Source organism: Croceibacterium sp. TMG7-5b_MA50 (assembly GCF_039830145.1).
GTDB lineage: Bacteria > Pseudomonadota > Alphaproteobacteria > Sphingomonadales > Sphingomonadaceae > Croceibacterium.
Window position 1 is genome coordinate 80,001 of record NZ_CP156082.1, and the last position, 54,507, is coordinate 134,507.

63 protein-coding genes, 1 tRNA gene and 1 pseudogene (2 of these 65 running past the window's edge) are annotated in these 54,507 nt (G+C 68.1%); 23 read left to right on the forward strand and 42 right to left on the reverse strand.

The window, feature by feature from the left end:
* Positions 1-32 carry the final stretch of a hypothetical protein gene (locus V5740_RS00395; RefSeq protein WP_347303122.1) on the forward strand. Its footprint begins 202 nt before the window's first position, so only the last 32 of its 234 coding nucleotides appear in the window; the start codon falls outside the window, past its left edge; it ends in the stop codon at positions 30-32.
* Between the two features lie 3 nt (positions 33-35).
* On the opposite strand, the gene rnhA is transcribed toward V5740_RS00395, so the two are convergent.
* Genes rnhA through ispH form a run of 3 tightly spaced genes read right to left on the reverse strand, consistent with a single transcriptional unit; the run spans position 36 to position 2,438 of the window.
* On the reverse strand, positions 36-482 hold the full coding sequence (gene rnhA, locus V5740_RS00400; protein WP_347303123.1) for a ribonuclease HI: 447 nt from the start codon (positions 480-482) through the stop codon (positions 36-38).
* A complete protein-coding gene (gene thrB, locus V5740_RS00405; protein WP_347303124.1) occupies positions 479-1,444 on the reverse strand; it encodes a homoserine kinase in 966 nt (321 codons plus the stop codon). The genes rnhA and thrB overlap by 4 nt, the downstream gene beginning before the upstream one ends.
* Before the next feature lie 16 nt (positions 1,445-1,460).
* The gene (ispH, locus tag V5740_RS00410) at positions 1,461-2,438 is read right to left on the reverse strand and encodes a 4-hydroxy-3-methylbut-2-enyl diphosphate reductase (RefSeq protein ID WP_347303125.1); all 978 of its coding nucleotides are present in this window, start codon (positions 2,436-2,438) and stop codon (positions 1,461-1,463) included.
* A gap of 76 nt (positions 2,439-2,514) precedes the next feature.
* Between ispH and V5740_RS00415 the strand changes: the two genes are divergently transcribed.
* Genes V5740_RS00415 through tatC form a run of 10 tightly spaced genes read left to right on the forward strand, consistent with a single transcriptional unit; the run spans position 2,515 to position 10,109 of the window.
* Positions 2,515-3,165, forward strand: a complete 651-nt coding sequence (locus V5740_RS00415; protein WP_347303126.1) for a hypothetical protein — start codon at positions 2,515-2,517, stop codon at positions 3,163-3,165.
* Between the two features lie 51 nt (positions 3,166-3,216).
* Positions 3,217-4,959: an arginine--tRNA ligase gene (gene argS / locus V5740_RS00420; protein ID WP_347303127.1), complete on the forward strand. Its 1,743-nt coding sequence runs from the start codon at positions 3,217-3,219 to the stop codon at positions 4,957-4,959.
* 5 nt (positions 4,960-4,964) lie between these two features.
* Positions 4,965-5,588: an SPOR domain-containing protein gene (locus V5740_RS00425; RefSeq protein ID WP_347303128.1), complete on the forward strand. Its 624-nt coding sequence runs from the start codon at positions 4,965-4,967 to the stop codon at positions 5,586-5,588.
* 14 nt (positions 5,589-5,602) lie between these two features.
* Complete coding sequence (locus V5740_RS00430; protein WP_347303129.1) at positions 5,603-6,145, forward strand: cytochrome b; 543 nt, start codon at positions 5,603-5,605, stop codon at positions 6,143-6,145.
* 7 nt (positions 6,146-6,152) lie between these two features.
* The gene (gene nagZ / locus V5740_RS00435) at positions 6,153-7,163 is read left to right on the forward strand and encodes a beta-N-acetylhexosaminidase (protein ID WP_347303130.1); all 1,011 of its coding nucleotides are present in this window, start codon (positions 6,153-6,155) and stop codon (positions 7,161-7,163) included.
* On the forward strand, positions 7,160-7,933 hold the full coding sequence (locus V5740_RS00440; RefSeq protein WP_347303131.1) for a ScpA family protein: 774 nt from the start codon (positions 7,160-7,162) through the stop codon (positions 7,931-7,933). The genes nagZ and V5740_RS00440 overlap by 4 nt, the downstream gene beginning before the upstream one ends.
* Positions 7,930-8,505, forward strand: coding sequence for an SMC-Scp complex subunit ScpB (gene scpB / locus V5740_RS00445; protein ID WP_347303132.1), 576 nt, complete (start codon positions 7,930-7,932; stop codon positions 8,503-8,505). Before V5740_RS00440 ends, scpB begins: the two co-directional genes overlap by 4 nt.
* A gap of 27 nt (positions 8,506-8,532) precedes the next feature.
* Positions 8,533-8,793: a twin-arginine translocase TatA/TatE family subunit gene (gene tatA, locus V5740_RS00450; RefSeq protein WP_347304405.1), complete on the forward strand. Its 261-nt coding sequence runs from the start codon at positions 8,533-8,535 to the stop codon at positions 8,791-8,793.
* A 24-nt stretch (positions 8,794-8,817) separates the two neighbouring features.
* Positions 8,818-9,288 (forward strand): Sec-independent protein translocase protein TatB, encoded by a 471-nt coding sequence (gene tatB, locus V5740_RS00455; RefSeq protein ID WP_347303133.1) that lies wholly within the window; start codon positions 8,818-8,820, stop codon positions 9,286-9,288.
* Between the two features lie 5 nt (positions 9,289-9,293).
* On the forward strand, positions 9,294-10,109 hold the full coding sequence (gene tatC / locus V5740_RS00460) for a twin-arginine translocase subunit TatC (RefSeq protein ID WP_347304406.1): 816 nt from the start codon (positions 9,294-9,296) through the stop codon (positions 10,107-10,109).
* 6 nt (positions 10,110-10,115) lie between these two features.
* On the opposite strand, the gene V5740_RS00465 is transcribed toward tatC, so the two are convergent.
* Both V5740_RS00465 and V5740_RS00470 read right to left on the reverse strand, forming a co-directional pair.
* Entirely contained in the window at positions 10,116-11,816 is a 1,701-nt protein-coding gene (locus V5740_RS00465; RefSeq protein WP_347303134.1) for an amidohydrolase family protein, read from the reverse strand.
* Positions 11,813-12,706, reverse strand: a complete 894-nt coding sequence (locus tag V5740_RS00470) for an NAD(P)-dependent oxidoreductase (RefSeq protein WP_347303135.1) — start codon at positions 12,704-12,706, stop codon at positions 11,813-11,815. The genes V5740_RS00465 and V5740_RS00470 overlap by 4 nt, the downstream gene beginning before the upstream one ends.
* Before the next feature lie 90 nt (positions 12,707-12,796).
* Here V5740_RS00470 and V5740_RS00475 point away from each other — a divergent pair, with 90 nt between their 5' ends.
* A complete protein-coding gene (locus V5740_RS00475; protein ID WP_347303136.1) occupies positions 12,797-14,032 on the forward strand; it encodes a threonine ammonia-lyase in 1,236 nt (411 codons plus the stop codon).
* 113 nt (positions 14,033-14,145) lie between these two features.
* Positions 14,146-15,000, forward strand: a complete 855-nt coding sequence (locus V5740_RS00480) for an arginyltransferase (protein ID WP_347303137.1) — start codon at positions 14,146-14,148, stop codon at positions 14,998-15,000.
* Positions 15,001-15,045: 45 nt separating this feature from the next.
* Here V5740_RS00480 and V5740_RS00485 read toward each other — a convergent pair whose 3' ends face one another.
* From V5740_RS00485 to V5740_RS00510, 6 genes are all read right to left on the reverse strand, one after another.
* The gene (locus V5740_RS00485; protein ID WP_347303138.1) at positions 15,046-15,654 is read right to left on the reverse strand and encodes a lysozyme; all 609 of its coding nucleotides are present in this window, start codon (positions 15,652-15,654) and stop codon (positions 15,046-15,048) included.
* Between the two features lie 154 nt (positions 15,655-15,808).
* Positions 15,809-17,218: a type I glutamate--ammonia ligase gene (glnA, locus tag V5740_RS00490; protein ID WP_347303139.1), complete on the reverse strand. Its 1,410-nt coding sequence runs from the start codon at positions 17,216-17,218 to the stop codon at positions 15,809-15,811.
* Between the two features lie 68 nt (positions 17,219-17,286).
* Positions 17,287-17,625, reverse strand: coding sequence for a P-II family nitrogen regulator (locus V5740_RS00495; protein ID WP_347303140.1), 339 nt, complete (start codon positions 17,623-17,625; stop codon positions 17,287-17,289).
* Positions 17,626-17,918: 293 nt separating this feature from the next.
* Complete coding sequence (gene argC, locus V5740_RS00500) at positions 17,919-18,845, reverse strand: N-acetyl-gamma-glutamyl-phosphate reductase (RefSeq protein ID WP_347303141.1); 927 nt, start codon at positions 18,843-18,845, stop codon at positions 17,919-17,921.
* Entirely contained in the window at positions 18,845-19,204 is a 360-nt protein-coding gene (locus V5740_RS00505; protein ID WP_347303142.1) for a hypothetical protein, read from the reverse strand. Before V5740_RS00505 ends, argC begins: the two co-directional genes overlap by 1 nt.
* A 43-nt stretch (positions 19,205-19,247) precedes the next feature.
* On the reverse strand, positions 19,248-20,651 hold the full coding sequence (locus tag V5740_RS00510) for a leucyl aminopeptidase family protein (protein ID WP_347303143.1): 1,404 nt from the start codon (positions 20,649-20,651) through the stop codon (positions 19,248-19,250).
* A 55-nt stretch (positions 20,652-20,706) separates the two neighbouring features.
* Here V5740_RS00510 and V5740_RS00515 point away from each other — a divergent pair, with 55 nt between their 5' ends.
* Together V5740_RS00515 and map are read left to right on the forward strand one after the other, a co-directional pair.
* Positions 20,707-21,561: a DUF4163 domain-containing protein gene (locus V5740_RS00515; RefSeq protein WP_347303144.1), complete on the forward strand. Its 855-nt coding sequence runs from the start codon at positions 20,707-20,709 to the stop codon at positions 21,559-21,561.
* A gap of 19 nt (positions 21,562-21,580) precedes the next feature.
* Positions 21,581-22,408: a type I methionyl aminopeptidase gene (map, locus tag V5740_RS00520; RefSeq protein ID WP_347303145.1), complete on the forward strand. Its 828-nt coding sequence runs from the start codon at positions 21,581-21,583 to the stop codon at positions 22,406-22,408.
* Here map and ccmB read toward each other — a convergent pair.
* Both ccmB and ccmA read right to left on the reverse strand, forming a co-directional pair.
* Positions 22,405-23,073, reverse strand: coding sequence for a heme exporter protein CcmB (gene ccmB, locus V5740_RS00525; protein ID WP_347304407.1), 669 nt, complete (start codon positions 23,071-23,073; stop codon positions 22,405-22,407). The two genes, map and ccmB, sit on opposite strands and share 4 nt — an antisense overlap.
* A gap of 2 nt (positions 23,074-23,075) precedes the next feature.
* Positions 23,076-23,693, reverse strand: coding sequence for a heme ABC exporter ATP-binding protein CcmA (ccmA, locus tag V5740_RS00530; RefSeq protein ID WP_347303146.1), 618 nt, complete (start codon positions 23,691-23,693; stop codon positions 23,076-23,078).
* Between the two features lie 49 nt (positions 23,694-23,742).
* On the opposite strand from ccmA, the gene V5740_RS00535 reads away from it, so the two are divergent.
* Entirely contained in the window at positions 23,743-24,174 is a 432-nt protein-coding gene (locus V5740_RS00535; protein WP_347303147.1) for a hypothetical protein, read from the forward strand.
* Positions 24,175-24,178: 4 nt separating this feature from the next.
* Here the strand turns inward: V5740_RS00535 and gatB are convergent, their stop codons facing one another.
* The 16 genes from gatB to V5740_RS00615 form a co-directional block, all read right to left on the reverse strand.
* Positions 24,179-25,681, reverse strand: coding sequence for an Asp-tRNA(Asn)/Glu-tRNA(Gln) amidotransferase subunit GatB (gatB, locus tag V5740_RS00540; protein WP_347303148.1), 1,503 nt, complete (start codon positions 25,679-25,681; stop codon positions 24,179-24,181).
* 42 nt (positions 25,682-25,723) lie between these two features.
* Complete coding sequence (locus tag V5740_RS00545; RefSeq protein WP_347303149.1) at positions 25,724-26,884, reverse strand: acyltransferase; 1,161 nt, start codon at positions 26,882-26,884, stop codon at positions 25,724-25,726.
* Positions 26,878-28,377: an Asp-tRNA(Asn)/Glu-tRNA(Gln) amidotransferase subunit GatA gene (gene gatA / locus V5740_RS00550; RefSeq protein WP_347303150.1), complete on the reverse strand. Its 1,500-nt coding sequence runs from the start codon at positions 28,375-28,377 to the stop codon at positions 26,878-26,880. The genes V5740_RS00545 and gatA overlap by 7 nt, the downstream gene beginning before the upstream one ends.
* A gap of 7 nt (positions 28,378-28,384) precedes the next feature.
* Positions 28,385-28,687: an Asp-tRNA(Asn)/Glu-tRNA(Gln) amidotransferase subunit GatC gene (gene gatC / locus V5740_RS00555; protein WP_347303151.1), complete on the reverse strand. Its 303-nt coding sequence runs from the start codon at positions 28,685-28,687 to the stop codon at positions 28,385-28,387.
* A gap of 12 nt (positions 28,688-28,699) precedes the next feature.
* Positions 28,700-29,278 (reverse strand): FKBP-type peptidyl-prolyl cis-trans isomerase, encoded by a 579-nt coding sequence (locus tag V5740_RS00560; RefSeq protein WP_347303152.1) that lies wholly within the window; start codon positions 29,276-29,278, stop codon positions 28,700-28,702.
* A gap of 126 nt (positions 29,279-29,404) precedes the next feature.
* Positions 29,405-29,611, reverse strand: a complete 207-nt coding sequence (gene rpsU, locus V5740_RS00565; RefSeq protein WP_347303153.1) for a 30S ribosomal protein S21 — start codon at positions 29,609-29,611, stop codon at positions 29,405-29,407.
* A gap of 334 nt (positions 29,612-29,945) precedes the next feature.
* Entirely contained in the window at positions 29,946-30,740 is a 795-nt protein-coding gene (locus tag V5740_RS00570; RefSeq protein WP_347303154.1) for a phosphoadenylyl-sulfate reductase, read from the reverse strand.
* Positions 30,733-31,140: a DUF934 domain-containing protein gene (locus V5740_RS00575; protein WP_347304408.1), complete on the reverse strand. Its 408-nt coding sequence runs from the start codon at positions 31,138-31,140 to the stop codon at positions 30,733-30,735. Before V5740_RS00575 ends, V5740_RS00570 begins: the two co-directional genes overlap by 8 nt.
* Positions 31,141-31,210: 70 nt before the next feature.
* Positions 31,211-31,615, reverse strand: a complete 405-nt coding sequence (locus V5740_RS00580) for a RidA family protein (protein ID WP_347303155.1) — start codon at positions 31,613-31,615, stop codon at positions 31,211-31,213.
* A complete protein-coding gene (locus V5740_RS00585) occupies positions 31,605-33,242 on the reverse strand; it encodes a nitrite/sulfite reductase (protein ID WP_347303156.1) in 1,638 nt (545 codons plus the stop codon). Before V5740_RS00585 ends, V5740_RS00580 begins: the two co-directional genes overlap by 11 nt.
* Positions 33,242-33,541 carry a DUF2849 domain-containing protein gene (locus V5740_RS00590; protein ID WP_347303157.1) on the reverse strand — a complete coding sequence of 100 codons (300 nt, stop codon included), beginning with the start codon at positions 33,539-33,541 and terminating at the stop codon, positions 33,242-33,244. Before V5740_RS00590 ends, V5740_RS00585 begins: the two co-directional genes overlap by 1 nt.
* Positions 33,538-34,293, reverse strand: a complete 756-nt coding sequence (cobA, locus tag V5740_RS00595; protein WP_347303158.1) for a uroporphyrinogen-III C-methyltransferase — start codon at positions 34,291-34,293, stop codon at positions 33,538-33,540. The genes V5740_RS00590 and cobA overlap by 4 nt, the downstream gene beginning before the upstream one ends.
* Before the next feature lie 62 nt (positions 34,294-34,355).
* On the reverse strand, positions 34,356-35,375 hold the full coding sequence (locus V5740_RS00600) for a mechanosensitive ion channel domain-containing protein (protein ID WP_347304409.1): 1,020 nt from the start codon (positions 35,373-35,375) through the stop codon (positions 34,356-34,358).
* A 56-nt stretch (positions 35,376-35,431) separates the two neighbouring features.
* Positions 35,432-36,637: a cystathionine beta-lyase gene (gene metC / locus V5740_RS00605; RefSeq protein ID WP_347303159.1), complete on the reverse strand. Its 1,206-nt coding sequence runs from the start codon at positions 36,635-36,637 to the stop codon at positions 35,432-35,434.
* Positions 36,634-37,473, reverse strand: coding sequence for a sulfurtransferase (locus tag V5740_RS00610; protein WP_347303160.1), 840 nt, complete (start codon positions 37,471-37,473; stop codon positions 36,634-36,636). The genes metC and V5740_RS00610 overlap by 4 nt, the downstream gene beginning before the upstream one ends.
* A gap of 41 nt (positions 37,474-37,514) precedes the next feature.
* Positions 37,515-37,994 (reverse strand): hypothetical protein, encoded by a 480-nt coding sequence (locus tag V5740_RS00615; protein WP_347303161.1) that lies wholly within the window; start codon positions 37,992-37,994, stop codon positions 37,515-37,517.
* A gap of 824 nt (positions 37,995-38,818) precedes the next feature.
* Here V5740_RS00615 and queF point away from each other — a divergent pair.
* Positions 38,819-39,268: a preQ(1) synthase gene (gene queF, locus V5740_RS00620; protein ID WP_347303162.1), complete on the forward strand. Its 450-nt coding sequence runs from the start codon at positions 38,819-38,821 to the stop codon at positions 39,266-39,268.
* 7 nt (positions 39,269-39,275) lie between these two features.
* Here the strand turns inward: queF and V5740_RS00625 are convergent, their stop codons facing one another.
* From V5740_RS00625 to pyrE, 12 genes and pseudogenes are all read right to left on the reverse strand, one after another.
* The gene (locus tag V5740_RS00625) at positions 39,276-39,404 is read right to left on the reverse strand and encodes a hypothetical protein (protein ID WP_347303163.1); all 129 of its coding nucleotides are present in this window, start codon (positions 39,402-39,404) and stop codon (positions 39,276-39,278) included.
* A 152-nt stretch (positions 39,405-39,556) separates the two neighbouring features.
* Positions 39,557-40,207 (reverse strand): PAS domain-containing protein, encoded by a 651-nt coding sequence (locus V5740_RS00630; RefSeq protein WP_347303164.1) that lies wholly within the window; start codon positions 40,205-40,207, stop codon positions 39,557-39,559.
* A 246-nt stretch (positions 40,208-40,453) separates the two neighbouring features.
* Positions 40,454-40,529, reverse strand: a tRNA-Thr gene (locus V5740_RS00635).
* A gap of 29 nt (positions 40,530-40,558) precedes the next feature.
* The gene (locus V5740_RS00640) at positions 40,559-41,440 is read right to left on the reverse strand and encodes a hypothetical protein (RefSeq protein ID WP_347303165.1); all 882 of its coding nucleotides are present in this window, start codon (positions 41,438-41,440) and stop codon (positions 40,559-40,561) included.
* The gene (locus tag V5740_RS00645; protein WP_347303166.1) at positions 41,440-42,759 is read right to left on the reverse strand and encodes a replication-associated recombination protein A; all 1,320 of its coding nucleotides are present in this window, start codon (positions 42,757-42,759) and stop codon (positions 41,440-41,442) included. Before V5740_RS00645 ends, V5740_RS00640 begins: the two co-directional genes overlap by 1 nt.
* A 27-nt stretch (positions 42,760-42,786) precedes the next feature.
* Positions 42,787-43,269 carry a Holliday junction resolvase RuvX gene (gene ruvX / locus V5740_RS00650; RefSeq protein WP_347303167.1) on the reverse strand — a complete coding sequence of 161 codons (483 nt, stop codon included), beginning with the start codon at positions 43,267-43,269 and terminating at the stop codon, positions 42,787-42,789.
* Positions 43,254-44,366, reverse strand: a complete 1,113-nt coding sequence (locus V5740_RS00655; RefSeq protein ID WP_347303168.1) for a DUF3089 domain-containing protein — start codon at positions 44,364-44,366, stop codon at positions 43,254-43,256. Before V5740_RS00655 ends, ruvX begins: the two co-directional genes overlap by 16 nt.
* The gene (locus V5740_RS00660; RefSeq protein ID WP_347303169.1) at positions 44,356-45,456 is read right to left on the reverse strand and encodes an AI-2E family transporter; all 1,101 of its coding nucleotides are present in this window, start codon (positions 45,454-45,456) and stop codon (positions 44,356-44,358) included. The genes V5740_RS00655 and V5740_RS00660 overlap by 11 nt, the downstream gene beginning before the upstream one ends.
* A 40-nt stretch (positions 45,457-45,496) precedes the next feature.
* Entirely contained in the window at positions 45,497-46,369 is an 873-nt protein-coding gene (gene lepB / locus V5740_RS00665) for a signal peptidase I (protein WP_347304410.1), read from the reverse strand.
* Positions 46,370-46,396: 27 nt separating this feature from the next.
* A pseudogene (gene acpS / locus V5740_RS00670) lies at positions 46,397-46,786 on the reverse strand (holo-ACP synthase); the annotation flags it as partial.
* A gap of 157 nt (positions 46,787-46,943) precedes the next feature.
* Positions 46,944-47,684 carry a pyridoxine 5'-phosphate synthase gene (locus tag V5740_RS00675; RefSeq protein ID WP_347303170.1) on the reverse strand — a complete coding sequence of 247 codons (741 nt, stop codon included), beginning with the start codon at positions 47,682-47,684 and terminating at the stop codon, positions 46,944-46,946.
* Positions 47,684-48,262, reverse strand: coding sequence for an orotate phosphoribosyltransferase (gene pyrE, locus V5740_RS00680; protein WP_347304411.1), 579 nt, complete (start codon positions 48,260-48,262; stop codon positions 47,684-47,686). The genes V5740_RS00675 and pyrE overlap by 1 nt, the downstream gene beginning before the upstream one ends.
* A 192-nt stretch (positions 48,263-48,454) precedes the next feature.
* Between pyrE and coxB the strand changes: the two genes are divergently transcribed.
* Both coxB and ctaD read left to right on the forward strand, forming a co-directional pair.
* Positions 48,455-49,591, forward strand: coding sequence for a cytochrome c oxidase subunit II (coxB, locus tag V5740_RS00685; protein WP_347303171.1), 1,137 nt, complete (start codon positions 48,455-48,457; stop codon positions 49,589-49,591).
* A gap of 55 nt (positions 49,592-49,646) precedes the next feature.
* The gene (ctaD, locus tag V5740_RS00690; RefSeq protein WP_347303172.1) at positions 49,647-51,386 is read left to right on the forward strand and encodes a cytochrome c oxidase subunit I; all 1,740 of its coding nucleotides are present in this window, start codon (positions 49,647-49,649) and stop codon (positions 51,384-51,386) included.
* A gap of 22 nt (positions 51,387-51,408) precedes the next feature.
* On the opposite strand, the gene V5740_RS00695 is transcribed toward ctaD, so the two are convergent.
* The gene (locus V5740_RS00695) at positions 51,409-52,083 is read right to left on the reverse strand and encodes a DUF2490 domain-containing protein (protein WP_347303173.1); all 675 of its coding nucleotides are present in this window, start codon (positions 52,081-52,083) and stop codon (positions 51,409-51,411) included.
* Between the two features lie 88 nt (positions 52,084-52,171).
* On the opposite strand from V5740_RS00695, the gene V5740_RS00700 reads away from it, so the two are divergent.
* The 4 genes in view from V5740_RS00700 to V5740_RS00715 are tightly spaced (at most 54 nt apart) and all read left to right on the forward strand, a layout consistent with a single transcriptional unit that may run on beyond the window.
* Complete coding sequence (locus V5740_RS00700) at positions 52,172-53,095, forward strand: heme o synthase (protein ID WP_347303174.1); 924 nt, start codon at positions 52,172-52,174, stop codon at positions 53,093-53,095.
* On the forward strand, positions 53,092-53,220 hold the full coding sequence (locus tag V5740_RS00705; RefSeq protein ID WP_347303175.1) for a hypothetical protein: 129 nt from the start codon (positions 53,092-53,094) through the stop codon (positions 53,218-53,220). Before V5740_RS00700 ends, V5740_RS00705 begins: the two co-directional genes overlap by 4 nt.
* Positions 53,220-53,783, forward strand: a complete 564-nt coding sequence (locus V5740_RS00710) for a cytochrome c oxidase assembly protein (RefSeq protein WP_347303176.1) — start codon at positions 53,220-53,222, stop codon at positions 53,781-53,783. The genes V5740_RS00705 and V5740_RS00710 overlap by 1 nt, the downstream gene beginning before the upstream one ends.
* Positions 53,784-53,837: 54 nt before the next feature.
* Positions 53,838-54,507, forward strand: partial view of a cytochrome c oxidase subunit 3 gene (locus V5740_RS00715; protein ID WP_347303177.1) — the 5' portion only. The gene runs 152 nt beyond the window's last position; the window shows 670 of its 822 coding nt (coding positions 1-670); its start codon is at positions 53,838-53,840; the stop codon falls past the right edge of the window.

Genomic DNA, 54,507 nt, shown 5'->3' on the forward strand with positions numbered 1-54,507 from the left:
TCGATGGCGCGCGCAAGCAGGGCATCGATTAGACCTTACCCCGTTCTCCGCCCTGCCACTTCGGCGGCGGCGCTGGCGAGGCGGTCCGCTCGTTCGTTCTCCGGGTGTCCAGCATGCCCCTTCACCCATTGCCAATCGATCTTGTGCGTGGCCGTCGCCGTGGCAAGTTCGCGCCAGAGGTCGGCGTTCAGCACCGGCTTCTTCTGCGAGTTGATCCAGTTGTTGCGGCGCCAGCCGTGGATCCACTTGGTGATGCCGTCGATCACGTATTTGCTGTCGGTGCTCAGCGTCACCGCGCATGGCTGCGTCAGCGCGGTCAGCGCCTGAATCGCCGCGGTCAGTTCCATGCGGTTGTTGGTGGTCTGCGCCTCCCCCCCGCTCAGTTCCTTCTCGTGTTCTCCCATGCGCAGGATCGCGCCCCAGCCGCCCGGCCCGGGATTTCCCTTGCATGCGCCGTCGGTGAAGATCTCGACCTGCTTCATACGGCGAACACCTGTTCGCCATGCTGCTGGTAGAAGGCCAAGCGACGGGCAAAATCCATCGGGTCCTTGCGCGTCACCAGCGCGTCGGCCGGCGTGTTGAGCCAGTCATATGCGCGCGTCGCCATGAACCGCACGGCTGCACCACGGGCGAGTACCGGCAACGCCGCCGTCTCGGCAGGCGTAAGGGGCCCATAACCTGAAAGCAGCTCGGCGGAGACTTCGGCGCGGAATGCACCATCCTTCTCGAAGCACCAGGCGCTGTGGGTCACCGCCAGATCATAAGCCGTGATGTCGCGGCACGCGAAGTAGAAGTCGATCAGCCCGCTGACGGCGTTGTTCAGCAGCAGGACGTTGTCTGGAAACAGGTCAGCATGAATGACCGACCGGGGCAGATGGTGCGGCCAGGCGGCCTCCAGGAAGGCCAGCTCCCCCGCAACCAGCGCAGGCAGTGCCGGGTCGATGCTGGCGAGGCCGTCCGCCCCGCAGCCGTCGAACAGCTCGCGCCATTGCGGCAGCGACAGGCTGTTGGCGCGATGGCCGGAGAAGTCCGCGGCGTGGCGATGCAATCCGGCGAGCGCCGCGCCGACGGCGTGTGCCTGCGCTGAGGTCGGTCGGTCGACGGAGATGCCGGGCAGGAACTCGATCAGCGCCACGGCCTTGCCGCCAACGAGGCGGAAGGACGCTCCGGCCCGATCGTGGATCGTGCGCGGCACCGGGCTGCCCTTTGCGGCCAGATGATCCAGCAGGTCCAGGAAGAATGGCAGCTCGGCCACGTCCATCCGCTGTTCGTACATGGTCAGGATGAAGCGTGCCCCTGCTCCATCCGAACCTGTGGTTTCGATGAGCCAGTTGGAATTGCTGACGCCCTCGGCAATGCCCTTGGCGCTGATCAGCGTGCCGACATCGTATTCGCCGATCAGCGCGGCCAGCTCGTGCGCGGCCAGCGTGGTGTAGACAGCCATGATGGTTTGCCGGTTGTCAGGCGGTAAGCTGGCGCGGCAGCTTGAAGATCATCGTCTCCTGCGCCGTCTCCACCTGCCGTTCCTCCACCTGACGCCATGCGGCAAGCTGGTCGACCACCTCCCGCACCAGCAGTTCCGGGGCGCTGGCACCGGCGGTGACGCCGATCGTGCCGACACCTTCCAGCCAGGCCGGGTCGATCTCGTGAGCGCGCTGGATCAGCCGAGCGGGTGTGCCGCAGCGTTCCGCCACCTCCACCAGCCGCACGGAGTTGGAGGAATTCGGCGCGCCGATCACCAGCACCAGATCGCATGACGGTGCGATCGCCTTGACCGAATTCTGGCGGTTGGAGGTGGCGTAGCAGATATCCTCCCCCCGCGGTCCCATGATGTCGGGGTACTTGACCTTCAGCGCCTCGACCACCTTGGCCGTGTCATCGACCGACAGGGTGGTCTGCGTCAGGAAGGACAGGGGCTGGCCGGCGGGCAGGTCCAGCGCGGCGACATCTTCCTCCGTCTCCACCAGCGTCATGCGGCCTTCCGGTACCTGGCCGAACGTGCCGATCACCTCCGGATGGCCGCGATGGCCGATGAAGATGATATGGCGCCCATCCTTGACCTGGCGTTCGGCCTGGCGGTGGACCTTGCTGACCAGCGGGCAGGTGGCGTCCAGCCAGATCATGTTGCGGCGGGTCGCCTCCTCCGGCACGCTCTTGGGCACGCCGTGCGCGCTGAACACCACGGGCGCATCCAGCGGCACCTCGTCCAGTTCCTCCACGAAGACGGCACCTTTGGCCCGCAGGCCATCCACCACGAAGCGGTTGTGCACGATCTCGTGCCGGACATAGACAGGGGCGCCGAAACGTTCGATCGCCTTTTCAACGATCTCGATCGCGCGATCGACGCCGGCGCAGAAACCGCGCGGGGCGGCGATCAGCACCTGCAGGGGCAGCTTGTCGGCGACCGGAGCAGCCTGGGCCTGAAAGGGAGCGTTCATGCCCCCGGCTGTAGCGGTTGCTGGCCAAGGGGGAAAGGGCTAGGGCCGCGCCTCGATGTTGCACAAGGATCGCCGCATGACGTTTCGCCGGCCTGCCATTGCCGTTCTTGCCGCCGCCATCGCGCTGACGGGCTGCCGGTCGGAGGGCGATCTGGTGGTGGACAGTGGCGTCGGCATCACCGCGCTGCGCACCGTGTGCCCGGCGGTGGGCATTCCAGACTATACCGGCAACGTCACGATGTTCTCCCCGGCGGAGGCGCGCACCGCCGATGCGCTGGACCTGACCGCCGCCATCACCAACCTGCGCAGCAGCTGCAACGATGCGGGCGACCAGGTCTATACGCAGGCGACCTTCGATGTGGTGGCGCAGCGCCGTAACATGCAGGGTGCCCGGACGGTGGAGCTGCCCTATTTCTCCACCGTGATGCGTGGTGGCAGTGCCGTCACGGCGAAGCGCGTCGGTACGGTCGTGCTGCAGTTCGCCGATGGCGAGGCGCGCGCCCAGGCGCAGGGTGTCGCGAGCGGGACGGTCAGCCGGGAAGCTGCCACGCTGCCTGACGACATTCGTCGGGAGATCACCCGGCGGCGCGATCCGGGCGATGAATCCGCCGCGATCGATCCGCTGACGCGGCCGGAAGTGCGTGCCGCGGTGGCACGTGCCACATTCGAATTGCTGGTCGGCTTCCAGCTGACGCAAGATCAACTGGCGTACAACGCCACGCGGTAAGCGGTCGCTGCCGCTAGGCGAACGGGGGCAAACCGGCTAACGGCGCGCCCCATGGCCGACCATCAGACACTTTATACCGCTTTCGCTGCCCGCATCGACGCCGCGCTTGGCGCGCTTGAGATGGAGGGCGCGCTGCCGCCCCATGTCAGCCGCGCCAATGTAAGCCTGGAGCCGCCGCGCGATCCCGCGCATGGCGATCTTGCCACCAATGCCGCCATGGTGCTGGCGAAGGCTGCCAAGACCAATCCGCGCGCGCTGGCCGAACGGATCGTGGAGAAGCTGGCGGGCGATCCGCTGCTGATCGGGGCGGAGATCGCCGGGCCCGGCTTCATCAACCTGCGTCTGGCCAATCGCAACTGGGTGGCAGAACTGCAGGCGATCGCCACCCTTGGCGCCGATTACGGCCGCAGCGCGAAGGGCGCCGGGCGGCGGGTGAACATCGAATATGTCAGCGCCAATCCCACTGGTCCCATGCATATGGGCCATTGCCGCGGCGCGGTGGTGGGCGATGCGTTGGCCGCGCTGCTGGAATTCGGCGGGCATCAGGTCACGCGCGAATATTACGTCAACGATGCGGGTGCGCAGGTGCAGACGCTCGCCCGCTCCGCCCACCTGCGTTACCGCGAGGCTTTAGGGCAGGAAATCGGCGAGATCCCGGCAGGCCTCTATCCGGGCGAATATCTGAAGCCGGTGGGCGAGGCGCTGGCGACCGAGTTCGGCGACCGCTTCGCCGATGCGGACGAGGGCGAGTGGCTCGACCTGTTTCGGGAACGCAGCGTCGCCGCGATGATGGACATGATCCGCAGCGACCTGGCGCAGCTCGGCATCCACCATGCTGTCTTCGCCAGTGAGGCGGAGCTGCAGCGCGCGGGCAAGCCGGCGGCGGCGGAGGCCTGGCTGCGCGAGCACGATCTGGTGTTCGACGGTGAACTGGAAGCGCCCAAGGGCAAGACGCCCGAGGATTGGGAGCCGGTCGAGCTGCCGCTGTTCCGCTCCACCCGGTTCGGTGACGATCAGGACCGGCCGATCCGCAAGAGCGATGGCAGCTGGACCTATTTCGGTGCCGACCTCGCCTATCACATGCAGAAGGCGGCCGAGGCGGACGAGCTGATCGACATCTGGGGCGCAGATCATGCCGGCACCGTGAAGCGGATCAAGGCGGCGGTCGAGGCGCTGGCGGAAGGCGAAGGTCGGCCAATCCCGTTCGACGTCAAGCTAGTGCAGATGGTCGCGCTGCTGCGCAATGGCGAGCCGGTGAAGATGTCCAAGCGGTCGGGCAACTTCGTGACGCTGGCCGAGGTGGTGGAGGAGGTGGGCAAGGACGTGGTCCGCTTCACCATGCTGACCCGCAAGCCGGAGGCGCAGATGGAATTCGACTTCGCCAAGGTGGTGGAGGCGTCGAAGGACAATCCGGTGTTCTACGTCCAGTATGCGCATGCCCGGATCAGCTCCACACTGCGCAAGGCGGCGGCACAGGGGCTGGCGCCGGATGATGCCGCGCTGGACCGACTGGGCCAGCCGGAATCGACGCTGGTGAAGCAGGCGGCGCAGTTCCCGCGCGAGGTGGAGGCTGCCGCCTCCGCGCGCGAGCCGCACCGGATCGCCTTCTACCTCTATGACCTTGCCGCCGCGTTCCACGCCTTCTGGAACATGGGTAATGATGATCCGGCTCTCCGCATCATCACCGAAGATGCCGCGCTGACGCAGGCACGGCTATTCCTCGCCACGCAGATCGGGCAGGTTGTCAGGAACGGCCTGGCGCTGCTGGGCGTGGAGGCGGTGGAGGAGCTGTAACGATCATGGCCCGTAACGGCTTCGGCGAGGAGGACGACACGCTGCGCCTCTCGCTGGAGGACGAGCAGCATCCCTGGCTCGACGGCGACGAGGACGAGGACACCGGGATCGATCCCGCGCGCCTCGCCCGTGCGGCTCTGGCGACGCTGGTCGTACTGGTGGGCCTGGGTGTGCTGGGCTGGTGGCTGCTGGTCGGACCGGGCGAGGCGGCGCCGGAAGCCGACGGCAGCGTGATCGAGGCGCCGGAGGGGCCGTACAAGGTCCGCCCCGACAATCCGGGCGGGCGCACGGTGGAAGGGACGGGCGACACCAGTTTCCAGGTGGCGGAAGGGCGCCGGGTGGAGGCACGGATCGATCGCACCCGCGCGCCTGACACCCCGCCGCCCGCGGCCGGGCTGGTCGGCGTGCAGATCGGCGCCTATCCCAGCAAGGAGACGGCGGAGGCGGCATGGCAGCAGATGGCCATGCGGCTGGCGGTGCTGCAGGGCCGCAGCCACCGTGTCGTCGAAGGCCGGGTGGACAGCGGCGTGATCTGGTGGCTGCAGGCGGTCGCCGGCTCCGCCGCGGAGGCGGCGGCACTGTGCGGGGCGTTGCGCCGCGAAGGTGGCGATTGTCAGGTGAAGCGCTGAGGGAGGGCGTGGTTATGCAGGTGCGTGACAGCAGGCAGGGTTACGGGATCGTCAGCCGCACGTTGCATTGGGCCATGGCGCTGTTGTTCGTGCTGCAGTTCACCAGCGCGATGCTGCACCTGCTGGCGGATGAGAGCCCGGCGGCGAACATGCTGTGGCCCTGGCACTTCCAGGTCGGATTCACACTCTGGTGGCTGGTGCTGCTGCGCGGGACTTGGGCGCTCCTCAACTTCCGCAACCGCCCGCCGCATGACGGGCCGGGCCTGCTGGCCCGTGCGGCTACGGCGGGGCACCTGGCGCTGTATGGGTTGATGGTGATCGTGCCGACGCTGGCGCTGCTGCGCGCCGTTGGGCGCGGGCGCGGGGTGCAATTGTACGGTATCCAGTGGGTCGGCCCGGGGGCGGAGCAGCCGGACTTGGCCGCCCCGGCCAACCTGGCGCACGGCACGCTCGGCTGGGTGCTGCTGTCGCTGATCGTCGGCCATGTCTGTTTCGCCCTGTGGCATGGCTTTGTGCGCCGGGACGGCACGCTGTCGCGCATGTGGCGTAGGCGGTGATGCGGCGATGACACCGGCAATCTTCAGTCCGGCCGGCCTGACCCTGTCGGCGGAGGAGCGGGCCTTCTTTCGCGACGCGGACCCAGCCGGCTACATCCTGTTTGGCCGCAACGTGGAAAGCCGCGAGCAGCTGCGGGCGCTGACGGACGAGCTGCGCGACCTGCATGGGCGGGAACGGCTGCTGATCTCCATCGATCAGGAAGGCGGCCGCGTCGCGCGGATGAAGCCGCCGGTCTGGGATGCCTATCCGACAGGGCAGGCCTTCGCCGATCTGTGGCAGGTCGCGCCCTCCAGCGCGATCGAGGCGGCGCGCTGCAATGGCGCGCTGCTGGGCCTCGATCTGGCGGAAGCGGGGATCAATGTCGATTACACCCCGCTGCTCGACGTGCGCGAGCCGGGCGCGCATGATGTGATCGGCGACCGCGCGCTGGGGACCGAGCCCATGCAGGTGGCGGCGCTGGGCCGCGCGGTGCTGGACGGTCTGGCCGCCGCGGGTGTTGCCGGCTGCATCAAGCATATGCCCGGCCACGGCCGCGCAGGTGCGGACAGCCACAAGGAGTTACCGACCGTCACCGCAGACGTGGAGGAACTGGCGCGCGACCTCGCCCCGTTTCGCACGCTGGCCACCCGCGCGCGCATCGGCATGACCGCGCATGTCCGCTACACCGCATGGGACGATGCCAATCCCGGCACGCTGTCGCGGGCCGTGGTGCAGGACATCATCCGTGGGGAAATCGGCTTTGCCGGCCTGCTGCTGACCGACGACCTCGACATGCAGGCGCTGAGCGGCACGGTGCCGGAACGTGCGCTGGCCGCGTACAATGCCGGCTGCGACCTGGCGCTGAACTGCTGGGCGAAGATGGGCGACATGCAGGGCATCGCCAACCTGCTGCCCGCGATGGACGATGGCCGCCTGGCTCGGCTCGATGCTGCGCTCGCGGTTGTTGACGCCGCCGAACCGCTCGACCGGGCACAACTGAAGGAAACGCGCGACGCGCTGCTGCGGATCGCAGCGTGAGCACGCCCGACCTGTTCACCCCTGCCGCCCCGGCGGAGGCGGACAAGCTGCATCTGGAACTCGACGGGTGGGAAGGGCCGCTGGACCTGCTGCTCGATCTCGCCCGGCGGCAGAAGGTGGATCTCAGGCAGATCTCCATCCTCGCCTTGGTCGATCAATACCTTGCCTTCATCGAAGGCGAGCGGCTGCGGCTGGAACTGGCGGCCGATTACCTGGTGATGGCCGCCTGGCTGGCCTATCTCAAATCCGCGTTGCTCCTGCCGAAGGAAGAGCAGCCCGATCCCGATCCGGAGGAACTGGCGCTACGCCTGCAAATGCGGCTGCAGCGGCTGGCGGCAATGCGGGAGGCAGCCGCGCGGCTGATGGCGCGCGACCGGCTGGGCCGCGACGTCTTTGCCCGCGGTGCGCCCGAAGGCTTGCGGCTGGACCGGCAGACACGGTGGCAATGCGACTGGTTCGAACTGGTCCGGTCGTATGGCGCGGTGCAGCTACGCACCCGTCCGGTGGTCCACATGGTGCGCGAGCGACCGGTCATGACACTCGATTCCGCGCTGGAGCGGGTGTCGGCGATGCTTGGCATCACGCTGGACTGGATCGAATTGCGCGAGTTCCTGCCTGCGCCGCAAGCCGAATGGACCGAACCCCGTCTGCGCCGCTCGGCACTTGCCAGCAGCTTCGTCGCTGCGTTGGAACTGGCCAAGCAGGGGCGGGCGCAATTGCGGCAGGACGTGACTTTTGGCCCGCTGCACCTGCGGCGGCGGCTGGCGTGAACGAGGCGCCCGACGATCTCGCCCGCGCGCTGGAGGCGGCGCTGTTCGCGGCCGAGCAGCCGATGAGCGTGGAGCAACTCTCGCAATTGCTGAACGGGGCCGCGGTGCTGCCGGCGCTGCGCGCACTGGCGACGGACTATGCCGATCGCGGCATCCACCTGGTGGAGCGGGGCGGCCGGTGGCATTTTCAAACCGCCCCTGACCTCGCGCATCTGCTGCGCCGCACGCGCGAGCAGCCCCGCCGCCTCAGCCGCGCCGCCACGGAGGTGCTGGCGATCGTCGCCTATCACGAGCCGGTCAGCCGCGCGCAGATCGAGGCGATCCGCGGCGTGCAGACGGCCAAGGGCACGCTGGACGTGCTGCTGGAGGCGGGCTGGGTCCGGGTCGCCGGCCGGCGTGACGTGCCGGGGCGCCCGGTGATCTACGCCACGACGCCTGATTTCCTTGCCCATTTCGGCCTTGCCAGCCGGCGCGACTTGCCGGGGGTGGAGGAACTGCGGGCCGCGGGGCTGCTCGATCCCGTGGACGAGGCGATGGAGGCTTTACTGGAAAAGGGTGGGGAAAGCGCCTAGACTCCGCCAAACGCTACGGAGTTTTCCATTGTGAGCCTCGGACCTTTCCAGATCCTGATCATCGCGCTTGTCATTCTGGTGCTGTTCGGCCGTGGCCGGATCAGCGAGATGATGGGCGATTTCGGCAAGGGGGTGAAGAGCTTCCGCCAGGGGCTGAGCGAGGAGGACGCCAAGACCGATCCGCCCGCATCGCCCCAGCGCATCGAAGGCCCGGTCACCCGCACGGCGACGCCTGCCACCCCCAACGAAACTGTGGTCGAAGCGCCGGCCGACAAGACATCCGTCTGATAGCGGCAGGCGGAGGGTAGCGGCGTGCTGGATATTGGCGCCACCGAATTGCTGCTGATCGTGGTCGTGGCGGTGGTCGTCATCGGCCCGAAGGACCTGCCGCTGGCCCTGCGCACCGCGGGCAAGTGGATCGGCCAGATGCGCCGCCTCTCCAACCATTTCCGCGCTGGCTTCGACGCCATGATCCGCGAGGCGGAGATGGCGGAGATGGAGAAGAAGTGGCGCGAGCAGAACGAGAAGATCATGCAGGCGCAGTCCGGCAGCGCCGGCACCGGCGCGGAAAGTGCCGTCGGAACTGATGCCGGCACGACGCAGGCGGTCGAGGCTCAGCCGATCAGCGACAATGCGCCCAGGCCGGAACTGCCGGCACCTTCACCAGCAGCAGCAGCGGTATCGCCGCCGCCGCCGCCGGCTCCGGCCCCGATCGAGCCCCCGCCCACGCCCGAGCCCGCCCCCGCGGTGGCGGACCCCGCGCCACAGGAGCAACGGGCATGAAGCCGATGAAGCCGTTCTCCATCAAGGATATCGACGACACGCAGGCGCCGCTGCTCGATCACCTGATCGAACTGCGGACCCGCCTGCTGCGCGCGATCATGGCGCTGACCGTCGCTTTTGCCTTCAGCCTGTACTTCGCGGACGACATCTTTGAATTGCTGGTGCGCCCGCTGGCGGTCGCCTTCCCCGAAGGGCAGGGCCGGCTGGTCTACACCAAGCTGTACGAGGCGTTCTTCGTCGAGATCAAGGTAGCGCTGTTCGCCGCCTTCTTCCTCAGCTTCCCGATCATCGCCAACCAATTGTGGGCGTTCATCGCGCCGGGCCTGTATGCGCGGGAGAAGAAGGCGTTCCTGCCGTTCCTGATCGCCACCCCCATCCTGTTCGCGATGGGCGCGTCGCTGGCCTATTTCATGGTGATGCCGACCGCGTTTCGCTGGTTCCTGGGCTTCCAGGGGGTGACCGCCGGCCTGCAGCAGGAGGCACTGCCGGCGATGGGCGAGTATCTCGATCTCGTGATGCGGTTCATCCTGGCGTTCGGGATCAGTTTCCTGCTGCCGGTGCTGCTGATGCTGCTGAACCGCGCCGGTCTCGTGACCCGGGCGCAGCTGGCGACCTCGCGCCGCTACATCATTGTCGGCATCACCATCGTCGCGGCGATCATCACCCCGCCGGACGTGGTCAGTCAGTTGATGCTGGCGATCCCGCTATGGTTCCTGTTCGAGGCGACCATGCTGCTGATGAAGGTGTACGAGAAGCGTGACGCGGCCGAGCAGGCCGCGCGCATCGCGGAGGAACGGCTGGAGCAGCAGGCGGCAGAATAGCGCCGCCTACCGGCCCGGCCCATCGGGCGCGGCCGGCTCTTCCGCGCCGAACACCTTGCGGCCGTTGATCCAGGTTTCCAGCACGCGCACCTGCCGCAGTTCCTCCGGGCTCGCCATCAGCGGGTCACGGTCGATCACCACGAAGTCTGCCCGCAGTCCTTCCGCCAACTGGCCGAAGCGGCGTTCGGCGAAACCGGCATAGGCGGCGCCAGCGGTATAGGCGGCAAGCGCCTGTTCCCGGCTGATCGCCTCCTGCGGCTGCCAGCCGCCGAAGGGCTGCCCATCGGGTCCGGTGCGGCTGATCGCTGCGGCGATACCCTGGAACGGCAATGGCTGTTCCACCGGCGCATCCGACCCGAAGGCGAGCGGCCCGCCGGCCTCCAGGATGGAGCGCCAAGCATAGGCGCCTGCCAACCGGTCCGGCCCCAGCCGCGCTTCCGCCATGGTGCGGTCGGATGGCTGGTGCTGCGGCTGCATGGAAGCGATCGTGCCGTTCTGGCCGAAGCGGGTGATGTCCGCCAAGTCGACCACCTGCGCATGCTCGATCCGCCAACGCCGGTCGCCTGGATAGTCGCGCGACAATTCGGCGATGGCGTCCAGCGCCTCCTTGTTGGCCCGGTCGCCGATGGCGTGGATGGCCACCTGGAACTCGTCCATCGCCGCGCGGCTCATCAGGTTGCGCAATTGCGTGCCGTCGAGCAGCGGCAGGCCACGATTGTCCGGATCATCGGCGTAGGGCGCGTTCAGCAGCGCGCCGCGCGATCCCAGTGCGCCATCCAGGAACAGCTTGATACCGTTCAGCCGCAGCTTGTCGTCATACAGCCAGACGGTCGGCGCCGGCCCGCCGATCAGCACCATGGCATCGACATTGGCGGCGTAGGCCATCACCCGGATATCCAACCGGCCGGAATCGCCTGCCCGGCGGAAGGTCATCCAGTCCTCCACGCTGGTGCCCATGTCGGCGACGGCGGTGACACCGCCCCGCAGCAGCACGCGCTGCGCCTCGTACAGGGCCAGGTCGCGGTCGGACGGGCGGGGCGGGGGTACCTTGCTGTCCACCAGCGCGGTCGCGGCGTCGACCAGCACGCCGGCCGGGGCATGGCCACCCGCCAGCCGTTCGATGCGGCCGCCGGAGGGATCCACGCTTTCGGCAGTGACGCCCGCTGCCGCCAGCGCCAGCGAATTGCCCCAGCCGGCATGGCCATCGGCGCGGGCGAGCCATACCGGACGGTCAGGCACGACCGCGTCCAGCTCCGCCGCGGTGGGGAAGCGACCGAGGTTCCAGCGCTCCTGGTTCCAACCGCGCCCGATCAGCCATGGCTGGTCCGGGTTGGCTGCGGCATAGGCGGCCAACTTGTCCAGCGCTTGTTGCAGGCTGTCCGTGTCGGACAGGTCCAGCGTCAATTGCGCCAGGCCCAGGCCCATCAGGTGCAGATGGCCATCGATCAGGCCGGGGATGACCGTGCGCCCGCGGCCGTCCTGCCGGTAGTCGACCCGTTCGGGTGCCTTGTCCCGGCGGCCGAGCAGGCGCACGATCTTGCCGTCATCGCCGATCACCATGGCCCGGAAGCGGGTGACTTCACCCTCCCGGTCGACGGAGATGCCGTTGATGTTCTCCACCAGCGTGTCCGCCAGTGCCGGCACGGCAGTGGTCGCCAGCAATGCGGCGGCGAACATGGCGCCGGTGCGCAGGAGAGGGCGCCTCATCGGGCGACCTCCGGCAGGTGGCGGACCAGCGCGCTGGTGTCCTGCCGCCCGCCTCCCGCCGCCTGCACCCCGGCGTAGAGCTGATCCACCAGGGCGGTCACCGGCAACGGCTGCCCCGCCGCGTTCGCGGTGGCGAGCGCGATGGCGAGATCCTTGCGCATCCAGTCGATCGCGAAGCCGAAATCGAACTCGCCCGCAGCCATGGTGGTCCAGCGGTTTTCCATCTGCCAGCTCTGCGCCGCGCCGCCGCCGATAGCCTGCAGTACCTTGTCCATCGCCAGTCCCTGTCCCTGTGCGAAGCGGACCGCTTCCGACAGTCCGGCAAGCGTGCCGGCAATGCAGATCTGGTTTGCCGCCTTGGCGCTCTGCCCAGCACCCGCATCACCAATGTGGACGATACGCGCGGCATAGGCCTGCAACACCGTTTCCGCGCGTTCCATGGCTTCCGCCGTGCCGCCGCACATGATCGACAGCTTGCCGTTCTCCGCGCCTGCCTGTCCGCCGGAAACCGGAGCATCTAGCGCCAGCAGGCCTCGGCCTTCAGCCTCGCTCGCGATGCGTTGCGCGGTGGCCGGGGATACGGTGGTGTGATCCACGAACAACGCCCCGGGCCGCATGGCCGCCAGGGCTCCTCCGGCGCCGAGCACCACCTCGACCAGGTCGGCATCGTTGCCAACGCAGGTCAGCACCACATCCGCATTCTGCACAGCCTCCTGCACGGAGGGTGCCGTCGCGACATCGGCATCGGCATGGCGTTCTGCCCAGGCTTGCGCCCGGCTTGCGGTCCGGTTCCACACAACTACGCGGTGGCCGGCGCGGGCGAGATGCCCCGCCATCGGCGCGCCCATAACACCCAGGCCCAGGAAGGCGATCGCAAGCTGTTCGGTCATGATCCCGCCAATGCCGCCTGCGGCCCGGCAAAGCAACGATTGCAGGCGGCCGGTTTGCAGCGCGTCCGAAACGGGCTACGCGCAGGCGCCATGGACAGTGCAGACCTGCTCGACGCGACGCTGACGCTTGCTGATGTGGAAGGCGCCGCCGCCCGCATCGCCGGCGCGGTGGTGCGCACGCCCACGCATTACAGCCGCACCCTGTCGCAGATTACCGGCGCGAACATCTGGCTGAAGTTCGAAAACCACCAGTTCACCGCAGCCTACAAGGAGCGGGGCGCGCTCAACGCCCTGCTGCAGCTTGATCCGGCAAAGGCGTCGCGCGGTGTGATCACCGCAAGTGCTGGCAACCATGCGCAAGGGCTGTCGTACCACGGCACGCGTTTGGGCGTGCCGGTTACGATCGTCATGCCGCGCACCACACCGACCGTGAAGATCATGCAGACCGAACAGGTCGGCGGCACGGTGGTGCTGGAAGGTGAGACCTTCGACGAAGCCAAGGCGCACGCCCACCTGCTGGAAAAGGAACTGGGGCTCACCTTCGTCCACCCGTTCGATCATCCGCACATCGCCGCCGGGCAGGGCACCGTCGCACTGGAGATGCTGGCCGATGCGCCGGAGATCGACTGCATCGTCACTCCGATCGGCGGCGGCGGGCTGATCTCTGGCATGGGGACCGTCGCCAAGGCGCAGGGCCGCCCGATCGAGGTGGTCGGTGTGCAGGCCGAACTCTATCCCTCGATGTATGCCCGCCTGAGGGGCGAAACCATGCCGAGCGGCGGCGACACCCTGGCGGAAGGCATCGCGGTCAAGGAGCCGGGCGATTTCACCAGCAAGGTGATCGCAGAGGTCGTCGACGACATCCTGCTGGTATCTGAGTCGGACCTGGAACGGGCGGTCGCGCTGCTGCTGCAGATCGAAAAGACGGTGGTAGAGGGGGCGGGCGCCGCCGGTCTTGCGGCGGTGCTAGCGCATCCCGAACGGTTCGCCGGGCGCACGCTGGGGCTGGTGCTGTGCGGCGGCAACATCGATACGCGGCTGCTGACCAACGTGCTGCTGCGCGATCTCGCCCGATCCGGCCGGATCGCGCGCCTCCGCATCACGCTGCAGGACCGGCCGGGCGCGTTGTACAAGGTGATGCGCGAATTCGATGCGCACAACGTCAACATCCTGGAGATCTACCACCAGCGCATCTTCACCACCCTGCCGGCCAAGGGGCTGATCACCGACATCGAGTGCGAGGCGCGGGATCGTAGCCAGATCGAACGGCTGGTCACGGCACTGGAAGGGCGCGGCTACTTGGTGGCACCGGTGGAACTCAATTGATCCGCAGGGGGACAGCCTTATTCGCACAAGGCGGTTTTCAGCGGGCTCGTTAATCCCTACGTTCTAGAGGTCGAGACCCGCAACCCGTCCGCTCAAGAGAGTATGCCCGGCACGTGACCGCTCCTGTGCGCTTCCCCCGGTTCTTCGTGACCACGCCGGCGCCGTGCCCGTACCTGCCCGGTCGGACGGAGCGGAAGGTGTTCACCGAGCTGAAGGGACCGCAGGCGGACGCGCTGAACGATGCGTTGAGCCGCATCGGCTTCCGCCGCAGTCAGACGGTCGCCTACCGCCCGAGCTGCCTGGATTGCCGCGCCTGTGTCTCGGTACGTGTAGTCGCCACCGAGTTCCGCCCCTCCACCACGCAGAAGCGGGCGCTGAAGCGCAATAGCGATCTGGTCGCCACGGAATGTCGGCCATGGGCCACGGCGGAGCAGTTCGAATTGCTGCAGCGATACCTCGCAACCCGGCATCCCGGCGGCGGCATGGCGGCGATGGACGAGGTCGATTTCGCCGACATGGTCGAGCATACGACCGTGACCAGCAGCATGATCGAATACCGCGAACCTGGTTCGGACGGCCGCCCCGGCCGGCTGGTCGGCGCCTGCCTGACGGACCGGCAAGGCGACGGGTTGTCGATGATCTACAGCTTCTACGAGCCGGAGGATGACGGCCGCGCGGGTCTGGGCAATTACATCATCCTGGACCATATCCGGCGCGCCGGGGCGGAGAGTCTGCGGTACGTCTACCTGGGCTACTGGGTCGATGGATCGCGCCGGATGCAGTACAAGATCCGGTACCGGCCATTGGAACGGCTGGAGGCGACCGGCTGGGTCCGCTTCGGAGAGGTGGAGCAGGCGGCGCTGATCGCCGGGATCACCGCTGGTCCTGCACGAGAAGAGGGGCGCGTCCTGAGCGGGGAGAGCAAGGACGGCGCCCCGGGTGTCCAGCAGACCTACAAGCTCGGCTGACGGTCGGAAGTTTACACTAAGTGGACACCTTAATCGCGTCCGCCGTCACGCGATGTTGCCGTCACGATAGAGCGCCGCCTCCGCCGTGCGCCGCCGGGTGAGACCCGCCATCACCCGCCCGCCGGCCCGGTTCCAGCGGGCGAACTGCGCCGCCGCCGCCGCATGATCGCCCGCCCGGTGCAGCCGCAGCAGGGTGGAGGTCTCCAGCGCGCGGACACCGATATTGTAGGCGAGGCTGACCAGCGCATCGAACTGCGCCGGGCTGGTCGGCGTTTCCCCCAGCATGGTGTCGACCTGTTCCGCGAATTCCGCCACATGCCCGGCGAAGCGGGCATCGCAGCGCGCCTGCGTCCACACGGTGCCGGGCGCGATCGCCGTGCCGTTCTCATCGGTGGTGCTGCCCCAGCCGATCGTCCACGGTGCGCCGCCGGTGCCGGGATCGGGATAGGCCTCGATACTGCCGTCGGTCCGCCGCCTGGCGCAGCCTTCGAACACCTGGATCAGTTGCAATCCCGCTTCGCCGATTGCGCGCGGCGCTGCTGTTTCGAGCGCGAGCGCATTGTCGATCGCACTGTCCAGCCTGGTCACTTCGGCATGGGAGAACCCTCGCCCCAGCATGCCACGCACTGCATCGAAGATCATCTTCCGGTCCATGTTCCGTCCTCGTTGGAGTCTGCCGGGCAGGGCATAGGAACAGCGGCCGAGTGTAGGAAAATGGTTTGTCTTGCGACGGAGAAGAACCACGTTGGCAAAAAAAGGGCGCCCGGATCGTTCCGGACGCCCCTTCTTTGTCGCTGACAGAGCCTGATCAGGCGCTGTAGTACATGTCGAATTCGACCGCGCTCGGCGTGGTCTCGAAGCGCATCACTTCAGGCCACTTCAGCTCGGCATAGGCTTCGATCTGGTCCTTGGTGAACACGTCGCCGCGCAGCAGGAACTCGTGATCGGCCATCAGCGAATCGAGCGCCTCACGCAGGGACCCGCACACGGTGGGAACCTGGGCCAGCTCTGCCGGGGGCAGGTCGTACAGGTTCTTGTCCATCGGCTCGCCCGGGTGGATGCGGTTCTGGATGCCGTCCAGGCCCGCCATCAGCAGCGCGGCGTAGCACAGGTACGGGTTCGCCATCGCGTCGGGGAAGCGGAACTCCACGCGCTTGCTCTTCTCGCCCGAACCGTAGGGGATACGGCAGGAGGCGGAGCGGTTGCGGGCGGAGTAAGCCAGCAGCACCGGCGCCTCGAAGCCCGGCACCAGCCGCTTGTAGCTGTTGGTAGTCGGGTTGGTGAAGGCGTTCAGTGCCTTGGCATGCTTGATGACGCCGCCGATGAAATACAGGCAGGTGTCCGACAGGCCGGCATAGCCGTTGCCGGCGAAGGTCGGCTTGCCGTTATCCCAGATCGAGATGTGGGTGTGCATGCCCGAACCGTTATCGTCCTTGATCGGTTTGGGCATGAAGGTCGCCGTCTTGCCGTAGGCGTGGGCGACCATGTGGACCACATACTTGTAGATCTGCATGCGGTCGGCAGTCTGCACCAGCGTGCCGAAGGTCAGGCCCAGTTCGTGCTGCGCGGCGGCCACCTCGTGGTGGTGCTTGTCGCAGGGCAGGCCCATTTCCAGCATGGTCGAAACCATCTCGGCGCGGATGTCGACGCCGCTGTCGACCGGCGCGACCGGGAAATAGCCGCCCTTGGCGCGCGGGCGGTGGCCCATATTGCCGGCGTCGAGCTCGGTGTTGGTGTTGGTCGGCAGCTCGATATCGTCGATCTTGAAGCCCGAACCGGCATAACCGTCTTCGAACCGGACATCGTCGAACATGAAGAATTCGGCTTCCGGGCCGACATAGACGGTGTCGCCCAGGCCCAGGCTCTTCATGTAGTTCTCGGCGCGCTTCGCCGTGGTGCGCGGGTCACGCGAATACCATTCGCCGGTCGACGGTTCGACGATGTCGCAGAACACGATCATCATGGAGGTGGCGCTGAACGGGTCCATGTAGACCTCGGTCAGGTCGGGCTTCAGCACCATGTCCGATTCGTTGATGACCTTCCACCCTTCGATGGAGGAGCCGTCGAACATCAGGCCTTCTTCCAGCTGATCCTCGTCCAGGGCGCCGGCGACCATGGTCAGGTGCTGCCACTTGCCCTTGGGGTCGGTGAACCGCAGATCGACCCACTCGATCTCCTCGTCCTTGATCCGCTTCACGATTTCCGATGCAGTGGGCATGGCGTTCCTTCCTTTGACGCTGGATGGGTGTTGCTGGCGTGGCGGACTGCTGCCGCCGCGCCGGAAATTCAGATTGCGGCCTCGTCCCGCTCCCCGGTGCGGATGCGCAGCACGGTGTCGACGGTGCTGACGAAGATCTTGCCGTCCCCGATGCGGCCGGTCTGCGCGGCGGCGCTGACCGCCTCCACCACAGCTTCCGCCAGGGTGTCGGGCACGACCACTTCCAGCTTCACCTTGGGCAGGAAGTCGACCACATATTCGGCGCCGCGATAGAGTTCGGTGTGGCCCTTCTGCCGACCGAAGCCCTTCGCCTCGGTCACGGTAATGCCCGATACGCCGACCTCGTGCAGCGCTTCCTTCACCTCGTCCAGCTTGAACGGCTTGATGATGGCTTCAATCTTCTTCACGCGCATTCCCCGCACATCCGGCTGGCCGGACGATCCCGTATCCTGGCCCGTTTCATGGCCCATAGCGGCGGCACGTTCACCATGCCGAGCCTCCGTTATCCGGAGTGTCGCAGCAGGAGTCGTGCCAGAGCCGTCGGCATCCGCGTAGACAATTGTGCTGCGCTGCGAAAGGGAGAACCGCAAGAATGCGTTACGGAAGTACGCCCCGGGTAACAGTTACGAACACGTAAGTGCCCGATTCTCGGCAAACATTGCCTATATGGAAGGCACCTGCCCTTTTTTTCAGCAGGGGATCACAGGCGCAGACCGGCACCTTCTTGAAGACCGGCCATCAGGTTCAGCGACTGGATCGCCGCCCCGCTCGCACCCTTGCCGAGGTTGTCGAGCAGCGCGAACAGCCGCACCTGCGCACCGTCGGGCGAGGCGAAGACATGCAACATTAGCCGGTCGCTTCCCGCGGCCGAGGCGCGCAGCAGCAGCTCGGCCGGGTCAGCGTCAGCCACCATCACGACCGGGCTGCCGGCGTAGAAGCCGGCCAGTTCCGCCCGCAGCGCCGCCGCATCCGCGGCACCGGACATTGCGGACAGGGGCAGGGGCACCTCAACCGCCATGCCGCGATGCGCCGCGATCACTGCGGGCGAGAACACCGGATCATGGCGCAGCCCGCCGTGAACCCGCATCTCCCCCAGATGCTTGTGCCCCATCGCCAGGCCATAGCCGCGCCAGGCGATGTCGCCATCATCCTCGAACCGCTCGATCAGGGCCTTGCCGCCGCCCGAATAGCCGGAGACCGCGTTGACGGTGTAGGGCCAGTCCGCCGGCAGCAATCCGGCGCGCACCAGTGGCGCGACCAGCGCAAGGAAGCCGGTGGGGTAGCAACCGGGATTGCTGACGCGGGCGGCTGTCGCCACCTGATCGCGCCCGACCAGTTCCGGAAAGCCGTAGGTCCAGCCCGGCGCCGTGCGGAACGCGGTGGAGGCATCGATGACCCGCGTGCCACTGTCAGGCTGGATCAGGGCCACCGCCTCGCGCGCGGCGTCATCCGGCAGGCACAGGATGGCAAAGTCGGCGGCGTTCAGCGCGTGTGCGCGGGCGGCGGCATCCTTGCGCCGGTCGCCTTCCAGCACCAGCAACTCGAACTCGGGCCGGGGGGCCAGCCGCTCCACGATCTCCAGCCCGGTGGTGCCGGCGGCGCCATCGACGAAGACGGTTGCGGCCATCAGGGCAGTACCTCCAGCCGATCGAGCCGGACGTAGCCGACCGGGCCGTCCAGCGACATGCAGCCCCAGGCCCACGCCCCGCTGACCTCCAGCACCTCGAAACTGTCGCCTTCCATCAGCGTACACAATTCCTCGCCGCCATACGGCTGGCCCAGCAGCGGGGCCCCGCCCGGCAACACGGTGCGCGGCTGCGGCACGGCGTAGTGCGGCACGAAGAATCGACCGGCCAGCGCGATGTGGGCAAGGTCGCCCCGCAGCGGTACGGAAGGGGCGGGACGCTCCACCGGGCCGGTCAGCGTGTACGGGCCATGATTGCGCAGGGCGCCGGGCGCGCCGTCAGTGTCCTCTATCGCGGGCATGGCGCGGGCGCTTACCCGCCCCCCGCCGGAACGGCAAGCGGCCTCAACCGAACCGCGCCTGCAGCATGTGCCATGCGGCCCGAAGGCCTAGCGCCTCACCGCCGCGGGGGCGACCCGGCCGGGCGGCGGGGTTCCAGGCGAAGGTGTCGAAATGCGCCCAGTCTATCGGCTGGCCGGCGGCATCCTTCCCCACGAAGCGGTCGAGGAACAGCGCAGCGGTGATCGCCCCGGCGAAGCCGTTGCTGGTGGCGTTGTTGGTATCGGCGATGTCGGACTTCAGCCCCTCGGCATAAGGCTGGTGCAGCGGTAGGCGCCAGACCGGATCGTCCTCCGCCCGCCCGGCCGCCAGCAATGCGTCCGCCGTGGCATCTTCCCGCGCGAACAATGCCGGCAGGTCCGGGCCGAGCGCCACCCGCGCCGCGCCGGTCAGGGTGGCGAAATCGAGGATCAGCTGCGGGTTTTCCTCGCTGGCGCGGGTCAGCGCGTCGCCCAGGATCAGGCGCCCCTCGGCATCGGTATTGCCGATCTCGACGCTCAGCCCCTTGCGGCTGCGCAGCACGTCGCCCGGGCGGAAGGAATTGCCGGCGATGGCGTTCTCCACTGCCGGCACTAGGCAGTGCAGGCGCACGTCCAGCCCGCGTTCCATCACCAGTTGCGCCAGCGCCAGGGCATGCGCGGCGCCGCCCATGTCCTTCTTCATGAGGAGCATGCCGGCGGACGGCTTGATGTCGAGGCCACCCGAATCGAAGCACACCCCCTTGCCGACAAGCGCCAGCACCGGCGCGTCGGCGCGGCCCCCCGGAAGACTCCAGGTCAGGTGCAGCAGGCGCGGCGCATGGTGGCGGGCGGCGGCGCGGCCGACGGCGTGCACCATCGGGTACTCCGCCTCCAGCGTCTCCCCGCGAGTCACCTGCAGCTGTGCACGGTGCTCTCCGGCGATCCGTTCGGCCACCTCCTCCAGCGCGGCGGGGCCCATGTCCTCCGCCGGGGTGTTCACGAGGTCGCGGACCAGCGCCACCGCCCGTGCCTCCGCCAAAGCGGGTTCGATGGCGGCAGCATCGCCGGTGAGCAGGATGCGCGGGCCTTCGGCAGCGGAGTCCTGGCGGTAGCGGTCGAAGCGGTATTGCGCGGTCTGCCAGCCGAGCAGCGCGCGGCCGGCGCCGGCACCCTCCAGCCGGTAGGTGCCGGCGGGCAGCGCCTCTGCCAGTTTCGCCAGGCACCAGCTGGTCGGCTGCACCGGATCGGCAACCCCGCCAAGCGCCTGCCAGGTCTCGCCATCGGGCAGGATGGCGGTCTGGCCGGCCTTGCCGGTGAAGCGCTGCGCGGAAAGGGCCGCACGCTGGGGACCGCTGAGAGTGCCGGCGAAACCGGCAAAGCCTTCGACGGTTGTCAGGCGGAGGGAGGTTGCCGTCTGGCCGCGATCCGGCTGGATCAATTCGATGTTCATGCCCATACAAAGTCCCGCTTGCCTGTTTGCGCGAGGTTTGGAAAGGTTGCCCGTGATGCGTCTGGTTCTCCTGCTTGCCTGTGCCGCGGCGCTTGCCGGCTGCACCGGTTCTGCCGACGGGCAGGAAGAAGGGCAGGCCGCCGCGCCCGCGCCTGCCGCCTCCGCCTCGGGGATCGTGGCGTCACCGAGTCCTCAGCCAACCGAAACCGGCCTTGCCGCGCGCGACGCCGCCGGTGCGCGCAGCGTGTCGGAAGAGACCGACGATTACCTGTTCACCTACAGCTATCCGACCAAGGCGGGTGCCATCCCGGCGCTGGGCGACTGGCTGGACGGGGAGCTGGAGGAACGCCGGAGCGAGCTTGCGCGGGAAGCGGCGCAGGCGCGGCGGGAGGCGCGGGCCGACGGGTTCCCGTACAACAAGCACAGCTACCAGGCGGAATGGAAGGTCGTCGCCGACATTCCCGGCTGGTTGAGCATGTCCAACGAGTTCAGCACCTACAGCGGCGGCGCCCATGGCATCTACGGCGTGAACTCGCTGCTCTGGGACAAGAGCGCCAATGAGGCGATGGACGCGATCCAGCTGTTCGCATCGGCGAAGGCGCTGGAAGACGCGCTGGGCGATCGGTTCTGCGACGGGCTGGACAAGGCGCGGGAGGCGCGCCGCGGCACGCCGGTGGACCGCGATGCCGACGATCCGTTCAACGACTGCCCCGGTATCGACGAACTGACCGTGCTGGTCGGGTCCGGTGGCGGGCGCCGCTTCGACCGGCTGACGCTGTATGCCGGCCCGTATGTGGCGGGACCTTATGCCGAAGGGGACTTCCGCGTGAACCTGCCCGTGGACCAGGCGGTCATGGATGCGGTCAAGCCGCGTTACCGCGACAGCTTCGCGGCTCGCAATCGGGCATAAGCGCCGCTATATCGCGGCGATGACGCAATATCAGCATATCGAGGCGGACGAGACCGTCTATCGCGACGGAACCATCAAGCTGCACGGGCCGGACGGGTTTGCCGGCATGCGCCGCGCCGGGCGGCTGGCGGCCGAGATCCTCGACGCGATCGGCGAGCATGTGCGTCCCGGCGTCACCACGGCGGAGCTCGACACCCGCATCCGGGAGATGATGCTGGATGGCGGCGCGGTGCCGGCGACGCTTGGCTATCGCGGCTACACCCACTCCTCCTGCATCTCCATCAACCACGTCGTCTGCCACGGCATCCCGTCGTCCAAGGCGCTGAAGGATGGCGACATCCTCAACATCGACGTGACGCCGCTGCTGGACGGCTGGCATGGCGACAGCAGCCGGATGTATGTGGCGGGCGAGGCGTCGATCAAGGCGCGCAAGCTGATCGAGGTCACCTATGAGTGCCTGATGATCGGCATTGAACAGGCCCGCCCCGGCGCCCGGCTGGGCGACATCGGCGCTGCGATCCAGGCCCATGCGGAAGGGCACCGCTACGGCGTGGTGCGGGATTTCTGCGGCCACGGCGTCGGCCGGCTGTTCCATGACGCGCCCGAGGTCGTCCATGCCGCCCGCGCCGGCACCGGGCCGGAGCTGAAGGCAGGCATGATCTTCACCATCGAGCCGATGATCAATTACGGTCGCCCGGCGGTGAAGGTGCTGAACGACGGCTGGACCGCCGTGACGAGGGACAAGAGTCTGTCCGCGCAGTTCGAGCATTCGATCGGCATTACCGACAATGGCTGCGAGATCTTCACCGGCAGCCCGGCCGGTATCGAGAAGCCGGTTTTCGCCTAGAAGTCGCGAGCGGCCCGGACCGCCGCGCCTGCGGCAAACGGCGTCAACGCCACCAGCCCGAGGCTGACTGCTCCGCATAAAGCCAGTCCGCTTTGGGCGATGCCGCTGCCATCCCCGGTCGCCAGCGCTCCCGCGCCGAACACCAGCAGTGGCACCGCCAGCGGGATCAGCAGCAGGCCAGCCAGCGCGGTGCCACCGCTGCGCAGCCCCAGCGTCAGCGCCGCGATCAGCACTCCGGTCGCGGCTAACCCCGGCGTGCCGGCCAGCAGGCCCAGTTCGACAATCGCCAGCGTCCGCCCATCCAGCCCCAGCAGCGCGGCGGCGGGCAGGGTCGCCAGCATCAAGGGCGGCCCGATGCTGAGCCAGTGGGCCAGCAGGCGAGAGGCGATCACCGCCTCCTCGCTGAGGCCGCGCAGGGTCCATTGGTCGAAGAAGCCAGTGTGGTAGTCAGGCGCGAGCAGGCGATCCAGCGGCAGGATGGCGGCGAGCAGCGCGGCGACCCAGACGATCCCCCCGCCGCTCCGCGCCAGCAGATCCGGATCCGGCCCCACGGCAAAGGGGTACAGCATGGCGACCGCCAGGAAGAACAGCAGCGGCAGCAACGTGCCGCCCCGCCGCCCCGGCAGCAGCGCTGCCAGATCGCGCCTCAGCAGTGTCCACAACATGCTCATGACGGGTGTGCCCGCAGGTCGAGCACGGTGGCGCCCGGCAGGGCGATGGGCTGGTGGCTGGCCAGCAGCACGGCGCCACCGGCCATGCGGAACTCCGCCACCAGCTCCTCCACCAGCGCAACGCCACTCGTGTCGAGGCCGTTCAGCGGCTCGTCCAGCAGCCAGATATCCGCGCCTTGACCTATCAGGCGCGCCAGCCCGGCACGCTTGCGTTGCCCGGTGGAAAGATACCGCACCGGCACTTCGGCGAGCGCATCGAGCCCGAGCCGCTCCAACGGCATGACCCCCCGATCAAGCCGCCGCCAGAAACCGAGAGCGCGGCCGAGCGGCTGATCCTCGTCCAGCGCGACAGCGGCGTCCAGCAACGCGATCGAGCCGCGCCGCTCCACGATACCGACGAAGGGGCGCAGCAGGCCGGCGACGATCCGCAACAGGCTGGTCTTGCCGATGCCGTTGGGGCCGGCGAGCTGCAATGCCTGCCCGGGATGCACGGCCAGGTCCACCGGACCCCACAGCAGGCGGTCACCCCGGCGGCATACCAGCCCGTGCCCTGTGATCCCGCCCTGCATCGGCAGCGGGGATAAGCGATCCGTCGCCGGCCGCCAAATGTTCATCGCGCGTCTTGCCTGCAACGCTATGATCATGGACGCAAGGAGCCTGTCCATGATCCGCCAAGCCGCCATTGCCTGCCTGCTGCTCGCCGCCTGTACCGGGGAGGCCGACAATCGCCTGCCGGGCGGCGAGGACACGCGCCCCTATGCCGGCATCGCCCCTGCCGAAACGCTGCGCTTCATCGGCACCGAACCGTTCTGGGGCGGGGAGGTCAGCCGGGCGGGCCTGCGCTTCAGCGACATCGATGACCAGCAGGGCCGCACCGTAGCGGCCACCTTCTTCCGCGGGCGGGGCGGGGCAAGCTGGTCGGGCGAGCTGGACGGCGCGCCGTTCACCCTGCTGGCAAGCGAGGGGGAGTGCAGCGACGGCATGTCGGACCGCACCTATCCCTACAGCGTCACCGTCGAACGCGGCGAGCAGCTGCTGTCTGGCTGCGGCTGGACAGAAGCGCGACCATTCACGGAGCCGGAAGGCGAGGGCTGAGGCTCTAGCCCAGCTTCGCCTTCAGCACCTCGTTCACCACCTGCGGGTTGGCCTTGCCGGCCGTGGCCTTCATCGTCTGCCCGACGAAGAAGCCGAACAGCGCCTGCTTGCCGCCGCGATATTGTTCAACCTTGTCGGCATTCGCCGCCAGGATCGCGTCCGCCGCCGCCTCGATCGCACCGCTGTCCGATTCCTGCTTCAGCCCCTCACGCTCCACGATCGCGCCCGGCGCGTCGCCGGTGGCGATCATGGTCTCCAGCACCTGCTTGGCGATGGAGCCGGAGATGGTCCCGCCACCCACCAGCGCCAGCAGCTCCGCCCCGCTCTCCGCCGTGATCGCGCCATCGTCCAATGCGCGGCCCGCCTTGTTCAGCGCGCCCATCAGTTCGGACAGCAGCCAGTTGGCCGCCTGCTTGGCGACTTCGGCCGGCTGCTTGTTCTGCGCGGTGGCGCTTGCCAGCAGCAGCGCCTCAAACCAGCGGGCGGTCTCGACCTCCGCAGTCAGCACCTGCGCGTTGTACTCGCTGAGCCCCAGCTCCTCGATATAGCGGCGCCGCTTGGCATCGGGCAGTTCGGGCAGCGAATCGCGGCACTCGTCGAGGAACGCCTGGTCCAGTTCCAGCGGCAGCAGGTCCGGATCAGGAAAGTAGCGGTAATCATGCGCGTCTTCCTTGGAGCGCATCGACCGCGTGGTGCCGGTGCCCGGATCGAACAGTCGCGTTTCCTGCACCACGGTGCCGCCATCTTCGATCAGGTCGACCTGGCGACGGGCCTCATGCTCAATCGTGGCCATGACGAAGCGGACGGAGTTGACGTTCTTCGTCTCCGTCCGCGTGCCGAACGGCTCGCCGGCTTTACGGACGGAGACGTTGACGTCCGCCCGCATCGATCCTTCCTCCATGTTGCCGTCGCACGAACCGACATAGCGCAGGATGGCGCGCAGCTTGCGCACATAGGCGCCGGCCTCCGCCGGGCTGCGCATGTCCGGGCGGCTGACGATCTCCATCAGGGCAACGCCGCTGCGATTGAGGTCGACATAGGACATGGTCGGGTGCTGGTCGTGCATCAGCTTGCCCGCATCCTGCTCCACATGGATGCGCTCGATCCCGATCACCTTGTCGGCCGGAATGCCGGCCTTCTCGTCCGCATCGATCGTCAGCGATCCCTCGCCCACCAGCGGATGATATAGCTGGCTGATCTGATAGCCCTGCGGCAGGTCGGCATAGAAGTAGTTCTTGCGATCGAAACGGCTCCACCGGTTGATCTGCGCGTCGATCGCCATGCCGGTACGCACCGCCTGCCGGATGCATTCGCGGTTGGGCACCGGCAGCATGCCGGGCATCGCCGCATCGACCAGGCTGACCTGCGCATTCGGCTCCGCCCCGAAGGCGGTGGCCGCGCCGGAGAACAGCTTGGCATTGGAAGTGACCTGGGCGTGGACCTCGAGGCCGATCACGACCTCCCAGTCCCCGGTGGCGCCATGGATGCGGTAGGTGGAGTCAGTCATGCCGTGCGCGATACCGCCACCCGCGCGGCTTGGAAAGCGGCCTCAGATGGTCAGCGCCTCCCGCTCCGCCGCGCCCGCGCCCCAGCGGCGCGCATGATCGCGCGACCAACGGCGGGCGGGCTCCTCGAGCCAGCGGAAGCTGACGGCCGACAGGGCGATGGTGAGCGCGATCAGTGCCAGCGACACCAGCGTCTCCGCCCCATTGCTCAGCGCCAGCGTGCCGATGCCGCCCGGCGTGGGTCGCGCGGCCACGAGGTCGGGGCGGCCCAGCGCAGTCAGCACCGCCGGTCCGGCGCGCGTCACCGGGGCAATCAGCAGCATGTGGAGCATGTAGATGGAATAGGACAGCGTACCGAGCGCGATCATCGGGCGCAGTTGCAACAGGCGGCTGATCCAGCCCTTGTCGCGCGCGAAGACCAGCACGATCAACGCGAACAGCGCGGAGGTGAGCAGCAGCGTCAGACCGCCCAGCGGCATCGCCGCCAGCAGCCAGACCAGTGCGGCCAGGCATGCAGCCTCCAGCGCCGTCAACAGGGCAGGGTGGAGATGCGGGTGCCAGTGGCGATGCAGCCAGTGGCAGCCGACCCCCAGGGAGAAGCCGAGGATGCCACGCTGCAGCAGCCGACCCACCGGCGGATAATTGATGCCCAGCACCAACAGCGCAATGGTCGCGCTCATCAGCAGAACGGCTATCGCAAGGCCGCGTCGCCCGGTCCCGAACAGCATGGCGGCGATGGCATACAGGACGATCTCGACCGAGATCGACCAGCTGACCGGCGCATAAGGGTTGTTGGCACCCGTGTCGAACCCGTCGAGCAGCAGCAGCCCACGCATGAACAGCCACGGATCGCCCGGCCGCCCCAGGGTTCCGACGACGTAGAACCACTGGAATGCACTGGCCACCAGCACCGCGGCCAGATGCAGCGGCACCACCCGGCCCAGGCGTAACGCCATGAACTGCCGCCGGCTGAACCCTTGCGCCAGCCGCTCGCCATAGCTGGCGGCGATGACGAAGCCTGACAGCACGAAGAAGAAATCGACCATCAGCCAGCCATTGCGCAAGAATGGCAGACCCGCGATCCAGCCGAACGGCCCCATGTGGAACAGCATGACGGCCACGGCCGCGACACCGCGCAACGAATCAAGAGCGACGAACCGCCCGCCATCCGGCAGACGGGCGAGCGCCGCGCGGCTGGTTACCACCACCGCTCCGGCTGGGCGGTGAAGCCGGCGCGCTGTTCGATGGCGAGGGCGGCGTTGAGCACGCCCTGTTCGTCCAGCGGGCGTCCGATCAACTGCAGGCCGAGCGGCAGCCCGTCACCATCCAGACCTGCCGGCACGCTCATAGCGGGCAGGCCGGCCAGGCTGGCGGGGACGGAGAACACGTCGTTCAGGTACATCGCCAGCGGGTCGGCCAGCTTCTCGCCCAGTGCAAAGGCCGCGTTGGGCGCGGTCGGCGCCAGGATCACGTCGCAGCTGTTCCACGCCTCTGCGAAGTCACGGGCGACCAGCGCGCGCACCTTCATCGCCTGCGTGTAATAGGCGTCGTAATAGCCGGCGCTGAGCACGTAGGTGCCGATCAGGATGCGGCGCTTGACCTCGTCACCAAAGCCAGCCGCGCGGGTGGCGGCGTACATGTCCTGCAGGTTGGCGCCGGATGGCAGGTCACGCAGCCCGTAGCGCACGCCATCGTAGCGGGCGAGGTTGCTGGATGCCTCCGCCGGGGCGACGATGTAATAGGCGGGCAGCGCATACTGGGTGTGCGGCAGGCTGATGTCGACGACCTCCGCCCCAGCATCCTTCAGCCAGGCGATGCCATCATCCCATGCGCTGAGGATGGCGGCGTCTGTACCCTCCATCCGGTATTCGCGCGGAATGCCGACGCGCTTGCCGGCAAGGTTCGCATCCAGCGCCCCGCTCCAGTCCGGCACCGGCAGGTCGAGGCTGGTGGAATCCTTGGGGTCGAAGCCCGCCATCGCCTGCAACATCAGTGCGCAATCGCCGACGCTGCGCGCCATGGAGCCGGCCTGGTCGAGCGAGGAGGCGAAGGCGACCACACCCCAGCGACTGCACCGGCCATAGGTTGGCTTGATGCCGCAGATACCGGTCAGCGCAGCCGGCTGGCGGATGGAGCCGCCGGTGTCGGTGCCGGTCGCGGCCGGAGCGAGGCGCGCGGCCACGGCGGCGCTGCTGCCGCCGGACGAGCCGCCCGGAGTGAGCGCGGCATTGCTGCCGGCCTTCTTCCACGGGCTGATGACATTGCCGAAATGGCTCGTCTCGTTAGAGGAGCCCATCGCGAACTGGTCAAGGTTGAGCTTGCCCAGCATCCCCGCGCCCGCATCCCACAGGCGCTGGCTGACGGTGGATTCGTACTGCGGCGTGAAGCCTTCCAGCATGTGGCTGGCGGCGGTCGTCTGCACGCCACGCGTGGCGAACAGGTCCTTCATGCCGATCGGCACGCCTGCCATCAGGCCCAGCGGACGACCGGCGGCGCGGTCCGCATCCACCTTGTCAGCGGCGGCCAGCGCATGATCCGGCGTGGTGACGATGAAGGCGTTGAGGGTGGCGGCACCCGCCACCGCTTCGTTGCACGCCTCGGCGACTTCGCGCGCGGTGAAGGTGCCGGCGGCGACCCCATCGCGGATCGCCTGCACGCCCAACTGAGTGAGTTCGGGGGGCTGGGTCAGTTCACTCATGATAGACCTATTCGATAACCTTGGGCACGCCGAAGAAGCCGTGCTCCGCCGCCGGGGCATTGGCCAGCACTGCGTCGCGCACGCCGCCGCCGGTCAGCGGATCGGCGTCCACCACATCGTCCCGCAGGCGCAGCGATTGCGGGATCACGGCGGTCATCGGCTCCACGCCGGTGACATCCACCTGGCCCAGCTGCTCCACGAAGGAGAGGATGCCGTTCAGTTCGGGCACCATCCTGTCCAGCGCGGCATCGTCCATGCGGATGCGCGCGAGCGAGGCGATCTTGGCGACGGTTGCCTTGTCGACGGACATGCGCGCGCCTGCTTACTGGCCGGCGGGCGGGGCGGAGGGAGCAGCCGGCGGGCCGCCGGGCATCTGCCCCTGCATCATCATCTGCTGCTGCAGCGCCTGGATGCGGCCTTCGACCTCCGCCCGGCTCATGAAGTCGTTCAGCGTCACTTCGAACACCAGATCGCTGTTCGGCGGGATCGGCGCGCCCGGCGGCGGCGTCTCGCCATAGGCGAGCGCGGCCGGGATCTCGAGCCGGTAACGTCCACCCTTCTGCATCTGCTGCAGGCCCTGCAGGAAGCCGGGGATCAGCTGGCCATCCTCCAGCAGCATGGGCGTGCCGGCGGGCAGCATGCCGGGCGGGAAGGGGGAGGGCTGCGACCGGTCGAACTCGGTCCCGTCGGCCAGCTTGCCGACATAATCGACGAACACGACGTCCCCCGTCGCCGGTGTGCCACCGGTGCCGGCGGCGATCTGCGTCACGGACACGCCCTGCGGCGCCGCGGCCCAGGCAACGCCGGCCGCCAGCAGGATAACCAGCACGACGCCGATCCACAGCTTCGCAAGGGAGCCCTTGGCGATGGGCTGCAACGGTACGCGGGTGATCTCGGTCATCGGATGGCAGGTCCTGAAAAGCGAAGGGGCGCGAAGGTGATCCCTTGCGCGCCCCCTTGGCCCGGAATGTGGCGACCTGCAAGCGGCGAGGTGGTGCCCCCGCCGGCCGCCAGCATGTGCGACGGCTTACTTGACGCCGTCACGCTCCGCCCGCTTGCGCTCCATCTTGCGGGCGCGGCGGACAGCGGCCGCCTTCTCGCGGGCGCGCTTCTCGCTCGGCTTCTCGTAATGGCGGCGCAGCTTCATCTCGCGATACACGCCTTCACGCTGCAGCTTCTTCTTGAGCGCGCGCAGGGCCTGCTCCACATTGTTCTCGCGGACGATGATCTGCATAAAAGTAACGCCACCTCTTTCGTCTGACCTCCCCTGCCAGGCTGCGGCGGGGAGCCAAAAATGATGAAGGAGCCGAATCTGCACGCAGTTCCGGCGCAAAATGTGCCGGGCGCTTATCGCAGATCGCCACAACAGGCAAGCCGCCGTGCCGTGCCGATGACCAGCCCCCATGGCTCCGGGCAAAAAAAGACCCGATCGTCACCGACCGGGCCTTGGAAAGTTTGGGAGAGGATGCCTGAAAGGCCTGTCCCGTATGGCTGTGGATCGCGATTCGATATAGCGCATAAATCGCATGGTGTGTTGCGTCGGGCGCAACACACCAACCCTGCGCACGTCAGAATGCGGGTTCGTACCCCGGTGGCAGTTCGTCATCCTTGTCTTCCAACCCGCTGGCGGCGGGATTGTTGGACGAATGGATGCCGCATTCTGTCTTGTTCCAGCCGCGCCACCGTCCGGCTCGGGGGTCCTCCCCCTCCGCAACCGGGCTGGTGCACGGTTCGCACCCCACGGACAGGTAGCCTTGGCCTTCCAGCGGATGACGCGGCAGGTCATTGGTCGTGAACCAGGCGTCGAGGTCGGCCTTGGTCCAGTCGCCCAACGGATTGATCTTCAGCCGGCCATCCTCGATCTCGAACCGGGGCAGGTTCTGGCGGGTAGAGGACTGGAACGCCTTGCGGCCAGAGATCCACGCATCGAGCCCCTGCTTCGCGCGGGCGAGCGGTTCCACCTTGCGGATGGCGCAGCACCCATCGGGGTCCCAGCCCCAGCGCAGCCCCGCCTCATCCTTGGTGGCGAGCACGGCGGGATCGGGCCGCACGACCCGGCTGTCGGTGAAGCCCAACCGCCCGATCAGCGTGTCGCGATAATCGAGCGTTTCCTTGAACATCTTCTGCGTGTCGACGAAGATCACCGGCACGGTCGGGTCCGCCTTTGCCACTAGGTCCAGCAGCACGGCGCTTTCCGTGCCGAAGGAGGAGACCACGGCGACGCGGCCCAGCGATCCCTCGGCAAACAGCTCCGCCAGCATCGTCTGTGCGTCGACGCCGGCAAAACGGGCGTTCAGCGCCTCAGCGTCGGCTTGCGTCCACGCCGGCGCGGTGTCGATGATGTCGCGGGCGCGGCTAGCCATCGGTGCCACCCCCATGCCGCAGCGCCCAGATCGGCTGGCGCGCGTCGGCCGCGGCCTGGTACACGTCCGGCCAAGTGGCGAAGGCACGCTCCGCATCCGCCACGTTCAGCGGCCGGGCGGGTGCGAAGCTGTCGAAGCCGCAGCGGCGCATATGGCTGAGCTGGTCGATCAGCACGTCGCCCACCGCGCGCAGTTCCCCGGCATAGCCCGCCTCGCGTAGGATACGCGCCGCCGAATAGCCGCGTCCGTCGCCGTAGACGGGGAAGTTCACCTCCACCAACTGGATGCGATCGAGGTGCGGCAGCAGGTCGCGGGCATCGTCGCCCGGCTCTATGCGGACGGCGCTGGCATTGGTCTGCCCGACGAAGGCATCGACCGTCACCGCCGGGTGATCGACCATCTCGTCATCGCGGAAGCGGAACTGCACATCGTCCAGACCGGCAAATTCGCTGTCGGTCGCGCTGATCGGCTCAACCATGGGCAGCCTCCTGCGGCAGCTTGGCAACCGCCTTGATCTCGAACCGGAAGCCCGCCAGCCAGTGCACCCCCGGGAAGGTCAGCGCGGGATAGGGCTTGCCTGGGAAGTATTCCCGCAGCACCGGCAGGATGGTGGGGAAGGCGCCTTCGGGATCGAGCGCGAACAGCGTCATATCGACCACATCGTCGAAGGTGCGACCGGCTGCCTCCAGCACGTCACCCAGGTTTGCGAAAGCAAGACGTACCTCGTCCGCCAGTTCCGGCTCCGGCGTACCATCGGCGCGTGCGCCAACCTGGCCGGAGACGAACAGCAAGCCGCCTGCGCGCACCGCCGGGCTGTAGCCGTGCTCGTCGTACAAAGCGTGCGGGTTGGCAGGATAGACGGTGTCACGCGCCATACAGCGCCTCCTTGAACGGTTCCATGCCGATGCGGCGATAGGTGTCGAGGAAGCGCTCCCCCTCCTCCCGCCGGGCGAGATAGACGTCGGTCGCCTTCTCCACCGCGTCGACCACGCCATCCTCGTCAAAACCGGGACCGGTGATCTTGCCGAGCGATACGTCCGCCGCCTCGCTGCCCCCCAGCAGCAACTGGTAGTTCTCGCGCCCCTTACGATCGACGCCCAGAATGCCGATGTGGCCGGCATGGTGGTGGCCGCAGGCATTGATGCAGCCGCTGATCTTCAGCTTCAGCTCGCCCAGTTTGTCGCCCTTGCCGCTGTCGGCGAAGCGCTGGCTGATCTTCTGCGCCACGGGGATCGCGCGCGCATTGGCGAGGCTGCAATAATCGAGGCCGGGGCAGGCGATGATGTCGCCGATCCCGTCGAGGTTGGGCGTCGCCAGGTCCGCCGCGACCAGTTGCTGCCACAGCTCGAACAGGCGGCGGCGCTCGACATGCGGCAGGACGATGTTCTGCGCATGGGTCACGCGGCACTCGTCGAAGGAGAACTCCTTCGCCAGGTCCGCCATCAGGTGGATCTGCGCCGCCGTCGCGTCGCCCGGAATGCCGCCGACCGGCTTCAGGCTGATCGTGGCGGAGGTGTAGCCGGGCACGCGGTGCCGGTGCGTGTTCTGCCGCACCCATTGCGCGAACAGCTGGTCCGACAGGTCGATGTCATCGTTCAGGCCGGTGACGAAGGCCGGATCGGCGAAGAAGGTGCGGATGCGCTCAAGCTCCGCGAAAGGCGGCTCGACCCCGCTGTCCAGCAGGTGCTGGTATTCGACGTCGACCTGCTTCGCATATTCCTCCGCACCCATTTCGTGCAGCAGGATCTTGATCCGCGCCTTGTACTTGTTGTCGCGGCGACCGTAGCGGTTGTAGACCCTGAGGCACGCCTCCGCATAGGTGATCAGCCGGTCGAGCGGCACGAACTCACGCACCAGATGCGAAATCATCGGCGTGCGGCCCATGCCCCCGCCTACATAGAAGGCCGCGCCCAGCTCGCCCGCGTCATTGCGGTGGATGCGGATGCCGATGTCGTGCAGCCGCATCGCCGCGCGATCGGTCTCGCTGGCGATCACCGCGATCTTGAACTTGCGCGGCAGGTAGGTGAATTCCGGGTGGAAGCTCGACCACTGGCGCATCAGCTCCGCATAGGGGCGCGGGTCCGCCACCTCGTCCGCCGCGGCGCCGGCGAAATGGTCGGCGCTGATGTTGCGGATGCAATTGCCGCTGGTCTGGATGGCATGCATCTCCACCGTGGCGAGATCGGCCAGGATGTCGGGCGTGTCCTCCAGCTTGATCCAGTTGTACTGGATGTTCTGCCGGGTAGTGAAGTGGCCGTACCCGCGATCGTACTTGTCCGCGATCGTGCCCAGCATGTGCATCTGCGTGGAATTGAGCGTGCCATAGGGCACCGCCACGCGCAGCATGTAGGCGTGCAATTGCAGGTACAACCCGTTCATCAGCCTGAGCGGCTTGAACTGGTCCTCCGTCAACTGGCCATCCAGCCGGCGGCGCACCTGGTCGCGGAACTCGGCCACGCGGGCATCGACCATCTGCTGGTCGTAACGGTCATACTGGTACATCAGATCACCCAGGTGCCGGCGGCGGGATCGGCCGGTCGCAAAGTCAGGTCGGTGCGCACGGTGGGGCCGAGCGCGCGGATGCGGTCCTTGATGTGGGCGGGGCGCATGCGGCCATCCTCATCCCGTGTGGCCTCGATCGCGTAGGGCACGTTGACACGGCCTTCCGCCTCCTCGCGCGCGGCAATCACCGGCGCCTGGTCGCCCACGTCGCAGGCATCCTCCACGTGAAGCGACCAGCCGGTGCCGTCCCACCAGGTGACGGCGCCGCTCTTCAGGTCGTTGCCGGTCAGGATCTTCATGCTGCTGCTCCAAGGGCGGTGGTCACCAGCGCGGCATCGTCCGCGCGCGTCACCGCCCCGATAACGATCAGCGCGGGACTGACTACCCCCTGCTGCTCAACCAGATCGGGCAGACCCGCCAGCAGGCCGCGCAGCACGCGCATGGTCGGACGGGCGCCGTTCTCGATCACCGCCACGGCGGTATCGGGAGCAAGGCCGTCGGCCATCAGCTTGTCGGCGATGTGGGGCGCGGTCTTCACGCCCATGAAGATCACCAGCGTGCGGCCCGCACCGGCAAGGCCAGCCCAGTCCTGTTCCGCCAGCCCCTTGCACTGGCCGGCGACAAAGCTGACGATGCTGGCGTGGTCGCGGTGGGTCAGCGGGATCTGCGCGGCGGCGGCGGCACCCAGCGCGCTGGAGATGCCGGGCACCACCTGCACGGGAACGCCGGCAGCGCGGCAAGCTTCCGCCTCCTCGCCCCCCCGGCCGAAGATGAACGGATCGCCGCCCTTCAGCCGCACCACGTCCTGCCCGACGAGCGCATGCCGCACCAGCAGGGCGCTGATCTGGTCTTGCGGCAGCGTGTGGTGCGCGCGCCGCTTCGCCACATCCACCAGCAGCGCATCCGGGCGAGCGAGGGCGAGCACCGCCGGCTCCACCAGCCCGTCATGCACGATCACCGCCGCCTGCCCGATCAGCCGCGCGGCGCGCAGCGTCAGCAGGTCCGGATCACCGGGGCCCGCGCCCACCAGAAAGACTGTGCCAATTGCCATGGCGCCCAGATGCGCATGGCGGCGACATCATTCCAGCGAGAAACGATAGGGCAGGGGCTAGGTCAGCTTTCTCCGCGCTCGTCCGGCGCCGCCCCGCGACTCTCAAGCGCGGCGATCAAGCGCTGGAACTGCTCGCTGTCACGCAGATTCAGGTCGCGCTGCGGGAAGGGCACTTCGATCCCGTTTTCGCGGAAGGTCAGCCACAGCCGCTTCAACACGTCCGACTTCACGTTGCCGACGCCCTCCTCCGGATCGACGATCCAGCAGTGGATGGTGAACAGCAGCCAGCTTTCGCCATAGTCGGACAGCCACACCGTCGGCGGCGGCGTGGTCAGCACGCGCTTGGCCCCCTTCGCCGCCGCCAGCATCAGCTCCTCCGCTTTCACGATGTCGCTGTTGTAGCTGATGCCGACGGGGATCTGCACGCGCACGCGGCGGCTGGAATAGGACCAGTTCTCCACCTGATTGATCATCAGGTTCTCGTTGGGAATCAGGTACTCCTTTTCGTCCCGCGTGATGATGGAGACGGCGCGCACGCCGATCTTGCGGATCTGGCCGAAGGTCTCGTTGCCGGCCATGTCGGTGACGGCGATCACGTCGCCCGGCTTGATCGACCGGTCCATCAGCAGGATGATGCCGGCAATCAGGTTGCCGAAGGTCTTCTGCAGGCCGAAGCCGATGGCGAGGCCGAACGCGCCCGAGAACACGGCCAAGGCGGTGAGATCGATGCCGAGCAGGTCGACGCCCATCAGGACGGCAGTGGTCCATACGACGATGGTGACGATCTTCTCGCCCAGCACCTCCTGCAAGGGGGTGAGGCGCGTTACCTTGCGCAGCAGGCGGTGGCCGAACTTGTTGCCCAGGCGCGCGGCGACGAACACGCCTACGATCACCAGCACCACCACCAGGAAGGTCCACAGCGAGAAGCGCGTATCGCCGACGGTGAAGCCGAATGCGTCCAACCGGGCGATGACCTCACCAACGGTGTCGCTGCGCGTCGTCACCGCGTCGCGTAGCGCCTCTGCCCCCACGAGGTCCTCAGGGGCGTCGGAGATGGTCGGGAGCGGCGAGGGTTGCGTCACCGGCACGTTGATGACGGGCGGCGCCACGTCCACCGGGGCGTCGGTGGCGGTTGAGCTCACGCCCGGTCCATCACCGCGAAGGCCTGGGCGAGATCCGCGATCAGGTCCGCCGGGTCCTCCAGCCCGATCGCGAGCCGCACGCCAAGCCGGTCCGCCGCGTCCCAGCCGGGCTTCGGCCAGGCGCTGGCCGTGCGGATACGTTGCGGATCGAGCGGAATGGCGAGGCTTTCGTAGCCGCCCCAGGAGAAGCCGATGCCGAACAGGCGCAAGGCATCGATCAGCCGGGTACGCGCGGCCACGTCACGGCCACGCAGCACGAAGGAGAACAGCCCGCAGCCGCCGGTGAAATCGCGGCGCCACAGATCATGGCCGGTAGCCCCCGGCAACATCGGGCAGAGCACCTGCGCCACCTCGCTGCGCCCAGCCAGCCATTCGGCGATGGCAAGCGCGCTGGCGGTGGTCCGATCCAGCCGCAGCCCCATCGTCCGCAGCCCCCGAAGCGCCAGAGCCGCGTCGTCCGGGCTCACCACCTGACCCAGGATCTGCGCGCGTTCGCGCAGCCGATCATGCACCGTGGCGGACGCGGTAACGGAGCCGAGCATGAGGTCGGAATGGCCACCGACATGCTTGGTTAGCGCCAGGACGCTCGCATCCACGCCATGCGCCAGCGCGGCAAAACCGGTCGGGCCGGCCCAGGTATTGTCCAGCACGCTCCAGGCGCCATGCGCCCGGGCGATGGCGGCAAGTGCGGGCACGTCGCACACTTCCATCGTCAGGCTGCCGGGGCTTTCCAGCAGCACCACCTTCGTACGCGGGCAGAACGCCGCCTCGTAAGCGGCGAGGTCCAGCGGATCGAACCAGCGCGTCTCGATGCCGAGCGGCCGCAGCAGCTTGTCTGCCAGCGTGCGGCTTGGCTCATACGCGTTGTCGCTCATCAACAGCACGTCGCCCGCATTCAGCAGGCCCAGGAGCGCCCCACTGATGGCGGCCAGCCCGCTGGGGTAGAGCAGGGTGCCGGCGGCGCCCGGCTCGAGCCCGCTCAGCGCATCGCACAGCGCCCAGTGCGTCGGGCTGCCGCGCCGACCGTAATAGAAGTGGCCGTCCGCGTTGGGACGCCCCCGCGCAAGGTCGGCGCAATCGGCATAGAGATGCGTGGAGGAGCGCCAGACCGGCACGTTGACCACCGGCCCCGTCCATTCCGCCCGCCGCCCGGCCTGCACCAGCCGGGTGCCGAGGCGCGCATCGTCGACGGGGTCGCTCATCCCGCAGCCTTCGGCGTGGCCGGGTCCGCGCCCCACTCGCTCCAGCTGCCGTCATACAGCGCGGTGTCGGTCTTGCCCGCCAGCCGCATGGCGAACAGCAGTGCCGCCGCCGTCACCCCGCTGCCGCAGGTCGTGACCACCGGGCGCGACCAGTCGATACCCGCCTCCTCGAACAAGGCGCGCAAGTCGGCCGGCGGCAGGTACGTGCCGTCGGCCGCGAACAGCGCCTTGTAGGGCAGGTTGCGCGATCCGGGGATGTGCCCGCCCGCAAGGTCGGGATTGGCTTCCGGCTCCTCCGCCATGAAGCGGGCGCGGCTGCGCGCGTCGAGCACCTGTTCGCCGCCCGTATCCAGGTTGGCCAGCATGTCCCGCTTGCTGCGCACAATCATGTCGCCGTCCGATGGCCGCCAATCGCCCGCACCCTGCGGGGAAGGCGCGCCAGCTTCCAATGGCCGGCCTTCCGCGCGCCACTTCGGCAGGCCGCCATCCAGGATCGCCACGTCGGCGAAGCCATGCTGGCGGAACATGAACCATGCGCGCGCGGCGGTCCTGATATCGCTGTCGTCGTACAGCACCACGCGGGTGCTGGCGCTGATGCCAAGATTGGCTAGGCGACGGGCGAACTGGTCGGCGCCGGGCAGGGCCGCGGGCACCGGGCTGGCGCGATCGGTCAGCGTCGGCAAATCGAGGAAGCGCGCGCCCGGAATATGCCCGGCGGCAAATTCGGCGACAGGGTCGCGGTTGGCGGCGGGCAGGTGGGCGGAGGCGTCCAGCACCACCAGCCCGTGCGTGCCCGCATTCTCGGCCAGCCAGCCGGTGGAAACGAGTTGGTCCATGCCGGGCTGCGTACCCAATGGCGGCGACGCGGTAAACCGGTTCAGGGCAGCGCCCGCGCGGCGAGCGGCGCCACCACGCGCGGCCCGCCGTCCAGCCGCACGGGCTGTACCTGACCGTTCTGTCCTGGCGGGCCCACCAGCACGGTGGCGGTCCGGCGGCCATGACCCTCCGCCGCGAAGGCCAGCCGCAGCAGCGGCACGAACAACGCCGCCTGTCCCTGGCGGATCGCCGGCGCCTCCGCCAGCGGCAGGCGCAGGTCCGCGGTGATCGCGTGCTGTTCACCGGGGCCGAGCAGCGGCAGGCGCACGATCTCGCGCGCGCCGGCGGCAGGGCCACCCAGTTGCTCTGCCGTCGACAGCGCGCCATGCGCGCCGGTGAGGTCGGCCGTGACCGTAAAGTCGCGCAACGGCTCCGCCCCTTCGTTCACCAGCGTCAAGCGGCAGGCGAGCGCCGCATTCATCAGCGACAGGCTGAGCCGCTCCGGCACGATCTCCAGGTCCAGGCCGGTGAGCGGCGGCAAAGCGGCGGGGGTGGGCGGCGCAGGCAGTGGCGGTGCAGGTGATGGGGCAGGCACCGGCACAGGCGCCGGCACAGGCGTTGGCCGCGGTGGGGCGGCTGTCGGCACAGGTATCGGACGGGGCGCTGGGGCAGGCGGGGCCTCGTCGCCGCGGCGCTTCCTGCGGCGTAGCACCAGCAGCAACGCGCCCCCGGCAATTGCCGCCGCCAGCGCTATCCAGCCGAGCGCGGTAATGCCGCTCCCGTTTCCGTCCTGCGGCGGGGGCGTCGCGGTCGCCTGCTGCAGAGGCGCGGGCGTCTGCGCAGGTGATACGGGAACCGGTGTCGCGGATTGCGGAGGCGCGGGCATCGGACCCACTGGCGCCACGGTCGATGGGGCAGCACTGTCCGGCTGCGCCTGCGGCGTCGGCGTCCTCGGTGTTGGCCTGCTTGCAGCCGTAGGTGCCGGTGTCGGTCTGGGTGTCGCCGACGGCGTCGGCGCGGCGGCTGGCGGCACGACCAGCGGCGGCGCAGCGCTCGGCGTCGTTACCGGGGGGCTTGCGGATGGGGAGGCGGACGGGCGCGTGCCGGGCAGATCGGGCGCGACCGGCCCTTCCTGTTCTGGGCCGGTCGGTGTGGGGGACGGGCGCGATGGCGGCAGACGGAAATCCTGCGGCGCGGTTTGCGCTACGGCGCTTGCCCCCAGCAACAGCCATGCCGTCAGGCTGCCCGCTGATACCTTCTTCATACCCCTGTCCATTCCTGCCGCATGGCGCATGTGGCTGAACGCCTTGTGAACCAACGGCGCCGCCTCTTGTCAGCGGCGGCGGCGCGGGGCAGGGCCCCGTCATGACCGAACCGATGTTCCTGGGGCAGTCAACGCCTCTGCCCGCGTCTCCTGAAGAAGCGCGGCTCGACTACGTGCCCAATCCGCGGGTGGGGGAGATGTTCTGCGTGCGCTTCGCCGCGCCGGAATTCACCAGCCTGTGCCCCGTAACAGGGCAGCCGGATTTCGCGCATCTGGTGATCGACTATCTGCCGGGTGAGACGATCGTCGAATCAAAGAGTCTCAAGCTGTTCCTCGGCTCGTTCCGCAATCATTGCGGCTTTCACGAGGATGTGACCGTCGGCATCGGCCGCCGCCTGTTCGACGAGATGCGCCCGCAATGGCTGCGGATCGGCGGATACTGGTACCCGCGTGGCGGCATTCCGATCGATGTCTTCTGGCAGAGCGATGCGCCCCCGGCCGCGTTGTGGCTGCCCGATCAGGGCGTCGCCCCATATCGCGGCCGGGGGTAGCGGCGGGTCAGATTTCCCGTTCGACTTCACGGCTGGCGGACTGCAGGTCCTCGCCCGCGCCGGACACGGTGTTGCAGGCTGCGGTTGCCATGGTGAGGACGGCCAGGGTGGCGAGGGTTGCTGCACGCAGGGTCATAATAGATCTCCCGAAGGGTTTCAGTGCCCTGCCAACGCCGGCCTTGTAGCTGCGTTCCCCGGCAGACACATCCGCACCCCGCCTGTGCGGTAAACGGGCAACAATACAGGCGACCGACGCCGGCTGATGGCGTCATCAATCCCGGCGCGGCGTCACATGTCGAATCCGCTGTCGAGCAGGTATTCGATCTTCCCCCATCCACTGGGGCTGAGCTGCAGGAACGGATCACGCGCCGTCACCCGCTCCACCAATTGCCTTTGCTCCAGCAGCTCAAGCCAATGCCTGACTGCGCTAGGCGCGATGACGGCGGTGTCGCTGATCGTCGCCACCGTGGCGACGCGCCCCTCGGCTTCGGCCAGGTAGACCTGCAGCAGGATCAGCCAGGCGAAATCGGAAAACAGATCCTCGCCCAGTTGCAGCCGCCTGCGCTGCAGCAGCCCGTCTTCCAGCCGCGCCGCCCGCCACAGACCCTCCGGGCCACGGCGCAGCGATCCGCAATCGATGAGCTGGATGGTCCCGATCAGCTTGCCCGCCTCCCCGCCCTGCAGGCGAGAGACCTGGACGTTCGCCCAGACGAACGATCCATCTGGCCTGACGTAGCGCTTGCGGATGGTGGATGCACCATCCTCGGCCCGCAGGCTGGCGACGGCGATAACGTTGCGGGTGCAATCGTCCGGGTGGGTCAGCGCCGCGAAACTTACCCCGACGAGTTCATGGACCTCCCGATGCATGATCTCGCAAACCTGCGAATCGACGGACAGGAGGTTGCCATACTGGTCCGCCAGCGAATGCCCGATCAGCACGGCACGGCGTCCGTCATGACTTCCTCGTGGTGTTAAGCGTTATCATTATGAGCAAACTTACGACTTTGCACAAGCATCATGCTCGGCAAATGCTTAGCCGCCCGTCGAGCCATGGCAAGCCGGCCAGGCTCCTTCCGGTTCGATGGTCCTTGACCGGACATGAAGGGCAAAGGGATGGTGCGCCGGTGCGAGTGCAACCCGACCCAAGCACTTGCGCGCTCAAGCAGCGCGACAGCGCCGCAGAAGTGGTGCCGGCTACAGGATTCGAACCCGTGGCCCCCTGATTACAAATCAGGTGCTCTACCAACTGAGCTAAGCCGGCCTGCACGAGTGTGCGGATCGCCTAATGCGTCAGGGCACGCCGAAGGTCCAGCCTTCGGTTGCGGCAAGATGCGGGCTCATCGCGGGCGGATGCCACAATGCGGGATCGTCCGCCGCCTGCCGTAGCCATGCCGCGGCGAGCAGCGCGTCCGCCGCATGGTCCGTCACCGGCCCGGTGGCTGGTATCGGCGGGCTGTCGAACTCTAGAAGCGCTGCGTTCAGCGCCGCCATGTCACGCATCTTGGACCGGCCGGTGGTACGCCCGGCCGCCAGCGCCGGAATGGCGGTGTAGATCTCCACCACCACCGATCCTGCCGTCGGCAGCGGATCAACCGGCCAGACCGGCAGCGACGGGGGCAGCCGGTGCAGCAGGCGCATGCCCGCAAGACTCGCCTTGCCGACCTGCGCCGCGCCGACCAGATTGAAGTTGGATGTCGGGCGACAGCCGAGACGATCGGCCTGCGCGCCTTCCGTCACTCGCAACCGGCCGCGGCGATGCCCGGTGCCGGGCAGATGGAACAGGTCACCCTCACGCCCGCCGACCCGGCGGAAATGCCGGCTCGCCTCCGGATGGTCGACGAAGCTGCCGACGCCGAGATGCGGCTCATTGGCGCAGATCGCCTCCACCAGCGTCCACAGCGCACGGGCATCCGGCGGACTGTCACGCCAGCCGGGAAAGAAGGCGCCGCAATCCGCGAACGGCAGCGATATGCCGAGATCAAGGCCGACCAGCGTCGCGGGCGGCAGGTCGGCCACCAGCCAGTCGAGCACCTCGATCCGCGACCATCTGTGACCGGGACGGAGCAATGCGGGGGCACCATCCGCTCCCGCCAGCGCGACCGCGATGCCGCCCTGCCGTTCCCCGGCAGCGCCCGACCAGTCGATCGCGGCGAAGTGGCGGAAACGGCTCATCAGCCGCGCAATTCGTCACGCCGTCGGCTCCACCACGCCATGCGCTCCTTCACCTGCCGCTCGAACCCGCGTTCCACCGGGCGGTAGAAGTCCTGCGCCGGCAGGTCGTCCGGCCAGTAATCCGCGCCGGAGAAGCCGCCCTCGACATCATGGTCGTAGGCGTAGTCCTTGCCGTAGCCGATCTGCTTCATCAGCTTGGTGGGCGCGTTCAGGATGGTGGCGGGCGGCTGCAGGCTGCCGGTCTCCCGCGCGGCCTTCCACGCCGCCTTCATCGCGGCATAGGCGGCGTTCGACTTGGGGGCGGTCGCGCAATACAGGCACGCTTGCACGATCGCCAGCTCGCCCTCGGGAGACCCGAGAAACTGGTACGCCTCCTTCGCGGCGATGCATTGCTGCAAGGCCTGCGGATCGGCGAGGCCGATGTCCTCGCTGGCGAAGCGGGTGATCCGGCGCAGCACATACAGCGGCTCCTCCCCCGCGGTGAGCATCCGGGCGAGGTAGTACAACGCCGCCTGCGGGTCCGACCCGCGCAGCGACTTATGCAGGGCGGAGATGAGGTTGTAATGCCCGTCCCGGTCCTTGTCATACACCGCCACACGCCGCTGCAGGAACGCACCCAGCGCCGCGGGGTCCAGCGGTTCGGTCAGCCGCGCGGCATACAGCGTCTCCGCCTGGTTCAGCAGGAAGCGACCGTCGCCATCCGCGCTGGCGACCAGCGCGGCGCGCGCATCCTCCGTCACCGGCAACGGCCCTTCCAGCGCCTCCGCCCGGTCCAGCAGCCGGCCGAGCGCATCGGCGCCGAGGCGATGCAGGATCAGCACCTGCGCGCGGCTCAGCAGCGCGGCGTTCAATTCGAAGCTCGGGTTCTCCGTCGTGGCGCCGACCAACGTCACCGTGCCCCCTTCGACGAAGGGCAGGAAGCCGTCCTGCTGCGCGCGATTGAAACGGTGGATCTCATCCACGAACAGCAGCGTGCGCTGCCCCGCCGCCCGTGCGCGATCCGCCTCCGCGAACGCCTTCTTCAGGTCTGCCACGCCGGAGAAGACCGCGCTCACCGCATGGTACCGCATCCCGGTCGCATCGGCGAGCAGGCGGGCGATACTGGTCTTGCCCGTGCCCGGCGGCCCCCACAGCACCATGCTGGACAGGCGCCCGGCGGCGACCATGCGGCCGATCGGCCCCTCGGGCCCGGTCAGATGCTCCTGCCCGATGATCTCGGCCAGCGTCCGCGGCCGCAGCCGGTCCGCCAGCGGGGCATCGGCGGCGGGCTCGTCGGGAACGGGGTTCGGGTCGGGATCGGGGGCGAACAGGTCAGGCATCACGCCCGGTGATATAGGTCGCAGGCGCTAATCCAGCCAGCCGCCCGCCAGCCGGTCGATCGCCGCCTGCAGGATGATCGCGGCCGCATGCGAATCGATCCGGTCCGCCCGCTTGGCCCGGCTCATGTCCTGCGCGATCATTGCCCGTTCGGCGCTCTGGGTGGACCAGCGTTCGTCCCACAGCAGGATGGGCCGCTCCAGACCTGCGCAATTGCGGGCGAAGGCGCGAGTCGCCTGCACCCGCGGCCCGGCGCTGCCATCCATGTTGAGCGGCAGGCCAAGCACCAATCCCGCGACCTGGCGCCGGGTGACGAGGTCGCCAAGCACGGCCAGGTCGCGGCTGAACTTGCCGCGCGGCAGCGTGGTTGCCGCGGTGGCGTAGGTCCATCCGGCATCGCAGAATGCGGTCCCGATCGTCTTGGTGCCGAGGTCCAGCCCCAGCAGCACGCCGCCCTGCGGCAGCGCATCGGCGAAGGCGCGCGCCTCTTCGGTGATCAGCGTGTCTGCCATGCACTCACGCGGCGCACCACGTCCTCCCTGAGGTTCCGCCAGAACAGCGGTATGTCGTAGACGTGGTAATTGTTGCCCGGCAGCACGTATGGGCCAAGCTCCGGCGGATCGCCGATCAGCAGGATGCCGCTGGCATCGCACCGCGCGGGGACTGCGCCCGCCACCAGCGCGCCATCGGCCAGCGACTCCTCCGGCACCAGCGTGCCCAGATTGGCGGTCGCCGGCGCCTCGCCGCCGACCTGCCCGGTGAGCGGGTTGCTGCACAAGATCGGGCTGTCGCCGCGCGGCTCCCCGTCATAGCCGGGGCTGGCGGCATAGGTGCGCAGCAGGTCGCCAGGGTCAGCCGGCTCGGCGAAGCTCGACCAGCTGACGATGCAGCCGGCATCGCCCGGCCCAGCGCAGGCTGGCAGCGGCAGCGCCGGCAGGTCATGCGCGACGGAGATCGGCCAGCCGATCGCGTAGACCGCCGCGATGCGATCGGCGGCCGGTGTGCCCGCCACCTCTTCCCGCAGCAGGCGCAGCAGGTGCAGCGCGCCCTGGCTGTGGCCCGCCAGCACGATCGGCCGGTTCGGGTCGGCCTCTGCCAGGAACACGGCGAAGGCCTGCGCCACGTCGGCATATGCGGCGTCGATCGCGCGCTGTCCATCGGGCGCATCGGTCAGGAACGCGCCGAAGGTCGCCTGCCGGTACTTGGGGGCCCACAGTTCCGCCGCGCGGTTGAAGGGACTGGCAAGGCCGCGCACGAAGGTCCGCGCGCGGGTCTGGCTCTGTGCGTCATCCAGGGCTGCGTTCCAGCTCGTCCGTTCCAGGAAGCTGGTCGGGTGGACGAAGAACACGGCGAAGGGCAGGTCCTCTTCCTGCGGAACCCCGGCGGGCAGCCACCGTGCCGGGTCCGTGTCGCGCCGGATGCCGGGGCGCGCCAGCCACATGGTGGGATCGGTGTAGGCTGTCCGGGCGAGCGGTGCCTGCGCCTGGAAGCCGTCGGTGGGGATGAAGGCGACCCGCGCCAGATCGCTGCCCCAGATCCGCAGGGCGAACAGCACGCCGGCCCCCAGCACGATGATCCCGGCCATGACATACAGGAACTTACGCGCCACCCGGCAACTCCGTCGTGCCCGCCATGCGCGCCTGCAACCGTTCGCTGCGGCGTTCCAGCGCGACCTTGATCATCGCCATCAGCGGATCGGCCAGAAACAGGCCCAGGATGCCGAACAGGATTCCCATCACCAGCTGCGCCGCCAGCACCAGCGCGGGCGCGAGGTCGACCGTCTTGCGGGCGATCACCGGCACCACGACATAGCCGTCGAACACCTGCACGACGACGTAGACCGCGATGGTGTACAGCCCCATGTCGACCCCGCCGGAAAAGCCGACCAGCACCATCAGCAGGCCGGACACGATTGCGCCGACATTGGGCAGGAACGCCAGCAGACCCGTCAGGATGCCCAGCAACGCCGCCATCGGCACGCCCCAGAAGGCGAGCAGCGCGTAGGTCAGCACTCCTTCGAACACCATGCCGATCAGCCGCCCGGCCAGCAGCCGGCGCATGGTGGTGGCCATGCGTACCATGGTGACGTGGAAGTCGCCGCGCTGCTCCGCCGGCAGCATCCAGCCCAGCCCGCGTTCGTACAGGCGCGGCTCCAGCGCGACATACAGGCCGATGATCAGGATCAGGAACAGGGTGGTGAGCCCGCCCACGAACCCGCCTATGTAGCGGGTGACGAGGCTCACCCCGTTCATCAGCTGGCCGGCCATGTTCTGCACAGTCGACAGGTCGATGGCGACTCCCCGGTTCTGCAACCAGGCCAGGGTGCGGATACCCTGCTGCTGCACCAGCGTCGGTAGCTGCGCCGCCTCCTGCGAGATCTGCGATCCGGTGAAGTAGAACAGCCAGGTGAAGAACGCGATCGACAGCAGCAGGACGATCAGGATGCGCAGGGTACGGCCGACCGGCAGCACCCGGCCCAGCAGGCGCGCCCCGCCATCGATCAGTGCGGCGAAGACCAGCCCACCGAATATCACCAGGATCGATTGGGAAATATAGACGAACAGCACCGCCAGCCCGACCACCACGACCCAGGCGATCGCCCGTTGCACCTCCAGCCGGATGGCCGGGTTCAGGATGCGGGCCGGGCTGGGGCGCTGATCAGGATCGCTGTCGGGCCCGGTGTCGATGTTGTCGGTCACGGCAGCGCGACGCGCAGGTGACCCCATCGTTCCCACGCCGTCACGGCGCGTCGCGTTCCGGCCTGAGGGAGGCGAGCGCCCGCCCATCGCGCAGGGCGGCCGGCCATGTCAGCGGGTTCCAGCTTTCGCTGCCGTCGAGGGAGAAGGTCACGATCTCCGCCCGACCACCGACATCGGCGATCGGCACCGGTCCGCCCAGCCCGTTGCCGAACGGCGCGGCATCGGCACGGCTGTCCGCCGAATGATCGCGATTGTCGCCCATCAGGAACACATGATCCGCTGGCACCGTGATCTCCGGCCGGTTGTCCAGCCAGCCGTCGGGATTGTCGTCGAGCACCAGGTAACTGGCCCCGTTGGGCAGCGTCTCGCGGTAGGTCGGCGGCTCATATACCTGCCGTCCGTCGGACAGCGTCTGGCGATACCGCTCGAACGGGGCGAGGCACGGCGTCCCCTCGCATAGCTGCGCATCGGCCACCGGGATGCGCGCGGGCGGGACCATCTCCTGCGGCACCACCTCCCCGTTCAGGATGATCCGCCCGTCGGCCACCGCGATCCGGTCGCCGGGCAGGGCGACGACCCGCTTGATGTAATCCTCGTTGCTGCCGGGCGGGACGACGATCACGATGTCGCCATATTGCGGCGTCGCCGGCATGATCCGGGTGGCGGAGCGCGGCAGCAGGTGAAAGCTCGCCGACACCCAGCTCCAGCCATAAGGATACTTGCTGACGATCAGCCGGTCGCCGACCTGCAGGTTGGGCAGCATGGAGATGGACGGGATGTAGAACGGCTTCGCCACCAGGCTGTGGAACGCCAGCACCGCCAGCAGCATCAGCGCAAGTCCGCGCAGTTCCGCCAGCCAGTTGATGCGCGCCTTCGCAGTCTGGGCGGGCGGGTCGGTGACAGGCGGGACCATGCTGTCAGTCGGGGCGGAGCTCATGCGGGCTTCCAGGATCACGAAGGCTTGCGCCCATGGATGATCGTCGGTGAGGGTGAGATGAACATGCACGACGTGGCCGGTCGGCGTCAGTTCCGCCAGCCGCGCGGCGGCACCGCCGGTCAGGGCCAGAGTGGGCGCGCCGCCGGGCAGGTTCACGACGCCGATGTCCTTCATCCACACGCCGCGATAGAAGCCGGTGCCCACCGCCTTGCTGAAGGCCTCCTTGGCCGCGAACCGCTTCGCGTAGGTGCCGGCGCGGGTGTAGGGGCGCCGGGCGGCCTTGGCGCGTTCCACATCGGTGAAGCAGCGCTGCTCGAACCGATCGCCATGCCGGTCGAGCGCGGCCTGGATGCGCTCGATATTGCACAGGTCGGAACCAAGGCCGATGATCACGCGCGCCCGCCCGCCGCCATGCCGGAAAGTGCTTTCCTACAGGCCCGCCGCATGGCCTTGCATGGGAGATGACCGGTTGCACCGCCGCAGATGATTCGACCCCGCCGCTGGCTGAGGGAGGTGTCAACTTTGTGTAAACTTTCGCGCGCCGGTGCGGTCATCGCGCATCGTCCATCAGCTCGCGCATCTGCCTGACGGCCTGCTCCAGCCCCACGAACACCGCCTCGCCGACAAGGTAGTGGCCAATGTTCAGCTCGGCGAGCTGCGGGATGGCGGCGATCGGCTGGACATTGTCGTAGGTCAGGCCGTGGCCCGCATGCGGCTCGATACCGTTCTTGGCGGCAAGCGCGGCCATGTCCGCCACCCGCCGCAGCTCGGCGGGCAGGGTGTCGGGGCCGGCGTGGGCATATTCGCCGGTATGGAACTCCACCACCGGTGCGGAAAGCCGCATGGCGGCTTCCAGCTGGCGTTCCTCCGGCGCGATGAACAGGCTGACGCGGATACCGGCATCCAGCAGCCGGCCGACGATCGGCGCCAGCCGGTTGTGCTGCCCGGCGGCATCGAGGCCACCTTCCGTCGTGCGCTCCTCCCGCCGTTCCGGCACCAGGCAGGCGGCATGGGGCCGATGGGCGAGGGCGATGGCGACCATCTCCTCCGTCGCGGCCATCTCCAGGTTCAGCGGCAGGTCGGTCGCATCCTGGATGCGACGCAGGTCGTCGTCGCGGATATGGCGGCGATCTTCCCGCAGATGCGCGGTGATGCCGTCGCCGCCCACGCGGGCGACGATTTCCGCCGCGCGGACCGGATCGGGGTGGGCGCCGCCACGGGCGTTGCGGATGGTGGCGACGTGGTCGATGTTGACCCCCAGCCGCAGCCGCCCGGCGCCGCCCGGTGCCATCAGGCGCGGCTGCCCGGCTTGGTGACGGGCTTGGCCGCCAGTTCGGGCGGCAGCTCTTCGGGGGCGTAGGTCGGGAAGTTGATCTCCACCAACGGGTAGAACGGCACGCCCAGGTCCACGGTGCCGCCCGACCGGTCGACCAGCGCGACCTCCGCCAGGACCTCGCCGCCTGCGGCAACGACCGCCTTCATCGCCTCCCGGCTGCTGAGGCCGGTGGTGACCACATCCTCCACCATCAGCACCCGCGCCCCCGGGTCGATGGTGAAGCCGCGGCGCAGTTCGAATGTGCCTTCCGGCCGCTCCAGGAAGATCGCGTCACGTTCCAGCGTGCGGCCGACCTCGTGCCCGATGATGAGCCCGCCCATTGCGGGGGAGACGACCACGTCGATCCGCGCCCGCAGGTCGCGCGGCAGCTTCTGCACCAGTGCCCGGGCCAGCCGGCCGGCACGGTCCGCGTTCATCAGCACGCGGGCGCATTGCAGGTACCAGGCGCTGTGACGGCCACTCGACAGGCGGAAGTGCCCCTCCAGCAAGGCGTGGCTGGCGCGGAATTCGGCAAGCACCTCGTCATCGGTCATGGTCGGCAACCTGTCCCCCATCAGCCGCGCCCGCAGGTATGCGAAGGCGTGAAGCGCCACCCGTAGAAGCGCTTGGCACAGGGGGCAAGCGGGCGCAGCACCCGTCGGCGGCACAGTGCACAGGGCCGTTGCCTTCGCTGCGGATTGCTGCCAGTTTGCAACGATTAGTTGGCGTTATTACAGACCGGCGGGATGATGGATCTGGGCATTTTCGGATTGCGGCGGCACGATCGCCTTTGGCCGCTGGTGGCAGCGCTGGCACTGGGCGGCGGGGCCGTTCCGGCCTTGGCTGCCGTCCCGGCGACTGAGCCTGGCGCCGCGGTGACGAGTGTGGAGGATACGCAGTCCCCCAATGTCGCCAATGACGCCGTGCCCCCCGCCGCCGCGGCGGATGCGTCCACCACCGATGCGACCGCGGGGGAACAGGCGGGCGGCGGTTACACGCCGCTCGGGCCCGAATGGATCAAGGGGCAGCCGACACCCGGCGCCATGACCTTCCAGCAGCAGTACTCGCCCACTGGGCATTACGCGCTGTGGATGCACGATGCGATTCTGATGCCGCTGATCACCGCAATCAGCTTGGTAGTGCTGGTCCTGCTGCTGTGGGTGGTCGCCCGCTTCAACCGGCGCGCCAATGCGGTGCCCAGCCGTACTAGCCACAACACCCTGATCGAGGTGATCTGGACGCTGGTGCCGGTGCTGATCCTGGTCGGCATTGCCGTCCCGTCCATCACCCTGCTGTCGCGCCAGTACCGCAGCCCGCCGGAAGATGCGCTGACGGTGAAGGTCACCGGTTATCAGTGGTATTGGGGTTATTCCTACCCGGACAATGGCGGGTTCGAGGTCATCAGTAACATGATGGACGAAGGCGAGGCGATCGCCCGTGGCGAGCCTGCGCAGCTGGCGGTGGACAACCGCATGGTGGTGCCGGTGGGCGAGCCCATCCGCATCCAGACCAACGGCGCGGACGTCATCCATTCCTTCGCCGTGCCCAGCCTGTGGTTCAAGATCGACGCGGTGCCCGGCCGCCTGAACGAACGGGTGCTGACCATCGACGAGCCCGGCATCTATTACGGCCAGTGCTCCGAGCTATGCGGCGCGCGTCATGGCTACATGCCGATCGCGGTGGAGGCGGTGCCCCGTCCCCAGTTCGAGGCGTGGCTGCTGTCCAAGGGCGGTACGTTGAGCAACGGAACGAGTGAGGGTGCCGCCACCCCTGTATTGTCGCCCCCGCAGGAACCCGAAAGCGGCGTGGAAGGCGCGCCTGGCGCCGGCGCCCCGCCGACGGAAGAGACCGCACCCGGCACTCCGGTGCCCGAGGCCGCGTGATGACCCGCGCCGCCGCCACCCCATTTGCTGAACACGCTGGCAGGACCTGCTGACCATGGCCACCACCGCCCCCGCCTCTGGCAGCGCCTTCCAGGCGCATCACGACGATCACGCGCATCACCATGACGCCGATCACAAGCCGCCGTTCTTCCAGCGCTGGTTCATGTCCACGAACCACAAGGACATCGGCACGCTGTACCTGATCTTCGCCATCTGCGCCGGGATCATCGGCGGCGCGGTGTCGGGCATCATGCGCATGGAACTGGCGGAACCGGGCATCCAGTACCTTGGCTGGTGGGTCGAGTTCCTGGGCGGCGGCCCGGCCGACTTCGACAAGAACGGCCATATGTGGAACGTGCTGATCAGCGCGCACGGCCTCATCATGGTGTTCTTCATGGTCATGCCGGCCATGATCGGCGGCTTCGGCAACTGGTTCGTGCCACTAATGATCGGCGCGCCCGACATGGCGTTCCCGCGCATGAACAATATCAGCTTCTGGCTGACCGTGGCGGGCTTCTGCTCGCTGATGTTCAGCGCCTTCGTGCCCGGCGGCACCGGTCTTGGCGCGGGCACCGGCTGGACGGTCTATGCTCCGCTGTCGACCAGCGGCAGCGTCGGCCCCGCAGTCGATTTCGCGATCTTCTCTCTGCACTTGGCTGGCGCAGGCTCGATCATGGGCGCGATCAACTTCATCACCACCATCTTCAACATGCGCGCACCGGGCATGACGCTGCACAAGATGCCTCTGTTTGTGTGGTCCGTGCTCGTCACCGCGTTCCTGCTGCTGCTGGCGCTGCCGGTGCTGGCCGCGGCGATCACCATGCTGATCACCGACCGCAATTTCGGCACCACCTTCTTCGATCAGGCAGGCGGCGGCGACCCGGTGCTGTACCAGCACCTGTTCTGGTTCTTCGGTCATCCGGAAGTGTACATCATGATCCTGCCGGGCTTCGGCATGATCAGCCAGATCGTCGCGACCTTCAGCCGCAAGCCGGTGTTCGGCTATCTCGGCATGGCCTACGCCATGGTGGCGATCGGCGTGGTCGGGTTCATCGTGTGGGCGCACCACATGTATACGACCGGCCTCGACGTGAACACGAAGATGTACTTCACCGCCGCCACCATGCTGATCGCGGTGCCGACCGGCGTGAAGATCTTCAGCTGGATCGCGACGATGTGGGGCGGCAGCCTGGAGTTCAAGTCGCCCATGGTGTGGGCGCTGGGCTTCATCTTCCTGTTCACCGTCGGCGGCGTCACCGGCGTGGTGCTGGCCAATGGCGGCGTGGACGACAATCTGCACGACACCTACTACGTCGTCGCGCACTTCCACTACGTGCTGTCGATGGGCGCGGTGTTCTCCATGTTCGCCGCCTTCTACTACTGGTTCCCGAAGATGAGCGGCCGCTGGCATTCGGAACTGCTGGCCCACATCCACTTCTGGGGCTTCTTCGTGGGCGTGAACGTGATCTTCTTCCCCATGCACTTCCTGGGCATGAACGGGATGCCGCGCCGCTACCCCGACTACACGCCGGCTTTCGCCTACTGGAACGAGATCGCGTCCACCGGCTACCACATCATGGCGGCATCGATGCTGGTGTTCTTCATCAACATCGCCTGGGCGCTGGTCGCCGGGCGCAAGGCGGAAGGCAATTACTGGGGCGAGGGGGCGACCACGCTGGAATGGACGCTGTCCAGCCCGCCGCCGTTCCACCAGTACGAAACCTTGCCGGTGATCGAGAGCCACCACGACTACCACAACCACATCGGTGCGCCCGGCTCCGCGCCGGCGCACTGAGGCGGATGGCGGGGGCCGGTGCCTAGTGGCGGATGAACAACGCCACGGAGACGGTATGGCCGATCCGCGTCGTGCCCGCGCCGTCCACCAGTTGGTTGAGGTAGCCCGCCTCAACGGTGGACGCGCCGGGCAGCGGCAGTTCGGCGCCCACGAAGGTGCGCAACTGGTCAAACCCGCCACGCGCGCCCCAATCGGTATCGTTCAGCGCCACGAACCCCTCGATGGAGCCGAGCAGCGCCGGCCCGCCCGCCTCGTCCAGCGCATGTTCGTAACGGATCATCTGTCGCAGCCGGAAACCCGTATCGTCGCCCACCTCGTTCCAGCGCTGTTCGAATCGGGTGCGGGATTGCCATTCCCGCGCGCCCCGCTGGATGGTCCAGCTCACCTGCTGGAACGATCGGTCCTCGTCCCGAGAACCGCCGCCCGCCACCGGCTGCAGCACGCGGGCATAGCCTTGGTACACCGTGACGTCCTGCGACACCGCCACGCCGATCGCCGGCCGCAGCAATATCTGCGATACGCGCGACAGGTCGTCCGTGACGCGCGGTTGCACCTCCGCGAAATAGACGAGGTCGCCGGTGACCCTGCCGAGCACCGTCAGGTTGCCCCAGGCCTGCAGGTCGTGGCTGGTTTGCGCATGGGCGGGCAGGGCGGCACAGCCGGCGGCGGCGGCGAGCAGAATGGCATGGATACGCATGGCCGCCGGTAGAGCAGTATCGGCAGGCCCGCGCAACGCGGGCGGCGGGCGGTTGGCCCCGGCGCCGCTCGGCGCTATAGGCCCGGCCATGTCCACGGTCTCCAACCCTCCGGTGTCCGCATCGGCCGTGCAACTACCTGCCGACTGGCGCGACTTCGTTGCCCTGACCAAGCCGCGCGTGATGAGCCTGGTGGTGTTCACCGGCCTGTGCGGCCTGCTGGCCGCGCCCGGCAGCATCAACCCCGTGCTGGGCTTCGCCGCCATCCTGTGCATCGCGCTGGGCGCCGGCGGTGCCGCGGCGCTGAACCAGTGGTGGGAAGCGGATATTGACGCGTTGATGAAGCGCACGTCCCGGCGCCCGCTGCCGACCGGCCGCATGGCCCGGACCGATGCGCGCGATTTTGGCGTGGCGCTGTCGTGCATCTCCGTCGGCATCATGGGCCTTGCCATCCATTGGTTGGCCGCGGCAGTGTTGGCCGTCTCGATCGTGTATTATGCGGTGGTCTATACGATCTGGCTGAAGCCGCGCACGCCCCAGAACATCGTCATCGGCGGCGGCGCCGGCGCCTTCCCGCCGCTGATCGGCTGGATCGCGGTGACGGGCGAGATCACCGCCATGCCGGTACTCCTGTTCGCAATCATCTTCCTGTGGACACCGCCGCACTTCTGGGCACTGGCGCTGTTCGTGCGCAGCGATTACGCCAATGCCGGCATTCCGATGCTGCCCGTTGTCGCGGGGCAAGCCGCTACACGGCGGCAGATCCTGATCTACACACTGGTGCTGCTGCCGGTGACGCTGGCGCCGTGGGCGATCGGCGGCACGGGGGCGATCTACGGTATCGCGGCGCTGGCACTGTCGGCGGCATTCACCGTGCTGGCGCTGCCGGTCGCCTTCCGCCGCAGCGGCGCGGACGATCCGATGCGGCCGGAAAAGCGGTTGTTCGGCTTCTCGATCATCTACTTGTTCGCGTTGTTCGGCGCGCTGGTCGCGGACCGGATGCTGCTGGCATGACGCCGGAGGAGCAGCAGGCGATCGAGCGGACCCGCCGCAACCGCAACCGCGCGTTGGGGCTGGCGCTGCTGGCCATGGTGGTGCTGTTCTACGCCATCACCTTCGTAAAGTTCGGCGCGGACTGATGGCGAGTGTGCCGCTCCACCATCGCAACCGCCGCGTCGGGCTACTGGCGCTGCTCGCGGCCTGCGCCATGCTGGGCCTCGGTTTCGCCTCCGTGCCGCTATACCGGCTGTTCTGTCAGGTGACCGGCTTTGGCGGTACCACGCAGCGCGCCAGCCTGGCGGATGCCGACCTTGCCGCGCAGTTCGCCGCCAGCGGCGGCGCGCGCTCGTTCTCCATCCGCTTCGATGCCAACACCGCGCGCGACCTGCCGTGGCAGTTCCGCCCCCGCCAGGTGACCGATCAGGTGGCGGTGGGCGAGCGCGACATGGCCATCTTCGAGGCGCGCAACGACAGCGACCAGCCGATCACCGGAACCGCCACCTTCAACGTGGAGCCGGAGCAAGCGGGCATCCACTTCAACAAGATCCAGTGCTTCTGCTTCACGGAACAGGTCCTGCAGCCGGGGCAGAGCGTCACCATGCCGGTGCTGTTCTTCGTCGACCCCAAGGCGGCGGACGATCCGGCGATGCAGGGCGTCGAACAGATCACGCTGTCCTACACCTTCCACCGCAAGGATCAGTAGACCCGGTGGAAACAGGGCATTAGACTGGCGGCAAGAACAGACAGGGATGAAGGCATGGCCGGCGCGAAGAACCACGAATATCATATCCTGCCACCATCAATCTGGCCCTTCATGGGCTCGGCCAGCGCGCTCACCTTCACCAGCGGCATGGTGCTCTACATGCACGAGCTGCCGGCGGCAGGCGTGGTGTTGGGCCTCGGCATCGCGGGCCTGATCGCGACCTTCTACTTTTGGCTGGGATCCATCGTGCGCGAGGCGCAGGCGGGCGATCACACGCCGGTTGTGCAGCTGCACCTGCGGTACGGCATGATCACCTTCATCGCGTCGGAGGTGATGTTCTTCGTCGGCTGGTTCTGGGCGTGGTTCGACTTCTCGCTGTTCCCGTCCGAGCTGACGGAAGTTGTCGGCGGCGTATGGCCGCCCGCCGGCATCCATGCGGTGATGGACCCGTTCGCCCTGCCGCTGCTCAACACGCTGATCCTGCTGTGTTCGGGCACTACGGTCACCTGGGCGCACCATTCGCTGATCCATGGTGATCGCGAAGGGCTGAAGACCGGCCTATGGCTGACGATCATCCTGGGCGTGCTGTTTTCCTTCGTGCAGTTCTACGAATACGCCCATGCGCCGTTCGAATTCGGCGGCAACACCTATTCCAGCGCCTTCTTCATGGCGACTGGGTTCCACGGCTTCCACGTGCTGGTCGGCACCATCTTCCTCGCCGTGT

Coding starts and splice junctions, on each gene's coding strand:
- ccmB (WP_347304407.1), bottom strand. CDS start 23,073: ATGTTGTGGACACTGCTGAGGCGCGATCTGGCAGCGCTGCTGCCGGGG.
- V5740_RS00575 (WP_347304408.1), bottom strand. CDS start 31,140: ATGGTCGATCACCCGGCGGTGACGGTCGATGCCTTCGTCGGGCAGACC.
- V5740_RS00515 (WP_347303144.1), top strand. CDS start 20,707: ATGCGTCTGGTTCTCCTGCTTGCCTGTGCCGCGGCGCTTGCCGGCTGC.
- argS (WP_347303127.1), top strand. CDS start 3,217: ATGGCCGACCATCAGACACTTTATACCGCTTTCGCTGCCCGCATCGAC.
- tatC (WP_347304406.1), top strand. CDS start 9,294: ATGAAGCCGTTCTCCATCAAGGATATCGACGACACGCAGGCGCCGCTG.
- V5740_RS00475 (WP_347303136.1), top strand. CDS start 12,797: ATGGACAGTGCAGACCTGCTCGACGCGACGCTGACGCTTGCTGATGTG.
- V5740_RS00705 (WP_347303175.1), top strand. CDS start 53,092: ATGACGCCGGAGGAGCAGCAGGCGATCGAGCGGACCCGCCGCAACCGC.
- V5740_RS00560 (WP_347303152.1), bottom strand. CDS start 29,278: ATGACCGAGATCACCCGCGTACCGTTGCAGCCCATCGCCAAGGGCTCC.
- V5740_RS00465 (WP_347303134.1), bottom strand. CDS start 11,816: ATGAGGCGCCCTCTCCTGCGCACCGGCGCCATGTTCGCCGCCGCATTG.
- coxB (WP_347303171.1), top strand. CDS start 48,455: ATGATGGATCTGGGCATTTTCGGATTGCGGCGGCACGATCGCCTTTGG.
- ccmA (WP_347303146.1), bottom strand. CDS start 23,693: ATGAACATTTGGCGGCCGGCGACGGATCGCTTATCCCCGCTGCCGATG.
- V5740_RS00625 (WP_347303163.1), bottom strand. CDS start 39,404: ATGACCCTGCGTGCAGCAACCCTCGCCACCCTGGCCGTCCTCACCATG.
- gatA (WP_347303150.1), bottom strand. CDS start 28,377: ATGAGTGAACTGACCCAGCCCCCCGAACTCACTCAGTTGGGCGTGCAG.
- V5740_RS00640 (WP_347303165.1), bottom strand. CDS start 41,440: ATGAGCCGTTTCCGCCACTTCGCCGCGATCGACTGGTCGGGCGCTGCC.
- V5740_RS00505 (WP_347303142.1), bottom strand. CDS start 19,204: ATGCCCGCGATAGAGGACACTGACGGCGCGCCCGGCGCCCTGCGCAAT.
- thrB (WP_347303124.1), bottom strand. CDS start 1,444: ATGGCTGTCTACACCACGCTGGCCGCGCACGAGCTGGCCGCGCTGATC.
- rnhA (WP_347303123.1), bottom strand. CDS start 482: ATGAAGCAGGTCGAGATCTTCACCGACGGCGCATGCAAGGGAAATCCC.
- V5740_RS00430 (WP_347303129.1), top strand. CDS start 5,603: ATGCAGGTGCGTGACAGCAGGCAGGGTTACGGGATCGTCAGCCGCACG.
- rpsU (WP_347303153.1), bottom strand. CDS start 29,611: ATGCAGATCATCGTCCGCGAGAACAATGTGGAGCAGGCCCTGCGCGCG.
- V5740_RS00485 (WP_347303138.1), bottom strand. CDS start 15,654: ATGGACCGGAAGATGATCTTCGATGCAGTGCGTGGCATGCTGGGGCGA.
- gatC (WP_347303151.1), bottom strand. CDS start 28,687: ATGTCCGTCGACAAGGCAACCGTCGCCAAGATCGCCTCGCTCGCGCGC.
- gatB (WP_347303148.1), bottom strand. CDS start 25,681: ATGACTGACTCCACCTACCGCATCCATGGCGCCACCGGGGACTGGGAG.
- V5740_RS00645 (WP_347303166.1), bottom strand. CDS start 42,759: ATGCCTGACCTGTTCGCCCCCGATCCCGACCCGAACCCCGTTCCCGAC.
- V5740_RS00510 (WP_347303143.1), bottom strand. CDS start 20,651: ATGAACATCGAATTGATCCAGCCGGATCGCGGCCAGACGGCAACCTCC.
- glnA (WP_347303139.1), bottom strand. CDS start 17,218: ATGCCCACTGCATCGGAAATCGTGAAGCGGATCAAGGACGAGGAGATC.
- metC (WP_347303159.1), bottom strand. CDS start 36,637: ATGAGCGACCCCGTCGACGATGCGCGCCTCGGCACCCGGCTGGTGCAG.
- V5740_RS00570 (WP_347303154.1), bottom strand. CDS start 30,740: ATGGCTAGCCGCGCCCGCGACATCATCGACACCGCGCCGGCGTGGACG.
- V5740_RS00425 (WP_347303128.1), top strand. CDS start 4,965: ATGGCCCGTAACGGCTTCGGCGAGGAGGACGACACGCTGCGCCTCTCG.
- nagZ (WP_347303130.1), top strand. CDS start 6,153: ATGACACCGGCAATCTTCAGTCCGGCCGGCCTGACCCTGTCGGCGGAG.
- pyrE (WP_347304411.1), bottom strand. CDS start 48,262: ATGACCGATGACGAGGTGCTTGCCGAATTCCGCGCCAGCCACGCCTTG.
- cobA (WP_347303158.1), bottom strand. CDS start 34,293: ATGGCAATTGGCACAGTCTTTCTGGTGGGCGCGGGCCCCGGTGATCCG.
- queF (WP_347303162.1), top strand. CDS start 38,819: ATGACCGAACCGATGTTCCTGGGGCAGTCAACGCCTCTGCCCGCGTCT.
- ispH (WP_347303125.1), bottom strand. CDS start 2,438: ATGAACGCTCCCTTTCAGGCCCAGGCTGCTCCGGTCGCCGACAAGCTG.
- V5740_RS00710 (WP_347303176.1), top strand. CDS start 53,220: ATGGCGAGTGTGCCGCTCCACCATCGCAACCGCCGCGTCGGGCTACTG.
- V5740_RS00585 (WP_347303156.1), bottom strand. CDS start 33,242: ATGTACCAGTATGACCGTTACGACCAGCAGATGGTCGATGCCCGCGTG.
- V5740_RS00610 (WP_347303160.1), bottom strand. CDS start 37,473: ATGGACCAACTCGTTTCCACCGGCTGGCTGGCCGAGAATGCGGGCACG.
- map (WP_347303145.1), top strand. CDS start 21,581: ATGACGCAATATCAGCATATCGAGGCGGACGAGACCGTCTATCGCGAC.
- lepB (WP_347304410.1), bottom strand. CDS start 46,369: ATGGTCCCGCCTGTCACCGACCCGCCCGCCCAGACTGCGAAGGCGCGC.
- V5740_RS00700 (WP_347303174.1), top strand. CDS start 52,172: ATGTCCACGGTCTCCAACCCTCCGGTGTCCGCATCGGCCGTGCAACTA.
- V5740_RS00535 (WP_347303147.1), top strand. CDS start 23,743: ATGATCCGCCAAGCCGCCATTGCCTGCCTGCTGCTCGCCGCCTGTACC.
- ctaD (WP_347303172.1), top strand. CDS start 49,647: ATGGCCACCACCGCCCCCGCCTCTGGCAGCGCCTTCCAGGCGCATCAC.
- V5740_RS00675 (WP_347303170.1), bottom strand. CDS start 47,684: ATGGCACCGGGCGGCGCCGGGCGGCTGCGGCTGGGGGTCAACATCGAC.
- argC (WP_347303141.1), bottom strand. CDS start 18,845: ATGGCCGCAACCGTCTTCGTCGATGGCGCCGCCGGCACCACCGGGCTG.
- V5740_RS00470 (WP_347303135.1), bottom strand. CDS start 12,706: ATGACCGAACAGCTTGCGATCGCCTTCCTGGGCCTGGGTGTTATGGGC.
- V5740_RS00580 (WP_347303155.1), bottom strand. CDS start 31,615: ATGGCGCGTGACACCGTCTATCCTGCCAACCCGCACGCTTTGTACGAC.
- ruvX (WP_347303167.1), bottom strand. CDS start 43,269: ATGGCAGACACGCTGATCACCGAAGAGGCGCGCGCCTTCGCCGATGCG.
- V5740_RS00590 (WP_347303157.1), bottom strand. CDS start 33,541: ATGAAGATCCTGACCGGCAACGACCTGAAGAGCGGCGCCGTCACCTGG.
- V5740_RS00415 (WP_347303126.1), top strand. CDS start 2,515: ATGACGTTTCGCCGGCCTGCCATTGCCGTTCTTGCCGCCGCCATCGCG.
- V5740_RS00695 (WP_347303173.1), bottom strand. CDS start 52,083: ATGCGTATCCATGCCATTCTGCTCGCCGCCGCCGCCGGCTGTGCCGCC.